The 56,343-nt window shown below is 74.3% G+C and carries 54 protein-coding genes and 1 riboswitch (1 of these 55 only partly in view); of the genes, 16 read left to right on the forward strand and 38 right to left on the reverse strand.

Annotated features, from left to right (window positions below; translation table 11 throughout):
- The 4 genes from ACI791_RS10265 to ACI791_RS10280 all read right to left on the reverse strand — a co-directional run.
- Window positions 1-504: hypothetical protein (locus ACI791_RS10265; RefSeq protein ID WP_456585950.1), on the reverse strand; the 504-nt coding region annotated here is incomplete at its 3' end.
- Between the two features lie 135 nt (window positions 505-639).
- Window positions 640-1,611, reverse strand: coding sequence for a ferritin-like domain-containing protein (locus ACI791_RS10270; RefSeq protein ID WP_456585951.1), 972 nt, complete (start codon window positions 1,609-1,611; stop codon window positions 640-642).
- A gap of 137 nt (window positions 1,612-1,748) precedes the next feature.
- Entirely contained in the window at window positions 1,749-1,967 is a 219-nt protein-coding gene (locus ACI791_RS10275; protein WP_456585952.1) for a hypothetical protein, read from the reverse strand.
- A 92-nt stretch (window positions 1,968-2,059) separates the two neighbouring features.
- A complete protein-coding gene (locus tag ACI791_RS10280; RefSeq protein WP_456585953.1) occupies window positions 2,060-2,776 on the reverse strand; it encodes an enoyl-CoA hydratase/isomerase family protein in 717 nt (238 codons plus the stop codon).
- A 478-nt stretch (window positions 2,777-3,254) separates the two neighbouring features.
- Here ACI791_RS10280 and ACI791_RS10285 point away from each other — a divergent pair, with 478 nt between their 5' ends.
- A complete protein-coding gene (locus ACI791_RS10285) occupies window positions 3,255-9,146 on the forward strand; it encodes a DUF4011 domain-containing protein (protein WP_456585954.1) in 5,892 nt (1,963 codons plus the stop codon).
- Between the two features lie 135 nt (window positions 9,147-9,281).
- Here ACI791_RS10285 and ACI791_RS10290 read toward each other — a convergent pair whose 3' ends face one another.
- The 4 genes from ACI791_RS10290 to ACI791_RS10305 form a co-directional block, all read right to left on the reverse strand.
- Window positions 9,282-10,346, reverse strand: coding sequence for a DUF3048 domain-containing protein (locus tag ACI791_RS10290; protein WP_456585955.1), 1,065 nt, complete (start codon window positions 10,344-10,346; stop codon window positions 9,282-9,284).
- A gap of 133 nt (window positions 10,347-10,479) precedes the next feature.
- Window positions 10,480-12,699 carry a SpoIIE family protein phosphatase gene (locus ACI791_RS10295; RefSeq protein WP_456585956.1) on the reverse strand — a complete coding sequence of 740 codons (2,220 nt, stop codon included), beginning with the start codon at window positions 12,697-12,699 and terminating at the stop codon, window positions 10,480-10,482.
- A 10-nt stretch (window positions 12,700-12,709) separates the two neighbouring features.
- On the reverse strand, window positions 12,710-13,072 hold the full coding sequence (locus tag ACI791_RS10300; protein WP_456585957.1) for an STAS domain-containing protein: 363 nt from the start codon (window positions 13,070-13,072) through the stop codon (window positions 12,710-12,712).
- Window positions 13,073-13,187: 115 nt separating this feature from the next.
- The gene (locus tag ACI791_RS10305) at window positions 13,188-13,727 is read right to left on the reverse strand and encodes a hypothetical protein (protein ID WP_456585958.1); all 540 of its coding nucleotides are present in this window, start codon (window positions 13,725-13,727) and stop codon (window positions 13,188-13,190) included.
- Window positions 13,728-13,857: 130 nt separating this feature from the next.
- Here ACI791_RS10305 and ilvA point away from each other — a divergent pair, with 130 nt between their 5' ends.
- On the forward strand, window positions 13,858-15,138 hold the full coding sequence (gene ilvA, locus ACI791_RS10310; RefSeq protein ID WP_456585959.1) for a threonine ammonia-lyase IlvA: 1,281 nt from the start codon (window positions 13,858-13,860) through the stop codon (window positions 15,136-15,138).
- 19 nt (window positions 15,139-15,157) lie between these two features.
- Here the strand turns inward: ilvA and ACI791_RS10315 are convergent, their stop codons facing one another.
- Genes ACI791_RS10315 through ACI791_RS10325 form a run of 3 tightly spaced genes read right to left on the reverse strand, consistent with a single transcriptional unit; the run spans window position 15,158 to window position 17,843 of the window.
- On the reverse strand, window positions 15,158-15,865 hold the full coding sequence (locus tag ACI791_RS10315) for a maleylpyruvate isomerase family mycothiol-dependent enzyme (RefSeq protein ID WP_456585960.1): 708 nt from the start codon (window positions 15,863-15,865) through the stop codon (window positions 15,158-15,160).
- 50 nt (window positions 15,866-15,915) lie between these two features.
- The gene (locus tag ACI791_RS10320; RefSeq protein WP_456585961.1) at window positions 15,916-16,566 is read right to left on the reverse strand and encodes a response regulator; all 651 of its coding nucleotides are present in this window, start codon (window positions 16,564-16,566) and stop codon (window positions 15,916-15,918) included.
- Window positions 16,563-17,843 (reverse strand): sensor domain-containing protein, encoded by a 1,281-nt coding sequence (locus ACI791_RS10325; protein WP_456585962.1) that lies wholly within the window; start codon window positions 17,841-17,843, stop codon window positions 16,563-16,565. The genes ACI791_RS10320 and ACI791_RS10325 overlap by 4 nt, the downstream gene beginning before the upstream one ends.
- A gap of 173 nt (window positions 17,844-18,016) precedes the next feature.
- Here ACI791_RS10325 and ACI791_RS10330 point away from each other — a divergent pair, with 173 nt between their 5' ends.
- Window positions 18,017-18,955 carry an ABC transporter ATP-binding protein gene (locus ACI791_RS10330; RefSeq protein ID WP_456585963.1) on the forward strand — a complete coding sequence of 313 codons (939 nt, stop codon included), beginning with the start codon at window positions 18,017-18,019 and terminating at the stop codon, window positions 18,953-18,955.
- Complete coding sequence (locus ACI791_RS10335) at window positions 18,952-19,731, forward strand: hypothetical protein (RefSeq protein ID WP_456585964.1); 780 nt, start codon at window positions 18,952-18,954, stop codon at window positions 19,729-19,731. Before ACI791_RS10330 ends, ACI791_RS10335 begins: the two co-directional genes overlap by 4 nt.
- 80 nt (window positions 19,732-19,811) lie before the next feature.
- Here the strand turns inward: ACI791_RS10335 and ACI791_RS10340 are convergent, their stop codons facing one another.
- The 5 genes from ACI791_RS10340 to ACI791_RS10360 all read right to left on the reverse strand — a co-directional run bounded on the left by ACI791_RS10340 (window position 19,812) and on the right by ACI791_RS10360 (window position 25,283).
- Window positions 19,812-20,768 (reverse strand): D-2-hydroxyacid dehydrogenase family protein, encoded by a 957-nt coding sequence (locus ACI791_RS10340; protein ID WP_456585965.1) that lies wholly within the window; start codon window positions 20,766-20,768, stop codon window positions 19,812-19,814.
- A gap of 53 nt (window positions 20,769-20,821) precedes the next feature.
- On the reverse strand, window positions 20,822-20,968 hold the full coding sequence (locus ACI791_RS10345; RefSeq protein WP_456585966.1) for a hypothetical protein: 147 nt from the start codon (window positions 20,966-20,968) through the stop codon (window positions 20,822-20,824).
- A 60-nt stretch (window positions 20,969-21,028) separates the two neighbouring features.
- The gene (locus ACI791_RS10350) at window positions 21,029-21,691 is read right to left on the reverse strand and encodes a hypothetical protein (protein ID WP_456585967.1); all 663 of its coding nucleotides are present in this window, start codon (window positions 21,689-21,691) and stop codon (window positions 21,029-21,031) included.
- 109 nt (window positions 21,692-21,800) lie between these two features.
- Window positions 21,801-21,962: a hypothetical protein gene (locus ACI791_RS10355; RefSeq protein ID WP_456585968.1), complete on the reverse strand. Its 162-nt coding sequence runs from the start codon at window positions 21,960-21,962 to the stop codon at window positions 21,801-21,803.
- Window positions 21,963-22,073: 111 nt separating this feature from the next.
- On the reverse strand, window positions 22,074-25,283 hold the full coding sequence (locus tag ACI791_RS10360; RefSeq protein ID WP_456585969.1) for a carboxyl transferase domain-containing protein: 3,210 nt from the start codon (window positions 25,281-25,283) through the stop codon (window positions 22,074-22,076).
- Window positions 25,284-25,618: 335 nt separating this feature from the next.
- Window positions 25,619-25,778: riboswitch (cyclic di-AMP (ydaO/yuaA leader) on the forward strand.
- 15 nt (window positions 25,779-25,793) lie between these two features.
- Between ACI791_RS10360 and ACI791_RS10365 the strand changes: the two genes are divergently transcribed.
- Together ACI791_RS10365 and ACI791_RS10370 are read left to right on the forward strand one after the other, a co-directional pair.
- Window positions 25,794-26,324: a C40 family peptidase gene (locus tag ACI791_RS10365; protein WP_456585970.1), complete on the forward strand. Its 531-nt coding sequence runs from the start codon at window positions 25,794-25,796 to the stop codon at window positions 26,322-26,324.
- Between the two features lie 123 nt (window positions 26,325-26,447).
- On the forward strand, window positions 26,448-27,539 hold the full coding sequence (locus ACI791_RS10370; RefSeq protein WP_456585971.1) for a DUF5925 domain-containing protein: 1,092 nt from the start codon (window positions 26,448-26,450) through the stop codon (window positions 27,537-27,539).
- A 9-nt stretch (window positions 27,540-27,548) separates the two neighbouring features.
- On the opposite strand, the gene ACI791_RS10375 is transcribed toward ACI791_RS10370, so the two are convergent.
- A complete protein-coding gene (locus ACI791_RS10375; RefSeq protein ID WP_456585972.1) occupies window positions 27,549-28,031 on the reverse strand; it encodes a hemerythrin domain-containing protein in 483 nt (160 codons plus the stop codon).
- Window positions 28,028-28,966 carry a Rieske 2Fe-2S domain-containing protein gene (locus ACI791_RS10380; protein WP_456585973.1) on the reverse strand — a complete coding sequence of 313 codons (939 nt, stop codon included), beginning with the start codon at window positions 28,964-28,966 and terminating at the stop codon, window positions 28,028-28,030. The genes ACI791_RS10375 and ACI791_RS10380 overlap by 4 nt, the downstream gene beginning before the upstream one ends.
- A gap of 113 nt (window positions 28,967-29,079) precedes the next feature.
- Between ACI791_RS10380 and ACI791_RS10385 the strand changes: the two genes are divergently transcribed.
- Window positions 29,080-29,982 carry an SMP-30/gluconolactonase/LRE family protein gene (locus ACI791_RS10385; protein ID WP_456585974.1) on the forward strand — a complete coding sequence of 301 codons (903 nt, stop codon included), beginning with the start codon at window positions 29,080-29,082 and terminating at the stop codon, window positions 29,980-29,982.
- 69 nt (window positions 29,983-30,051) lie between these two features.
- On the opposite strand, the gene ACI791_RS10390 is transcribed toward ACI791_RS10385, so the two are convergent.
- On the reverse strand, window positions 30,052-31,251 hold the full coding sequence (locus ACI791_RS10390; protein ID WP_456585975.1) for a diguanylate cyclase: 1,200 nt from the start codon (window positions 31,249-31,251) through the stop codon (window positions 30,052-30,054).
- Between the two features lie 90 nt (window positions 31,252-31,341).
- On the opposite strand from ACI791_RS10390, the gene ACI791_RS10395 reads away from it, so the two are divergent.
- Both ACI791_RS10395 and ACI791_RS10400 read left to right on the forward strand, forming a co-directional pair.
- On the forward strand, window positions 31,342-31,929 hold the full coding sequence (locus ACI791_RS10395) for an HAD domain-containing protein (RefSeq protein WP_456585976.1): 588 nt from the start codon (window positions 31,342-31,344) through the stop codon (window positions 31,927-31,929).
- 410 nt (window positions 31,930-32,339) lie between these two features.
- Window positions 32,340-33,116, forward strand: a complete 777-nt coding sequence (locus ACI791_RS10400) for a biosynthetic peptidoglycan transglycosylase (RefSeq protein WP_456585977.1) — start codon at window positions 32,340-32,342, stop codon at window positions 33,114-33,116.
- Between the two features lie 64 nt (window positions 33,117-33,180).
- On the opposite strand, the gene ACI791_RS10405 is transcribed toward ACI791_RS10400, so the two are convergent.
- Window positions 33,181-34,491, reverse strand: a complete 1,311-nt coding sequence (locus ACI791_RS10405) for a ScyD/ScyE family protein (protein ID WP_456585978.1) — start codon at window positions 34,489-34,491, stop codon at window positions 33,181-33,183.
- A 376-nt stretch (window positions 34,492-34,867) separates the two neighbouring features.
- On the opposite strand from ACI791_RS10405, the gene ACI791_RS10410 reads away from it, so the two are divergent.
- Both ACI791_RS10410 and ACI791_RS10415 read left to right on the forward strand, forming a co-directional pair.
- Window positions 34,868-36,226 (forward strand): GntP family permease, encoded by a 1,359-nt coding sequence (locus ACI791_RS10410; RefSeq protein ID WP_456585979.1) that lies wholly within the window; start codon window positions 34,868-34,870, stop codon window positions 36,224-36,226.
- Window positions 36,223-37,470: a CaiB/BaiF CoA transferase family protein gene (locus ACI791_RS10415; protein WP_456585980.1), complete on the forward strand. Its 1,248-nt coding sequence runs from the start codon at window positions 36,223-36,225 to the stop codon at window positions 37,468-37,470. Before ACI791_RS10410 ends, ACI791_RS10415 begins: the two co-directional genes overlap by 4 nt.
- Before the next feature lie 19 nt (window positions 37,471-37,489).
- Here the strand turns inward: ACI791_RS10415 and ACI791_RS10420 are convergent, their stop codons facing one another.
- From ACI791_RS10420 to ACI791_RS10460, 9 genes are all read right to left on the reverse strand, one after another.
- A complete protein-coding gene (locus tag ACI791_RS10420; RefSeq protein ID WP_456585981.1) occupies window positions 37,490-37,660 on the reverse strand; it encodes a hypothetical protein in 171 nt (56 codons plus the stop codon).
- A 116-nt stretch (window positions 37,661-37,776) separates the two neighbouring features.
- The gene (locus tag ACI791_RS10425) at window positions 37,777-38,238 is read right to left on the reverse strand and encodes an NUDIX domain-containing protein (RefSeq protein ID WP_456585982.1); all 462 of its coding nucleotides are present in this window, start codon (window positions 38,236-38,238) and stop codon (window positions 37,777-37,779) included.
- 19 nt (window positions 38,239-38,257) lie between these two features.
- Window positions 38,258-39,145, reverse strand: a complete 888-nt coding sequence (locus ACI791_RS10430) for an NUDIX hydrolase (protein WP_456585983.1) — start codon at window positions 39,143-39,145, stop codon at window positions 38,258-38,260.
- A 15-nt stretch (window positions 39,146-39,160) separates the two neighbouring features.
- Window positions 39,161-39,910 carry a hypothetical protein gene (locus tag ACI791_RS10435; protein WP_456585984.1) on the reverse strand — a complete coding sequence of 250 codons (750 nt, stop codon included), beginning with the start codon at window positions 39,908-39,910 and terminating at the stop codon, window positions 39,161-39,163.
- The gene (locus tag ACI791_RS10440; RefSeq protein WP_456585985.1) at window positions 39,907-40,587 is read right to left on the reverse strand and encodes a helix-turn-helix domain-containing protein; all 681 of its coding nucleotides are present in this window, start codon (window positions 40,585-40,587) and stop codon (window positions 39,907-39,909) included. Before ACI791_RS10440 ends, ACI791_RS10435 begins: the two co-directional genes overlap by 4 nt.
- Before the next feature lie 85 nt (window positions 40,588-40,672).
- Window positions 40,673-41,839, reverse strand: coding sequence for a DUF3048 domain-containing protein (locus ACI791_RS10445; protein ID WP_456585986.1), 1,167 nt, complete (start codon window positions 41,837-41,839; stop codon window positions 40,673-40,675).
- A 126-nt stretch (window positions 41,840-41,965) separates the two neighbouring features.
- Window positions 41,966-42,826, reverse strand: a complete 861-nt coding sequence (locus tag ACI791_RS10450) for an NUDIX hydrolase (RefSeq protein WP_456585987.1) — start codon at window positions 42,824-42,826, stop codon at window positions 41,966-41,968.
- Window positions 42,827-42,926: 100 nt separating this feature from the next.
- The gene (locus ACI791_RS10455; protein WP_456585988.1) at window positions 42,927-43,163 is read right to left on the reverse strand and encodes a FitA-like ribbon-helix-helix domain-containing protein; all 237 of its coding nucleotides are present in this window, start codon (window positions 43,161-43,163) and stop codon (window positions 42,927-42,929) included.
- A gap of 565 nt (window positions 43,164-43,728) precedes the next feature.
- Entirely contained in the window at window positions 43,729-44,667 is a 939-nt protein-coding gene (locus ACI791_RS10460) for an HNH endonuclease (RefSeq protein ID WP_456585989.1), read from the reverse strand.
- 401 nt (window positions 44,668-45,068) lie between these two features.
- Here ACI791_RS10460 and ACI791_RS10465 point away from each other — a divergent pair, with 401 nt between their 5' ends.
- Window positions 45,069-45,770, forward strand: a complete 702-nt coding sequence (locus ACI791_RS10465; RefSeq protein WP_116451168.1) for an EcsC family protein — start codon at window positions 45,069-45,071, stop codon at window positions 45,768-45,770.
- A gap of 295 nt (window positions 45,771-46,065) precedes the next feature.
- Here the strand turns inward: ACI791_RS10465 and ACI791_RS10470 are convergent, their stop codons facing one another.
- Complete coding sequence (locus tag ACI791_RS10470) at window positions 46,066-46,248, reverse strand: hypothetical protein (protein WP_456585990.1); 183 nt, start codon at window positions 46,246-46,248, stop codon at window positions 46,066-46,068.
- A gap of 128 nt (window positions 46,249-46,376) precedes the next feature.
- Between ACI791_RS10470 and ACI791_RS10475 the strand changes: the two genes are divergently transcribed.
- Together ACI791_RS10475 and ACI791_RS10480 are read left to right on the forward strand one after the other, a co-directional pair.
- Complete coding sequence (locus tag ACI791_RS10475) at window positions 46,377-46,772, forward strand: hypothetical protein (protein ID WP_456585991.1); 396 nt, start codon at window positions 46,377-46,379, stop codon at window positions 46,770-46,772.
- Window positions 46,773-46,852: 80 nt separating this feature from the next.
- A complete protein-coding gene (locus tag ACI791_RS10480; RefSeq protein WP_456585992.1) occupies window positions 46,853-47,077 on the forward strand; it encodes a hypothetical protein in 225 nt (74 codons plus the stop codon).
- Window positions 47,078-47,456: 379 nt separating this feature from the next.
- Here the strand turns inward: ACI791_RS10480 and ACI791_RS10485 are convergent, their stop codons facing one another.
- The 6 genes from ACI791_RS10485 to ACI791_RS10510 form a co-directional block, all read right to left on the reverse strand.
- Complete coding sequence (locus ACI791_RS10485; protein ID WP_456585993.1) at window positions 47,457-49,115, reverse strand: NERD domain-containing protein; 1,659 nt, start codon at window positions 49,113-49,115, stop codon at window positions 47,457-47,459.
- Window positions 49,112-49,246 (reverse strand): hypothetical protein, encoded by a 135-nt coding sequence (locus tag ACI791_RS10490; RefSeq protein WP_456585994.1) that lies wholly within the window; start codon window positions 49,244-49,246, stop codon window positions 49,112-49,114. Before ACI791_RS10490 ends, ACI791_RS10485 begins: the two co-directional genes overlap by 4 nt.
- Before the next feature lie 252 nt (window positions 49,247-49,498).
- On the reverse strand, window positions 49,499-49,870 hold the full coding sequence (locus ACI791_RS10495; RefSeq protein ID WP_456585995.1) for a type II toxin-antitoxin system death-on-curing family toxin: 372 nt from the start codon (window positions 49,868-49,870) through the stop codon (window positions 49,499-49,501).
- Window positions 49,867-50,073 (reverse strand): ribbon-helix-helix protein, CopG family, encoded by a 207-nt coding sequence (locus ACI791_RS10500; protein ID WP_456585996.1) that lies wholly within the window; start codon window positions 50,071-50,073, stop codon window positions 49,867-49,869. Before ACI791_RS10500 ends, ACI791_RS10495 begins: the two co-directional genes overlap by 4 nt.
- A gap of 90 nt (window positions 50,074-50,163) precedes the next feature.
- Window positions 50,164-51,126, reverse strand: coding sequence for an Lsr2 family DNA-binding protein (locus ACI791_RS10505; protein WP_456585997.1), 963 nt, complete (start codon window positions 51,124-51,126; stop codon window positions 50,164-50,166).
- 143 nt (window positions 51,127-51,269) lie between these two features.
- On the reverse strand, window positions 51,270-52,031 hold the full coding sequence (locus ACI791_RS10510) for an LLM class flavin-dependent oxidoreductase (protein WP_456585998.1): 762 nt from the start codon (window positions 52,029-52,031) through the stop codon (window positions 51,270-51,272).
- Between the two features lie 181 nt (window positions 52,032-52,212).
- Between ACI791_RS10510 and ACI791_RS10515 the strand changes: the two genes are divergently transcribed.
- Both ACI791_RS10515 and ACI791_RS10520 read left to right on the forward strand, forming a co-directional pair.
- Entirely contained in the window at window positions 52,213-52,995 is a 783-nt protein-coding gene (locus ACI791_RS10515; RefSeq protein ID WP_456585999.1) for a thioesterase family protein, read from the forward strand.
- Between the two features lie 65 nt (window positions 52,996-53,060).
- The gene (locus ACI791_RS10520; RefSeq protein WP_456586000.1) at window positions 53,061-54,488 is read left to right on the forward strand and encodes an ADP-ribosylglycohydrolase family protein; all 1,428 of its coding nucleotides are present in this window, start codon (window positions 53,061-53,063) and stop codon (window positions 54,486-54,488) included.
- 25 nt (window positions 54,489-54,513) lie between these two features.
- Here the strand turns inward: ACI791_RS10520 and ACI791_RS10525 are convergent, their stop codons facing one another.
- Together ACI791_RS10525 and ACI791_RS10530 are read right to left on the reverse strand one after the other, a co-directional pair.
- Window positions 54,514-55,149, reverse strand: coding sequence for a response regulator (locus tag ACI791_RS10525; RefSeq protein WP_456586001.1), 636 nt, complete (start codon window positions 55,147-55,149; stop codon window positions 54,514-54,516).
- On the reverse strand, window positions 55,146-56,343 hold the 3' portion of the coding sequence (locus ACI791_RS10530) for a sensor histidine kinase (RefSeq protein WP_456586002.1). It continues 812 nt past the right edge of the window; only the last 1,198 of its 2,010 coding nucleotides appear in the window; the start codon falls outside the window, past its right edge — the gene reads right to left on this strand; its stop codon occupies window positions 55,146-55,148. Before ACI791_RS10530 ends, ACI791_RS10525 begins: the two co-directional genes overlap by 4 nt.

The following is a 56,343-nucleotide window of genomic DNA, read 5'->3' on the forward strand; positions in this document are numbered from 1 at the left end:
CCCCCCCCCCCCCCCCCCCCCCCCCCCCCCCCCCCCCCCCCCCCCCCCCCCCCCCCCCCCCCACCCCCCCCCCCCCCCCCCCCCCCCCCCCCCCCCCCCCGGGCGGGTGCCGGCGAGCTCGCGGGCCGAGGCGGCGGCGTCGGCGTCGAGCTGGCGGGCGACGGACTCGGTGAACGCGTCCCAGGCCTGCTCCGGGCTGACGCCCAGGGCGGCGGCGATCTGCTCCCAGTCGGCGCCGCCGCGCAGCGCGGCACGGATGCCGACCAGCTGGCTGTCGTGCGCCTTCCGCGAGACGACCTCGCCGAGGGCCAGCAGCTCCAGCGACTCATAGACGTCGAGCTGGGTACCGGTGTCGCGGAGGGAGGCCGCCCACGACTCGGCGTCGTCGTCGCGGACGATGTTGAGCGCGGTGTCGCCGTTGTCGCGGCGACTGAGGAAGTCCAGCCGGGTCGCGGCCGTCGTCAGCGAGAACTCCGTCTCGAGGGCCTCGGGTGTGATGCTCATGGGTACAAGCTTCCCCTTGGCCGTCGGCGTGCCAAACCCGCGGTCAGCGCGGTCTCGCGCACGCGGAGGGCCCGCACCCCCCGTGGGGATGCGGACCCTCCGACTGCAGGGTGCTCCTGCGAGGCGGGTCCTGCGTCAGCTGTCGACGCCGACCGCTTCCTTGGCCAGGGCGGCCAGCTGGGTCTGCGCGGCGCTGGCCACGTTGGCCCGGGCCTTGTGCGTCTCCTCGTAGCGGATGATCACGTTGATGTCGTGCGGCGTCTTCAGCTGCTTGATCGCCTTGACGGCGTCCTGGACCGACAGCGAGTCGTACCCCTTGATCGGCAGCTCGTCGGCGGTCACGTCCCCGAGCTCCTCACGGGCCTCGCGGGCGACCTGGGCGGCGTCCTTGTCGCCCTCGCGCTCGGCGATCCGCTCGGCGCGGCGCAGCGAGGCGGCGCGGCCGACCGTGAGGGTCTCGCGGACGGCGCCGGTGAGGGCGGAGGCGCGGTCACCCACGGCGGAGAACCGCTCGGAGGTCTCCTCGCCGGCATGGCGCACCGTGTCGACGGCGTTGTTCACCGTGTTGGCCCAGAAGCGGACCGGCGCGTTGACCGCGCGGGCGACGCCACCGGCCACCTTCTGCACCGGGGTGGGCTGCAGGGCGGCGGGGCCACCGAGGGCCTCCTCGGCGAGCACCACGGTGAGCCACTCGACGGTGGCCTCGTGGGCGCCGATCAGCTTCTCGGCCAGCTGCTGGGTCTTCGTCTGGCCGGCGGCCTCCGCGAGCACCTTGAGGTAGGTGGCGCGGTCAAGCAGCTGGTGCTCGAGCTGCAGGTCGGTGAGGAGCGCCTCCTCCAGCGGGGCAGCCTGCTCGAAGGTCGCCTTGAGCACCGCCGAGAGCCGGCCGATGGCCGGGGTGACGACGTCCGGCACGCCACCGAGCGCGCGCAGCTGCTCGGTGATCTCGATGGTGCGGGCGGCGGCGTTGTCGGCGTTCTCGGTGAGCTCCCGGCGCACGGCGTCGGTGCGGGCCTGGGAGATGCGGGTCCGTGCGACCTGCTCCTCGGTCTGCGTGAGCAGGACGAGGGCGCGCAACTGGTTGATCAGCTTGGTGTTGTCGGTCATGAGGGTTGCAGCTCCAGAGATCGAGGATGACCTGACGCTCTGGTACATGCCCCGCATCCCGGGGTGCTAACAACTGCAAGCAGATTGCTAGCAGTGAGCCTGGTCACCCGATCGGGTGACCAGGCTCGGGGCGCGGCTCAGCCGACCTCGGCCGACATCCGCTCCGCCGCGTCCGCCCGCCGGGGGCGGACGTCGAAGCGCAGCACCGGCTGGGTCATGTCGTCGGTGACCTCGTACGGCGGGCGCGGGGCGAGCCGGACCGGGCGGGGCGGCAGCGGTGACGGCGGCATGGTCTTGCCGCAGCCGACGCAGTAACGGCCTCGCTGGTGCACGGCTCCGCAGTGCGCACAGTTCATGAGGACTCCTCGGGCTCGACCGACAGGGACGGTCGGACCCTGACAGCCGCGACCGGGGGTGCGCGTCCCCGTCGGACTGGAGTGACGAGCCGTTACGCGAACGTCATGAACCACGCGGTTCCGTATCCGTCAGCGCCCGGTCCAGCGCGGCGCCCGCTTCTCCAGGCGGGCGGCGATCCCCTCCTTGCGGTCCTCGCTGAGGTAGGGGTTGGGGCCGACGTCGAGCCGCAGGCCTGCCAGAGCAGCAACTCCGGGGCCTTGACGGCGGTCTCCTTCATCCGGCGGACGGGGGCGTTGGCGGCGCTCCGGTCGGCCAGGCCGAGCGCCGTCGGCAGCACGTCCTCCGGGTCCACCAGCCGGTTGAGCAGCCCCCAGCGCTGGGCCTCGGCCGCGTCGATCGGAACGCCGGTGAAGAGCCTCTCCAGGGCGATGCCCACCGGGATGCGCTTGGGCAGGACGACGGAGCCGAAGTTGGCCCCCATGCCGATCGCGGCCTCGGGCAGCGCGAAGTGGACCGCGGGCGAGGCGATCCGCAGATCGCAGCGAGCGCCAGCTCGAAGCCCCCCCCCCGCCACGGCCGACCCGTTGAGCGCGGCGATCACCGGCACCGGCGTCTCGGTGACCACCTCGCACACCGCCCGGGCGGGCCGGTTCATCGGCGGGCGGAACCGCTCGCCGCGCTCGTCCGCCGCGCGGATCTCCTCGAGGTCGAACCCGGCGCAGAACGCCGGGCCGTTGCCCGTGAGCACCACGGCGCGGACGCCGTCCTCGACCACGCGCAGGAACTGCTCGACCAGGTCGGCCTGCACCTCGGTGGACAGGGCGTTGCGCCGCTCGGGCGGTCGAGGGTGAGAAGCCGGACGTGCCCGCGGTCCTCGACGACCAGGCCGGACTCATGCCGCTGCGCATCGCTCATGCCCGCACCTTGACCCGGCCGCCGTCCACGGGGCAAGCCGGCCGCGGAACCCGCGCGCGGAGCCGGGGCGGCCCGGTGCGGAGGCAGCCGGTGGCTGCCCGCCCGCGGGGATCACGGCGGTACCGTCGCCGGCTCCGGAGACATCGGCCTCTGCTTCCTCCGCGAAGCAGAGACCGACTGTGCGCAGAGACCGACTGTGCGCAGAGACCGACCGCCCGGGGCGCGCCCATCGGCAGGACCCCAGCGTGCCGGCACCGGGATCGGCCGCCGGTTCTGCGCTCCCTGGCAACGATCGGCCGCACCCGTCACATCCGCCCCACCCGTCGGCGACCATGGGCGGACCAGTTCGTCCGACCCGGTAGACAGGTGGCATGGAGAGCACCGCCGACATCGAACTCGGTGATGTCGTCGCGCCGTCGGCGGTCGTCTCCATCGACCTCACCTCCACCCCCGTGCTCAGCTACGCGCTGGCGCACAACCGGCTGCCGGTGGTCTCCCGGCTGGCGCTGACCGCCGACCGGACCCTGCGCGGGCTGACCGTCCGCCTGTCGGTGCGCGACGCCGAGGGCCCGATCGCCCAGGCCGTCGAGCTGCTGGCCGACGTCGACGAGGGCCGCACCACGGTGCTCACCGGCATCGGCCTGGTCATGGACCCCGCCGCGATGCTGCACGTCGAGGAGCAGCGGCCCGGTGTGGTCGACGTCGAGGTCGAACTCGACGGCGTGCTGCTCGGCGAGACCACCGCCCCGGTGCAGGTGCTCGCGGCCAACCAGTGGCTGGCCGCTCCGCTGCCGCTGGCGCTGGAGATGCTCGCCGCGCACGTCATGCCCAACCACCCGGCGATCACCGGGCTGGTCGCCGAGGCCGCCGAACTGCTGGCGCAGCAGACCGGCAGCGGTGCGATGGTCGGCTACGCGGCCACCGCCGAGCGGGTGGACGAGGTCGTGCAGGCGCTCGCCGAGGCGCTCCGGCGCCGGGGGGTCCGGTACTCCGAGCCGCCGGCCAGCTGGTCCGACCTCGGCCAGCAGGTGCGCTCACCCGGCGACGTCCTCACCTGGCGCGTGGCCACCCCGCTGGACACCGTCGTCGTCCTGGCCGCCGCACTGGAGCAGGCCGGCATCCGCCCGCTGCTGTGGCTGGCCGACGGCCATGCATTCCTCGGGTACTGGCGGGAGGAGCGCAGCTCGGAGAGCGCCGCGACCACCGACGCCGCGCCGCTGGTCGACCTGGTCGACCTCGGCCTCGTCGGCCTGGTCGAGACGACGCTGCTCACCGCCTCCGGGCGCCCGGGCGAGGACCTCCACCGCGCCGCCTCCGCCGACTGGCTGGCCGGCGAGCTCGAGCGCATCCTCGGCGTCACCGACGTCCACCGCGCCCGGCGCGACGGCATCCTCCCGCTGCCCGCCCGCGCCCGGACGCCGGAAGGGCTGCTGCAGATCGTGGAGTACCGGCCGGCCGAGCACAGCGCCCCGGCGATCCCGGCCCTTCCGGCGCCGGCGCCGCAGTCGAACCGCCCCGAGGCGCCGCCGCGGGTGCAGCAGTGGAAGAACGCGCTGCTGGACCTGAGCCTGCGGAACCGGCTGATCAACTACAGCCACCGCGCCGGGCTGCCCCTGACCGTGCCGGACACCGCGCTGCCGATCCTGGACAACTTCGTCCACGACGGAACCCCGCTGACCCTGCTGCCCGGTGACCAGCTGGCCGCCGTCCAGGAGGAGCGCGGGCTCACCACTGCCCGGGAGCTGCCCGCCGAGCAGCTGACCGAGCTGCTGGTGGAACGGCGGGAGGTGCACGCCGACGTCACCTCCGACGGCTACCTCTCCCGGCTGCGCAACCTCGCCTACCGCGCCAAGACGGTGCAGGAGGAGACCGGCGCCAACAACCTCTACCTGGCCCTGGGCTCGCTGGTGTGGGAGCTCGACGGACGGCCGCTGCGCTCGCCGCTGCTGCTGGTACCCGTCGTCCTCAGCCCGGTCGGGCGCACCGGCTCCTACCGGCTGGCGCTGGACGAGTCGGGGTCGAGCACCCCGAACTACTGCCTGCTGGAGAAGCTGCGCCAGGTGCACGGCCTGGTCGTCCCGGCGCTGAGCGACACCGCGGAGAGCACGCCGGAGCTGGAGCGGGCCCTGGAGGCCATGCGGGTCGGCCTCGTCGGCCACGGCCTGCCCTACCGGGTCGAGGCGACCGCGGACCTGGCGCTCCTGCAGTTCGCCAAGTACCGGCTGTGGAAGGACCTCGACGAGCACTGGGGCGACTTCACGCGGAACCCGCTGGTGCGCCACCTCGTGCACGAGCCGACCGAGCCCTTCCGGGACCCGGCACGCGACTCCGGCGGGCACGTCGACCTCGACGAGCTGGCCGGCCGCCTGCCCGTGGCGGCCGACGCCTCGCAGCTGCGGGCGATCGCGGAGGCGGGTGCCGGGCGCACCTTCGTGCTCGAGGGCCCGCCCGGCACCGGCAAGTCCCAGACGATCACCAACCTGCTCACCCGGGCGGTCGCCGACGGCAAGCGGGTGCTGTTCGTCGCCGAGAAGCGCGCGGCGCTGGACGTGGTCGCCCGGCGGCTGGACGCGGTCGGCATGGGCATGTTCGCCCTCGACCTGCACGACAAGGGGTCGCGCGCCTCCATGGTGCGGGCGCAGATCCGGCTCGCGCTGGAGCACGCGATCGCCGTCGACGAGCAGGGCCTGGCCGCCGACTCCGAGACGCTGCGCTCGGCCCGCCGCCAGCTGGCCCGCTACACCGACCGCCTGCACACCGAGAACGCCGCCGGCCTGTCGCTGTACAGCGCGCGCACCGCCGAGCTGACGGCCGGCACCGACGTCGAGCCGCTCCCGGTGCCGCTGCCGTTCGTCGCCAACGCCCCCGCCGAGGTGCTGACCGCCGTGCGGCGGGCGCTGGCCCTGCTGCCCGACATCGCCGACCTCACCCGCCCGTCGCCGCGGCACCCGTGGGCGTTCGTCGACTCGCCGGAGGTCGACCTGCCCGCGGCCCGGCAGGCGGCGTCCGCCGTCGACGCGGCGGTGCGCGAGCTGGCCTGCCTCCCGGAGCTCGGCGGGGTGCTGCGGCACGCGCGGACCCCGGAGGACCTCGACTCGCTCGTGCACCTGCTGTCCGGCCCCCCGGTGGGCCTCGACGTGCTGGACGAGACGTTCAGCGGCCGGTGGACGACGGCGACCGGCGCGGTCCTCGGCGAGGTCGCGGCGTTCACCGCCTTCCGGCACCCGGGGCTCGACGTCGCCACCCCCGACGTCGTCGGCCTGCCGCTGGCCGGGATCTACGTCTCCGCGCAGACGGCGGCCGCCTCGGGCTGGTGGGGGCGGCGCCGCCGGCTGACCACCGTCCGGGACCAGCTGGCCCCCTGCCTGCGGCCGGGCGTGAAGGTCCGGCCCCGGGACGTCCCGCTGCTGGTGGAGAGCCTGTGGCGGGTGCAGACGGCGGTCTCCGCCATCGCCGGCCGGGTGAACTCCGTCCCCGGCCTCTCCGCGCCCGAGAGCTGGAACCCGTTCACCGACCCCGGCCTGCTCGAGCGCGAGGTCGAGTGGCTGCGCCGCGCGGGCGCCGCCGTCGACGGGTCCTCGGCCTTCCACGTCGCGCTGCGCAAGCTGATCGTGGCCGGGATGCCGGCGTCGGCCGGGACCGCTGCCGCCGTCGCCCGGCTGCGCGACGCGGTGACCTCGCTCCTGCAGGTATGCCGCAGCTCCTCCGACCAGCTGTCGGCCTGGGCCGGGGACGACGGCTTCGTGCTGCGCTGGTCGATGACCCGCCCGGAGCGCGGGGTCGAGAACTCGGTGCTGATGTCGCTGCGCCGCTGGGTGTCCTTCCTCGACACGCTGGAGCCGCTGCGCTACGCGGGGCTGTTCGACGCCCGCACGCTGCTCATCACCGGTGCCGTCGCTGCCGACGACGCGGTGCGCGCGCTCGACCGCGGGCTGGCGTCGGCGTCGGTCGCCGAGCGGCTGGACGCCACCGGGCTGGACGGTTTCGACGAGCAGGCGCACGAGTCGGCGATCGCCCGGTTCACCGCCGCCTCCCGCGCGGTGCGCGAGCACCTGGCGCAGGCGCTGCCGGCGGCGGTGCTGGGCTCGCGGCCGTTCGACGCGGCGATGGGCACCGGCCAGGTCGGCGCGCTGCAGCGGGAGCTGGCCAAGCAGCGCCGCGGGCTCGGCGTGCGGCAACTCCTGGCGCAGTACGGGGAGCTCATCACCGCGGTCATGCCGTGCGTGCTCGTGTCCCCCGACTCGGTGGCCCGGTTCTTCCCCGCGACGGCGGGCCAGTTCGACCTGGTGGTCTTCGACGAGGCGTCGCAGATCCGGGTGGCCGACGCCGTCGGTGCGCTGGGCCGGGCCGGCGCCGCCGTCGTCGTCGGTGACTCCAGGCAGATGCCGCCCACGTCGTTCCTGGAGCCGACCACGGCGGCCTCCGACGACTCGGTCGAGGTCGTCGAGACCGCCGTCGAGGACGAGGAGTCGATCCTCAGCGAATGCGTGCAGGCGGGGGTGCCGCGGCACTGGCTGTCGTGGCACTACCGCAGCCAGGACGAGTCCCTCATCGCCTTCTCCAACGCCCAGTACTACGAGAACCGCCTCTCGTCGTTCCCGGCGCCGACGCACGGCCGGGCATCCGCGGAGCCGGACGGCCGCGGGGTGTCGCTGGTGCGGGTGCCCGGCACCTTCCACCGCTCCGGCGCCGGCCGGCTGCTGCGCACCAACCCGGTAGAGGCCAAGGCGATCGTCGCCGAGATCCGCCGGCGGTTCGACGCGGTCTCCAGGTGGGACGGCATGGGCGTCGTGCCCTCGATCGGCGTGGTCACCTTCAACGCCCAGCAGCGGTCCTACATCGAGGCGCTGCTGCGGGACGCCGACGACGACCGGCTCTCCGCGGCGCTGGACCGCACCGACGGCGAGGGCCTGTTCGTCAAGAACCTGGAGAACGTGCAGGGCGACGAGCGCGACGTCATCTTCTTCTCCACGGGCTTCTCCCCCGCCGCCGACGGCACGCTGCCGCTCAACTTCGGCCCGCTCAACCGCCAGGGCGGCGAGCGGCGGCTCAACGTCGCGATCACCCGTGCGCGGCGCCAGGTCGTCGTCTTCTCCTCGTTCGACCCGGCGCAGCTGCGGGCCGAGGAGACCTCCTCGGTCGGCATCAAGCACCTGCGCGCCTACCTCGACATGGCCGAGCAGGGCACCGACGTGCTCCCCCGCTCGCCGCGGTCGGCCGCCGTGGTCGACCGGCACCGGGAGGAGATCGCGGCGGCGCTGCGCGAGCGCGGGCTGGTCGTGCGCACCGAGGTCGGCCTCTCCGAGTTCCGGGTCGACCTGTCGGTGAGTCGACCTGGCGACCCGGGGACACCGCTGGTCGCCGTGCTGCTCGACGGGCCGGCGTGGGCCCGCCGCGGCACGGTCGGCGACCGCGACGCGGTGCCGGTCGAGGTGCTCGGCGACATGCTGCGCTGGCCGGTCGTGGCGCGCGTCTGGCTGCCGACGTGGCTGGCCGGGCCGGCCGCCGTCGTCGACCGGCTGGTGGCCGCGGTGGACGCCGCTCCCGTGTCGTCGGCCCCGGTGCCGGAGCCGCTGCAGCTGCCGACGGCGGCCGTCGAGTCGTTCAAGGGCGTCGCGGCGCTGCGCTCGTCGGTGACGTCGATGGCCGTGCCCGCGACCCCTGCCCGCCCGGCGTCGAAGGTTCCCACCGCGAAGAAGCCGGCCGGCTCGGTGCCGCTGGAGGGCGAGACGCCGTTCGTGCCGTGGATCCCGAAGACCGCCGGCGAGAAATCGGTGCTCGACGGGCTGCCGGCGTCGAAGGCCGCGCGCGTGGTGCGCCGGGTGATGACCGCCGGGGTGAAGGCGGAGGGGCCGATCCACGTGGACCGGCTGGCCAAGCTGACCGTCGGCGCGTTCGGGCTCAACCGGGCGACCGAGGCGCGCAAGCAGGTGCTGCTGTCGCTGCTGCCACCCTCGGCCGTCGACGGCGACCACCTGTGGCCCGAGGGCGTCGACCGCGCCACCTGGACCGGGTTCCGCCGGCAGGTGTCGAGCACCGACCGGCCGATCGAGCACGTGGCGCCGGAGGAGATCGCCAACGCGATGGCCGCGCTGTGCCGGGCCGCCGCGGGGATGCAGCGCGACGAGCTGCTCACCGCCACCGCCACGGTGTTCGGCTACAAGCGCCGGGCCGCGTCGGTGATCCCGGTGCTGGAGAAGGCGCTGGCGTCCGCGCTCGCCGCCGGCCGGCTCACCGAGAAGTCGGGCGTGATCACCGGCTGAGCCCGCCGCCCGCTCGGCCTTCGCTCGTGCTCCGGCCGCGCGTGCGGAGTTGCTGTCGTGTCGCCCACCGCGGCGGGTCCGCGCGTGTCGGCGGCAACGACTCCGCACTCGGGGGAGCTGGCCACCCGCACCCGCTCAGCCGACGGTGACCGACCCCGTCCGGTTGGGCACCAGCTCCACCCAGGTGGTGCCGGGCGCGAGGGGAACCGGGCTGCCGTCGGGCGCGGTGAGGGCGACCGGCGCGTCGACCGCCGGCTTCGCCCAGGTGGCGCCCAGCGTCTTCCCACCGGTGGCGACCAGGGCCTCTCCCCCGCCGACCATCACCGTCTCGGGCACCGGGTTGCCCGCCGCGTCCAGCGCGCTGGTGTTCACGACGTCGACCCGCAGGACGACGACGTTGGTGGCCCGCACCGGCGTGCCGTCGGCCTCCACCGCGGGCGTGCCGGCCTCCGCGCGCACCCAGCGGCCGTCCGGCGGGCTCCACGTCCAGCGCGGATGGCTGACGCCCGACAGCGTCAGGTCGATGAACCCGGTGGCGGCGCCGGACACCACGGCGCCCGCCTGCTCCGGCGCTGGGGCCATGGCGAACTGGGCGGGCGGGGGCGCCGCGTGCGCCGGGTCGGCCTGCGCCAGGAGGGCTGCGGGATCGGCGTAGATGTCGTGCGGCGCACGCCGTGTGCTCAGCCGGTGGTACCCGCCGGTGCCCGACTCGTAGCTCAGCACCTGCAGTCCGGCCGCGGCCACCGCGTCGACGTAGGCGCGCTGCCCACCGGAGAAGGCGAAGAGCCCGTGCAGCGGCGCGGCGATCGCCGGGTCCATGGGCCGCACCGAGCGCACCGGCCCGATCTCGCCGGGCACCGTGGAGTGGTAGACGGCGACGTAGCGGGTGATGCCGCCCTCGACGATCTCCTCCCAGACCATGTCGGCGGCGCCGAGGCCGGTCTGGGGCCGGGCGGCGACGGAGTTCTCGATCTTCACCGCGAGCGCCGGCCGCCCGATGTCGGCGCCGGCGCTGTCCACGCCGGTCAGCGGCCACAGCACGGGCGGCGGAGGCGGCGGTGGCGGCGGGGTGGTCGTCGTGGGCGCGGCGGCCGGAGCGGGCGCGGGGTCGGCGCCGCAGGCAGCGAGCGCCGTGGCCACCAGCAGGGCGGCGCCGAGGCGGCAGGCGCGGCGGGGTGCCCGCTGGGCGGTGGAGGTCACGTGCTCGCTCTCGCGTCGGGGCCGGTACCGGCTCCCGGGCGGGGCCGCTTCCCCACGCTAGGGGAGCCGGAGAGCCCTGCCGCGCCGCCGCACCGGCGGGCTCCGCGTTCGTGCCGAGGCCGTTCCCCGGCGCTCAGGTGCGGGCGACCCCGACCAGGGTGACGTCGTCGGTGCGCGGCGGGTCGAGGATCCGCAGGACGGCGTCGAGCAGCGCCTGCGGCTCGACCGGCCCGCCGGCGACGGCGTTCCGCAGGTCCTCCAGCCCGGTGGCCAGGCCACCGGCGCCGCGCTCGACGACCCCGTCGCTGAACAGCAGCAGGCGGTCGTCGCCGGCGAGGGTCAGCCGCGTCTCGCGGTAGCCGGCGACATCGAGCAGGCCCAGCGCCGGCCCGCGCCCCTCGTGCAGGAAGCGGACGCCGTCGGCCGTGGCGTGCAGCACCGGCGGATGACCGGCGCTGGCGACGGCGACCTCGCCGGTCGCCGGATCCAGCTCGACGACGACGGCGGTCGCGAGCTCACCGGGCAGCAGCGCCCCGATGACCTGGTTGAGGCCGTCGAGCGCGGCCGCCGGACCGCTCGCGCGCAGCAGGTGGGCGCGGAGCGCGTGCCGGAGCTGCGCGGTGATCGCGGCGGCAGCGAGGCCGTGGCCGGCGACGTCGCCGAGCACGAGCGACACCCGGCCACCGGGCAGCGGCACCAGGTCGTACCAGTCGCCGCCGACGACGTCGTGCTCGCTGGGCAGGTAGCGGGCGGCGAGGTCCACCCCCGGCACCTCCGGCAGCTCCTCGAGCAGCAGGGTGCGCTGGAGCGCGACGACGAGGCGGTTGTCCTCGGTGGCGCGGCTGATGACCGTCTCGGTGAGCAGGGCGGCCAGGCCGCGGGCGGCGGCGACCTCGTGCTGGCGCCAGGGCTGCGAGGTCTCCCTGACCGTCTCGCTCCAGGCGGCGAAGGACCGGCGGGGGCTCAACCGCGGCCCGGCCTCGGTCTGTGCCGTCTTCGACGTGTACGGGTTGCCGCCCCAGGTGATCTCGCGCAGCGTCTCCGGCCGGAACCAGGCGACGAAGTCCTCGCTGCCGCCGGCCACCTCGGCGACGAGCACCCCGCTGGCGGTGGGCGCGAGGTCGGCGCCTTCCGGCACGACCCGGCTGACCGCGTCGGTGACGGGGACGCCGGCGTCCAGCAGCGCACGGACGAGCGGAACGACGCGGTCGGCCGGCGGGGTGGTGCCCAGCAGGTGCAGCCGGCCGCCCAGCCGGACGGCGGCGCCGGCGGCGGGCAGCAGGTCCAGAGCGGTGGTCGCGCCCTCGGTGAGCGCAGCGGGCAGTGCCCGCGGGCTGCGGCCGACGGCGGCGGCGAGGTCGGCCTGCCGCTGGGCGACCGCCACGACCCCGCTCTGCTCGCCGGCGGACACCAGCGTGGGCAGCAGCAGCGAGGCGGTGCGGCCGAGGAACTCCGCGGCGGTGCGGTCGGGATGGGAGGGCCGGTGCGAGCCGGCGTAGTGGTGGCAGGCGACGAGTCCCCAGAGCCGCCCCCGGTCGATCAGCGAGATCGACATCGAGGCGACCACGCCCATGTTCGCCAGGTACTCCAGGTGCACCGGGGAGACGCTGCGCAGCATCGCGCCGGAGAGGTCCAGCGGGCGGCCGGTCGCCGGCGTCACCGGCGGCTCCAGGGGCACGCGCTGGTACCCGGCGTCGGGGATCAGCCGCATCCAGTTGGTGGTGTAGAGGGCCCGGGCCTGGGCCGGGATGTCGCTGGCCGGGTACCAGAGGCCGAGGAAGGGCTCCAGGTCCGAGCGCCGGTCCTCGGCGACGACCTCGCCGTTCCAGTCGGCGTCGAAGCGGTAGACCATCACCCGGTCGAAGCCGGTGAGCTCGCGGACGTCGCGGGCCAGCACGCCGGTCAGCTGGTCGAGGGTGGCGGCGGTCGACATCCGCTGGAGCACCGCCGGCAGGCGGCGGTGCCACGCGGCCCCGGCCTCCCCGGCGCCGGGTACCGGCTCCCACTCGGTGATCAGCAGCCCGTCGGCCCGGTGCAGCGCGACGTCGACGTCGACGTCCGCCACCCGCATGCGCAGCGGGTTCACCTCGGCGAGGTCGCCGCCCAGACCCGCCCGGAGCCGTTCGGCGCCGCCCGGGTCGAGCAGGTCGTCCAGGGACGCGCCGGCCACCGGCCGGCCGAAGAGTGCCGCGGCGTTCGCCGACGCGACGACGACGGCGAGGTCGGGCTCGGAGACCGCCAGCAGCACGCCGTGCGGCTGGACCGCGCCCGGAACCGCGATCGGCTCGTCGGCGCACCGGCCGAGCGCCGCGTCGTCGACGGCGCTCGGCGGACCGGCCGGTCGGCTGGTCATCGCCGCGAGGTCACGTGGCGTCGCGGTCGGCGGTGACGCCGGGGATCTCGCCCGCGGAGTTCACGATGGAGACCACGGACTCGAGCTGCATCAGGTCGATCGGCAGCCGCACGGGCCGGTTGGTGCGCGGTGCGACGACGTGCAGCGTGGCGCCTGCCGCGACGGCCCGGCGGGCGACGGCGACGAGCGTGCGGGCGCCCGACGAGTCGAGGAACACGGTGGGCGTGAGGTCGACGACGACGGCCTCGGGCGAGGAGGCCAGCAGCGCCTCGGCGGCGTCGGTGAGCTGGGGCGCCGTGACGATGTCCAGCTCCCCTCGCACGGTGAGGGTCGGACGCCCGGCGACCGTCGAGAGCTCCACGTCGAAGAACACCGTCCACCTCCCTCGCTGCGTCGTCCCGGCGTCCGAGGGTAGGCCACCGGGAACCGCGAGAAGCGGCTGGTCACCCAGCCGCACCTGCAGCTGGGTGACCCGCGCTGGAAGCGCCTCAGCCCCGCACCGGGATCGGGTGCGGCGCCACCAGCTCGGCCAGCGCCTGCCCCCAGCGGCGGGCCCGGTCCTCCTCCCCCTCGGCCAGCGGACCGGCGACGTCGGTGACCAGGAAGTGCTCGGCCGGCGCGGCCAGCGTCGCCCCCAGCCGGCGCAGCAGCGTCTCCTCGGTACGGGCGGCGGGGTCCAGCGCCGTTCCCAGCGCCGGGGAGTCCAGCCGGGTGTCGAAGGCGGCGGCGTCGATGCCGCGGGGCAGCGTCACCGAGTCCAGCCACTCGGGCAGCCCGAACCCCGGGTCCGGGACGACGGCGAGGTGCCGCCGGACGACGTCCCCGCGGGTGGCCGGCCGGGCCATGCCGAGGGTGTGCGTGGGCCCGCCCACCACGAGCAGCCGCACGTCCGCCGACACCTGCGTGGGCGCCTCGCGCGCGCAGGCGACGTCGACGGGCATCCGGGTGCACAGCCCGTGCGCCACCGCCATCGCGATCCGCTTCGCGTCGCCGAGCACCGACTCGTAGACGACCAGGGCTCGGGCCATGGACCGCTCACCGCCTCGCGCTGTTCCGGGCCGAGCACGCTAGGGCTCGGCGAGCCGCCGTGGGGCAGATCACGGCGCGATCGACCACCTCCTCGTCCCCGCACCGGCGGTGTCGTCGACGATGGGGAGCGTGAGCACCACGCGGCGCGATGACGCCCTGACCGACGACGACTTCACCGCGCAGGTGCGCGACGCCGTCCGCCGGCTCGACGGCGTCGCCGAGCGGACGCCGCTGCAGCGCAACGCCCGGCTCTCCGGGCTGACCAGCGCCGACGTGTGGCTCAAGCGGGAAGACCTTCAGGTCGGCCGCTCCTACAAGATCCGCGGCGCGTACACGACGATCAGCCGGCTGGACGAAGACGCGCGCGCCGCCGGGGTGGTCTGCGCCAGCGCCGGAAACCACGGCCAGGGGGTCGCCTACGCGTGCCGCGCCCTGCAGGTGCACGGCCGGGTGTTCGTGCCGGGCACCACTCCGCGGCAGAAGCGCGAGCGGATCGCGACCCTGGGCGGTGACATGGTCGAGCTCGTCGTCGTCGGTGACTCCTACGACGAGGCGGCCGCCGCAGCCGCGGAGTCGGCCCGCGTGACCGGCGCGACGCTCGTGCCGGCCTTCGACGCGCCGTCGACGGTGGCCGGGCAGGCGACGGTCGCCGTGGAGATCCTCGAGCAGCTCGGCTGCGCGCCCGACGTCGTCGTCGTGCCGGTGGGCGGCGGCGGTCTGCTGGCCGGCGCTGGGACCTGGCTGCGGATCCACTCCCCCGCCACCCGGCTCGTCGGCGTCGAGCCGGGTGGTGCGGCGAGCATGGCGGCCGCGCTGGCGGCCGGGGAGCCGGTGGAGCTGCCCGAGATGGACACGTTCGTCGACGGCGCGGCCGTGCGCCGGGCGGGCGCGGTCACCTATCCCCTGGTGCGCGACTCCGGCGCCGAGCTGGTCGCCGTGCCGGAGGGGCAGATCTGCACCGAGATGCTGGACCTGTACCAGGCCGACGGCGTCATCGCCGAGCCCGCGGGGGCGCTCGCGACGGCCGCGCTCAGCGGCGGGCTGGTGACCGTGCAGCCCGGGGAGACGGTGGTCTGCCTGCTCTCGGGTGGCAACAACGACGTCAGCCGGTACGCCGAGGTGGTCGAGCGCTCGCTGGTGCACCGCGGGCTCAAGCACTACTTCCTCGTTGAGTTCCCCCAGGAGCCCGGTGCACTGCGCCGGTTCCTCGACGAGGTGCTCGGCCCCGACGACGACATCGTGCTGTTCGAGTACGTCAAACGGGACAACCGCGAGACCGGCGCCGCGCTGACCGGGATCGAGCTCGGCCGCGCCGAGGGGCTGGCGGAGCTGCTGGGTCGGATCGAGGCCAGCCCGCTGCGCATCCAGCACGTGGCCCCCGGCACGACGGCCTACCGCTTCCTGGTCTGAGCGCTCTCCCCGGGCTCCGCTAGAGCCAGGCGGGCGGCGGCGGCACCTCGCCGGAGAGCCCCGAGGCGTCGGAGCGGGTCAGCCACGCAGCGACCGCGGCCACCGGGCCCTCGGCCCGCGTGCCGCCGTTCCCCCACGTCCGGTCGACGTCGGTGGCGGCGACGGTGACGTCCGGCCCCTGGTCGCGCGCGGCGAAGAGCGCGAGCACCTCGTCGACGAGCGCGCTGCAGAACTCGGCACCGGGGTCGGCGAAGGTGAGACCGGCGTCGAGGTCGATGCCGTGCACCCAGACCTCCTTGGCGCGCATCCACGGCACGACGGACGCCGGCACGGTCACCCCCTGGCCGTTGCGGACCTCCGCCGCCCAGGCCTCAGCGGGCGTCGTCTCGATCGCCTGGGCGAGCCGGCCGCAGGCGGCCGCGTGGTCGGCGCGCAGCTCCGCCGCCGGCCGGGCCGCGCCGGCCTCGATGTCGGCGTCGCGGACGGCGCGGGAGGGGTACATCGGCGTCTCGACGCCGGTGCGCGCCCAGGTCAGCAGGTTCACCAGCGCGTCGGCGTTGCGGGCCAGGTGGGCGACGACGTGGGCGCGGGACCAGCCGGGGAGCGCCGAGTCGCCGGCCAGCTCGTCGTCGGCCAGCCGGTCGACGACACCGGCGACGGCGAGCTCGCCGTCGGCCCACCACTGCCGGGAGGCCTCGAAGAAGGGGGACGTCCGCTCGTCGGTCACGAGCGCCGAACCTAGCGATGCGCCGAGGTGTGCACGACAGGGCGGGGGACTCAGGCGGTCATGAAGCCGCTCTCGTAGGCGGCGATGACGGCCTGGGTGCGGTCCCGGGCGCCCAGCTTGAGCAGCACGCTGCTGACGTGCGTCTTCACCGTCTCGCGGCTGAGGAACAGCTCGGTGGCGATCTCGGCGTTCGACAGCCCGCCGGCCACCAGCCGCAGCACGTCCGCCTCGCGGCCGGTCAGCTCGGGCAGCGCGGCGCTGCCCCGGGCGCGGGACGGCGCGTGCGCGGCGATCAGCCGGCGGGTGAGGTCGGGCAGCACCAGCGAGCTGCCCCGGGCGACCACCCGGATCGCGTCGACGAGCTCGTCGGGGTCGGCCCGCTTGAGCGCGAAGCCGCTGGCCCCCGCCTGGAGCGAGCGGTACAGGTAGTCGTCGTCCTCGAAGGTGGTCAGCACCAGGACCCGCGGCCGCTGCGGATCGCGGGCGACGAGCTCCCCGGTCGCGGCGATGCCGTCCAGATCGGGCATCCGCACGTCCATGAGGACGACGTCGGGATCGGTGCGCGCGGCCACCTCGAGCGCCTGCCGCCCGGTGCCGGCCTCCCCCACCACGGTCAGGTCGGGCTCGCTCTCCAGGATCACCCGCAGCCCGGACCGGACCAGCACGTCGTCGTCGACGAGGACCAGCCGCAGCGGGGTCACGCGGCCCCCGCCAGCGGCAGGGTCACGCACAGGTCGAAGCCCCCGGACGGCGAGGGCCCGGCGGACAGGGTGCCGCCCGCGGCCGCCGTCCGCTCCCGCAGGCCGGCCAGCCCGCGGCCGCCGCCGGGGCCGGGTCGGCTGTCCAGCTGCGAGGCCCGCTCGTTGCACACCCGGACGTCGAGGGTGTCGCCGCTGCGCACCACCTGGGCGACGGTGAGCGGGGTGCCGGCGTGCCGCAGCACGTTCGTCGTCCCCTCCTGGACCACCCGGTAGGCGAGCTCCTGCACCGCCGGCGGCACGTCGTCGACGTCGCCGTCCACGACCAGCGCCACCGGCAGACCGCCGTCGCGCAGGCCGGCCAGCAGCCCGTCGAGGTCGGCGAGCGAGGGGGCGGCGAAGGGGTGGGGGTCGGCACCGCCGTCCTCGGCGCGCAGCACGGTGAGGACCCGGTCGAGCTCGGCCAGCGCGGTGCGGGTGTTGGTCTCGATGTGGCCGAGGGCCTGCCGGGCGAACTCCGGCTGCAGCGGCCGGTCGCCGGTGGGGGTCAGCGTGCGCTGCGCGGCGCGGGCCTGGAGCAGGCTCGCGGTGAGCGCGTGCCCGATGGTGTCGTGCAGGTCGCGGGCCAGCCGGTTGCGGTCGGCCAGCCGGCGGCTGCTCTGCTGCAGCGCGGCGATCCGCTGCTCGGGCGCAGTGCCGAGCAGCCGCGGCGCCACCGCGGCGGCCAGCCGGACCAGCAGGTCGAGCACCGCCAGGGTCAGCACGACGACGGCCGCCATGAGCGCCAGCAGCGGCAGCGCGGTGAGCGGGTTCCAGCCGGTGCCCCAGCCGAGGGCGACGAACGCGGCGCTGCCGAAGAAGACGGCCGCCAGCGTGGCCACGCCCAGCAGCACCCGCGTGCCCAGCCAGCCGAGCGCGCGCCAGGTGTCGGCGGCGAACACGAGGCGCCGCAGCGCCCGGACGACGCCGCGCTGATCGCGCACCCGCTCCCCGTCCGGGACGTCGACGCCCAGCAGCGTGCGGGCCAGCCGGCGCTCCAGGCCGGCGAGGCCGCGGGTGGCCGCCAGCACGAGCAGGATGAGCAGCACGCCGACGCCGTAGATCACCGCGACGACCGAGCCGACCAGCCCCGCGTACAGCGCCAGGTACAGCAACCCGAGGGGCAGGCCCGCCAGCGCGTAGAGGGCCCGGCCCGGCCAGCCCGGGCGGGCGGCGGCGAGCAGCTCCCGGGCCCGGGCGGCGATCGGCGCGGCGCCGCGGCCGGGGATCGTCGATGGCATGGAGCGATCCTGGCCGATGGACCGGCCGGGCGATTCCCCCGTCAGCGCGCTTCCGCACTCCCCCGCGCGGGGGACCCGGATCGGCGCCGCCGGGTGATCCGCGACGCCCCGACCACCCGACAGGCTCGGCGCATGACTCCATCCCCGCCCCGGCGCCTCCCCGGGAGCCCCGCATGATCGAGGTGCGCGGGCTGACCAAGCAGTACGGCGCGGTGCGCGCCGTCGACGACCTCACCTTCGACGTCCGGCCGGGCACGGTGACCGGCTTCCTCGGCCCGAACGGCGCAGGCAAGTCCACCACGATGCGGATGGTGCTCGGCCTGGACCGGCCCACCTCCGGCCGGGCGCTGGTCGGTGGGCGGCCGTTCGCCGGGCTGGCCGAACCGCTGCGCGCGGCCGGCGCGCTGCTCGACGCCCAGGCGGTCAACCCCGGCCGCAGCGGCCGCGACCACCTGCGGGTGGCCGCCCGCACGCACGGCATCCCGGTGCGGCGGGTCGACGAGGTGATCGACCAGGTGGGGCTGGGCCCCGCCGCCCGCCGGCGGGTGCGCGGCTACTCCCTCGGCATGCGCCAGCGGCTGGGCATCGCCGGTGCCCTGCTGGGCGACCCCGCCGTCCTGCTGTTCGACGAGCCGATGAACGGCCTGGACCTCGACGGCGTGCGGTGGATCCGCCGCCTCGTGCGCGAGCTGGCCGACGAGGGCCGCACGGTGCTGCTGTCCAGCCACCTGATGAGCGAGATGGAGCAGACCGCCGACCACCTGGTGATCATCGGCCGCGGCCGGCTGATCGCCGACGCGTCGATGGCGGAGGTCATGCGCGGTGAGGGTGCCAACCGCCGGGTGCGGGTGCGGACGCCGTCGGGCGACGACCTGGCCGGCGCGCTGCTGCGCCGGAAGCTGCGGGTGCACCCCACCGGCGACGGCGACCTGCTGGTCGAGGGTGCGTCGGCGGAGACCGTCGGCGACGTGGCGCTCGAGGTGGGGGTGGCGGTGCACCGGCTGGCCGAGGAGCACAGTTCGCTGGAGCAGGTGTACCTGGACCTCACCGGGGACAGCGTCCAGTACCGCGTGCTGGGCGCGCCCGAGCCGGCCGGGCAGGTGCGGCGGTGAGCGCCGTCCGGACGGCGGAGCCGGGCGCGGCAACCGTGTTCGCGCGGGCGGCGTCCGCCGAGTGGCTGCGGCTGCGCACCGTGCGGACGACGTGGTGGTGCCTCGGCGCCGCGGCCCTGGCCGTCGTGGGCATCGGCACCTCGACCGCCGTCGAGGAGGCCGCGATGGCGACCGCCTCCGGAACCACCGCGACGGCGGCCGTCGCCGGTCAGTACGGCGTCGTGGTCGGGCAGTTCGCGCTGCTCGTGCTGGTGCTGCTCGCCGTCACCCAGGAGTACGCCAGCGGGGCGATCGGGCCGACGCTGCAGTGGACCCCGCGCCGCGGCGTCCTGCTGGCCGCGCGGGTCACCGTCCCGGCCGTCGTGGCGACGGTGGCCGGAGTGCTGCTCGCCCTGGTCGCCGACGTCGCTGCCCGGCTCATCGCGCCGGACCTGACGCTGCCGGCCGGCGAGCTCGCCGGCAGCCTCGGCGGGATCGCCGCTGTGCTGCTGGCCGGGAGCGTGCTCACCGCTGGCGCCGGGTTCCTGCTGCGCAGCACCGCCGCCGCGCTGGCCGCGGTGTTCCTGCTCCAGCTGGTGCTGCCCGCCCTGCTGCCCGCGTTCGGTGCCGAGTGGCTGACGGTCCTCGCCGAGTGGCTGCCGGGCTCCGCCGCCATCTGGACGCTGCTCGGTGAGCTGGACATGGCGGCCGGCCAGGCGACGATGCTGCTGGTCGGGTGGGCCGCGGTGGCCCTGGCCGCCGGCGGCTGGTCGCTGCTGCGCCGCGACGCCGGGTGACCGGGGCCCCCGCGACCCGTCTCCCCGGCGGCGGTCAGCCGGTGGGCCGGTCGTCGGCCGACCGTCGGACCCGGCAGGGATCAGGACGGGGTGATCACCCGGATCGGGGCGCCGGAGAGGAAGGCGGCGACGTCCTCGACGGCTTCGCCGTAGAAGACCTCGTAGGTGCCGCGGGTGACGTAGCCCAGGTGCGGGGTCAGGACGGCGCGGCGCAGCTCCCGCAGCGGGGAGTCGCGTGGCAGGGGCTCGCGGTCGTAGACGTCGAGGCCCGCGCCGGCGATGGCGCCGCGGCGCAGCACGTCGATCAGCGCCGCCTCGTCGACGATCGGCCCGCGGCTGGTGTTGACCAGGACGGCCGTGTGCTTCATCAGCGCGAGGTCGTCGGCGCCGATGAGCCCGCGGGTGCGCTTGGACAGCAGCAGGTGGACGGTGGCGACGTCGGCGGTGGCGAACAGCTCGTCGCGGTCGACCCGGCGGGCGCCGACCTCGGCGGCCCGCTCGTCGGTGAGGTTCTGGCTCCAGGCGACGACGTCCATGCCGAAGGCCGCGCCGATGCGGGCCACCTGGGAGCCGATCCGGCCGAGGCCGATGACGCCGAGGGTGCCACCGGCGAGGTCGCCCCCGATCGTGGTCTGCCAGCCGCCGGCGCGCATCGCGGCGTCCTCCTGCGGCACGTGCCGCACGGTGGCCAGGATCAGCGCCCAGGTCAGCTCGACGGTGGCCGTGCCCGAGGCACCGGTGCCGCAGACGGTGATGCCGAGCTCGGCGGCCGCCTCGACGTCGATGGACTTGTTGCGCATGCCGGTGGTGACGAGCAGCCGCAGGTTCGGCAGCCGCTCGAGCAGCTCCCGGCTGAACCGGGTGCGCTCACGCATGGCGACGACGACGTCGAACGGCGCCAGCCGGGCGGCGATTGCGTCGGGGTCGGCGACGCTGTCGTGGAACTCGACGACCTCCGCCGGCTCCGGTAGCTGCGACCAGTCGGTGAACTCGGCCGCGACCGACTGGTAGTCGTCGAGGACGGCGATGCGACGCATGCGTCCGGTCTACTACAGACCGGTCCCCGGCCGCTCGGGCCGGGGACGCGACGTCACGGGCGCTTGGTCCCGCTGCTGTTGCCCTTGTTGGTGAACTTGGAGACGGCGTCCTTGATCTTCCGCTGGTTCTGCGGCTTCCGGGCCTCGTCCATGACCTTCTTGGCCATGCCACCCTTGGCGATCTTGCTCATGATTCCCATGAGTGGTGGGTGCCCGTTCCGGGCCCGTCCACGCATGGGACGCCCCGGTGTCCGCGAGCTTCATGCTGCGCGCTGCCCGCCGTCGTCCTCCGCGCCGTCGTCGTCCGCGCCGTCGTCCTCCGCGTCGGGGCCGGCACCGGGGTCGCGGGCGAGCAGGTAGGTGGCCACGCCGAGCACGATCCCGGCGACCGCGGACAGCGCCACGATCAGCGGCGTGCTGATCTCGCCGAGCACGGCGGTGATGAGGTCGCGCGAGCGGGACGTCGGATCGGCGAGGACCACCCCGACGAAGACGGCGACCAGGACCCCCGCGCCGGCGGCGGCCACGTGGGCGAGCCGGCCGGTGAAGCCCATGCGGTTGCTGACGCTGCGGGCGGCTTTGACGATGCGCCCGGCGCGCAGGATGCGCAGCGCGCCGACGGTGCGCACCAGCCGCAGGATCTGCACGGGGCCCAGCGCGAAGACGACGGCGACGACCACCGCGACGGTCAGGGCGACCAGCCCCAGGTGTCCACGCAGCCAGGCGCGCTTGTTCTCGGCGACGACCAGCAGGATGACCGTCTCGGCGACCAGCACCAGCCCGCTGACGACGTCGATGACGTGGCCGGCGGTGCCCAGCGTGCCCTCGGCGACGGTCAGGAACATCGCCGGGATGGAGGCCAGCGCCGCGATCAGGACCGGGAGCGCCAGCCGCTCCTGCCAGTGTTCCTCGCGCGTCCTCACCGGCGCCCCCGCGGGCTCGGCTCCCGACGGCACGGGAGCGGCCCCCGCCCGGGAGGCGGATGCCTCCTGCGCGGGGGCCGCTCCCCGGCTCCGCACGGTGCCGGAGGGCTCAGCGGACGGCGCCGCGGCCCTTGCCTGCGCCGCCGCCACCGCTCTTGTTCTGGAAGTCCGAGATGAACTTCTTGATCTTCGCTTGGTTCTGCGGCTTCTTGGCCTCCTGGAACACCTTCGCCGCCACACCGGACGCGATGAGCTTGCGCATCATTCCCATGTTTGCCTCCTCGTCGTCGGCCGACTCGAGCCGGCGCCTGATCAGGTTCCTCCGTGCCCCGCCGGGCGCCGCGCCAACCACGGCGCTGCCCTTCTCACCTCGTCGCGCGACTCACCAGGTGTCCACGTGCGGCCGGACGCGGCCGGGCGGGCGCGGCGTGGCCGCCGCCTCGCGGGTCAGGGTGGTGATCCACCGGCGGGTGTCGGCGGGGTCGATGACGTCGTCGATCTCCCAGTGGGCGGCGACGTTGAGGCCCCGGCCGTTCTCGTAGGCGGCGGCGACGGCGGCGTCGTAGGCGGCGGCCCGCGCGGCGTCGTCCTCGATGGCGGCCAGCTCCCGGCGCATGCCCAGACGCACCGCGCCCTCCAGGCCCATCGGACCGAACTCGCTGGTCGGCCAGCCTACGGCGAACCGCGGCACCTTGAGGCTCCCCCCGGCCATGGCCTGCGCGCCGAGGCCGTAGGCCTTGCGGACCACCACCGTGCCGATGGGCACCGAGAGGTTCGCGCCGATGACGAACAGCCGGGAGAAGTGCCGGACGGTGGCCGTCTTCTCCGACTCCGGGCCGACCATGAACCCCGGGGTGTCGCAGAGGAACACGACCGGCAGGCCGTGGGCGTCGCACAGCTGCAGGAACCGGGCGGCCTTGTCGGCGGCGTCGGAGTCGATGGCCCCGCCGAGGTGGGTGGGGACGTTGGCGACGACGCCGAGCGGCGCGCCCTCCACCCGCGCGAGCGCGGTGATCATGCCGGCGCCCCAGCCGTCGCGGAGCTCGAGCACCGAGGACTCGTCGGCCAGCGCGTGCAGCACGGCGCGCATGTCGTAGACCCGCTTGCGGTTCTCCGGCACCAGGTGGCGGAGGGCACGCTGGTCGGGCGCGGTCCAGTCGGCGACCGGCCCCTGGAAGTAGGAGAGGTACTGCCGCGCCGCGGCGACGGCGGCGGCGTCGTCGGCGACCCGGACGTCGACCACCCCGTTGGCGTGCTGGACGTCGATCGGGCCGATCTCCTCCGGCGTGACGACGCCGAGCCCACCGCCCTCGATCATCGCCGGGCCGCCCATGCCGATGTTCGCGTCCTCGGTGGCGATGACGACGTCGCAGGTGCCGAGCAGCGCCGCGTTGCCGGCGAAGCAGCGGCCGCTGGCGATGCCCACGGTCGGCACCAGCCCCGAGAGCTTGCCGAACAGGGTGAAGGCCATCGTGTCGAGCGCGGAGACGTGCGTGGAGTCGACGTCGCCGGGCCGCCCTCCCCCGCCCTCGGCGAAGAGCACGACGGGCAGCCGGCGCTTCTCGGCGAGCTCGAACAGCCGGTCCTTCTTGAGGTGCCCGCGCATGCCCTGGGTGCCGGCGAGCACGGTGTAGTCGTACGAGACGACGACCGCCGCACTTCTCTCCCGGCCGACCAGGTCGCCGTTGACGTCGGCCAGCCCGCCGACGACGCCGTCGGCGGGGGTGCGCTCCTGCAGCTCCGCCCGGCTGCGGCGGCGCTCCTGGGCGGCGAAGACCAGCGGTCCGTACTCGAGAAGGCTGCCCGGGTCGACGAGGTCGGCGAGGTTCTCCCGCGCGGTGCGCCGGCCCTGGGCGTGCCGCTTGGCCACGGCCTCCGCCCGGTGCGCGTCGAGGCCGGCCTCGTGGCGGCGGCGGACCTCGGCGAGGTCGGGGCGGTCCGCATCGAGGTCCATCTCCTCGCGCTGCGCGTCCCCGCCGGACGCGGCGTGCTCGACGTCGGCGAGCAGCTGACCCTGGCGGACGGTCTCGCCGATCCGCACCGCGATCCGCCGGACGGTGCCACCGGCCGGCGGCGCGACGACGTGTTCCATCTTCATCGCCTCGAGGACGACGACCGCTCCTCCGGGCTCGACGGTCGTGCCCGGCCCGGCCTCGATCGCGACGACGGTGCCGGGCACGGGCGCCCGGAGCCCGTCGCCGGTCTCCCCGGCTTCCGCCGCGACGGCCGGCGCGAGGTCGGCGAGGTGGTCGTCGACGAAGGTGGTGGTCGCCTCGGTGATCTCCGGATGCGCCAGCAGGGCCCGGAGGACGCCGGTGTTCGTGGCGACGCCGCGGACGTCGACCTCGGCCAGCGCCCGGTGCAGGTGCGCCAGCGCCTCGGGGAGACCGCCTTGCCGCTCGTGCACCACCACCTTGGCGAGCAGGGAGTCGTAGCGGGGGCTGACCTCGCTGCCCGGACGGGCCGCGGTGTCGACGCGCACGCCGGGGCCACCGGGCAGGGCGAGGGACGCGATCGTGCCCGCGGCGGGGACGACGGCGCCGTCGGCGGTGAGCGTCTCGGTGTTGACCCGGGCCTGGACGGCGCACCCGAGTGGGCGGGGCGGGCCGTCGGCCAGCCCGAGGTCGGCGAGCGTGGCGCCGGCGGCGACGCGCAGCTGCAGCCGCACGAGGTCCAGGCCGAGGGTCTCCTCGGTGACCGGGTGCTCGACCTGCAGCCGCGGGTTGCACTCGAGGAAGACGAACCGCTCGGGGTCGCCGGCCGGCACGAGGAACTCGACGGTGGCCAGCCCCCGGAGGCCGACCTGCCGGGCGAGCGCCGCCGCGGCGTCGTGCAGCCGCCTCCGGACCGCACCCGGCAGGTTCGGCGCGGGCGCGATCTCGACGACCTTCTGCCGGCGGCGCTGCAGGGAGCAGTCGCGGTCGCCCAGGACGACGACGTCGGCGACGGCGTCCCCGAGCACCTGCACCTCGACGTGCCGGGCGTCCTCGACCAGGTCCTCGGCCAGGAGCGCGTCGGTGCCGAAGGCGACCCGGGCCTCGCCGGAGACCGAGGCGACGGCGGCGACGACGTCGTCGCCCCGGCGGAGGACGCGGGTGGCCCGTCCGCCGCCGCCGAACCGCGCCTTCAGCATCACCGCGCCGGTGGCCGCCACCAGCTCGGCCACCTGCTCCGCCGTGACGGCGTCGGCGGTGCCGCGCGGAACGGGAACGCCGGCGGCCGTGGCGGCCGCCCGGGCGCGCACCTTGTCGCCGAGGACCTCCAGCACCGCGGCGCCCGGGCCGACGACGGTCAGCGGTCCGCCGCCGTCCTCGCAGGCCCGCGGCAGCGCCGGGTCCTCGGACAGGAAGCCGTAGCCGGGGTGGATGAGGTCGCAGCCGGTGGCGCGCGCGGCCCGGACGACCGCCACGGCGTCGAGGTGCGCGGCCGGGCCGCTGCCGGGGAGGAGGTGCGCCTCGTCGGCCGCGGTGAGGTGCGCGGCGTCGGGTTCGTCGGCGGGCGCGACGGCGACCGACGTCATCCCCTCGGCCGCCGCCGCACGGGCGATCCGGACGGCGATCTCACCACGGTTGGCGATCAGCAGGCGGGCCACCCGGCGATGCTCGCACGGACCTCCGACGCGCTGTGGCGCCGGTCACCGCCCCGCCCGGGACGCAGCGCACGCGATCGTGGACGGCCAGTCGGGGCATGCCGACCATCGAAAAGTAAGTGCGCGATCGCTCTCCGTGCTGTCGGATGCACACGAGTCGCGACCGCCGTCGGGATCGACGGAGGTCCGCTCGCGAGTCGCGCTCCCGGCGGGGTCGGATGGCCCGCCACGGGAGGGCCCGGAGAGTCGCGTCCGGCCGCTTTGTGACCTTTCCGTGACCGACCTAGCGTCGTCGCGGTCCGCCCGGGGCCCCGTCGTCACCACACCCGGTGACACCCGCGCGGACACCGCCGAACCGGACGTCGGATCGCACCGCCGCCCGGACCGGGGACCCACCGCAGCACTGGGGTGAAGCGCGCCCGGCCACGACCGGGAGCGCCGGGCGAGTTCCCCGCCCGAACCCGTCAGCTAACCCGGTAGGCGGTTGTCGGAGAACAGGAGAACCCGTCGTCCATGACGACCACCCGCACGTCCTCGACCACCCGCCGCTCCCTCCGCGGGGCGGCGCTCGCTCTCGTCACCGGCGCGGGGATCGCCCTCACCCCGCTGACCGCCTCGGCCTCAGCTCCCGCTCCCGCTCCGGTCGCGGCGACTCCGGTGGCCCTCGCCTCCGCCCCGGTGGCGGCGCCGGACCATGCCGCCCGGGTCGCGGTCGACACCGCGCTCGCCCAGGTGGGCAAGCCCTACGTCTGGGGCGGCACCGGCCCCGGCGGCTACGACTGCTCCGGCCTGACCTGGTCGGCCTACCAGGCCGCCGGCGTCGAGATCCCGCGGACCTCGCGGGCGCAGTCGACGGCCGGGGTCTTCGTCGACCGGGCCAACCTCCGGCCGGGTGACCTGATCTTCTTCTACGACCCGGTCGGCCACGTCGGCATGTACGTCGGGGACGGGCTGATGGTCCACTCCTCGACCTTCGGCCAGCCGGTCGCCGTCGTCCCGGTGGACTCCGTGTGGGGCTACAACACCGCCCGCCGCGTCGTCTGATCGGAACGCTCCCCGCTCCGATGCCCCCGGCCGCCTCCGCGGCCGGGGGCATCGCCGTCCAGGCGTCCTGACACCCCTCCGGGTTACCGTCCGTGCCCGACGACCGCCTGCGCAGGGAGAGCCGTGACCGACCACCTCCAGTCCCCTCCTCCGCACGGGTTCCTGCGGCCGGGCCTGTGGCTGGACCGGTTCGACATCGCCAGCGGAATGCTGGTGCAGGTCCAGTGGGACGGCGGCATGCCGTACCAGCGGACCGGCGAGGTGACCGGCGCCGTGGCGGACCCGCTGCCGCTGCTCCCCGACGGCGCGGTGCTGCGCCTGGACCGCAAGGACGGCAGCTCCCGCACGGTCGTCGCCGCCCTGCCGGGGCTGCTGGCGCGGCTGGAGGTGGCCAACCGGATGACGACGGTCGACGTCGTCGGTGCCGACCTGGCCGCCGTCGAGGCGCTGGTGGCGCAGGTCGTCGCCGGCGCCGAGCAGGTCACGGCCGCACCGGAGGGCGAGGTGCAGATGGCTTTCTGGTCGGGCGGCTCGAACGGCGGGCTGGAGTCCTCACGCCGGGTGACCGCACCCAGCTGGGCCGAGGCCGCGGTCAACTACCCGGAGCGGACGCGGCGCTCGCTGGCATCGCTCATGACGGCCACCGACATGTCGGGACGGGCCGGGCGCCTGGTGCTGTGGCACGGCGTCCCCGGAACGGGGAAGACGACGGCCGTGCGGGCCCTCGGCCGGGAGTGGTCGGACTGGTGCCGGGTGCACTACGTGATGGACCCCGAGCGGCTCTTCGCCGAGCCGCAGTACCTGCTGCAGGTGGCGGGGGTCGACGAGGACGAGGACGACGACGGCCGGTGGCGGCTGGTGGTGGCGGAGGACTGCGACGAGTACCTGCGCTCGGACGCCAAGGTGCGGGCCGGTGCCTCGCTGGGCCGGCTGCTGAACCTCTGCGACGGCATCCTCGGCCACGGGCTCCGGGTGCTGGTCCTGCTGACCACCAACGAGGACGTCGGCCGCCTGCACCCGGCGATCACTCGCCCCGGCCGGTGCCTGAGCCAGGTGGAGTTCGAGCTGCTGTCGCCGGGCGAGGCGCAGGCGTGGCTGGGCGACGGCGCTCCCGCTCCCGAGCGCCCGATGACGCTGGCGGAGCTGTACGCCCGGCGCGAGGAGCGCGTGCACCCGGCCGAGGCGCGGGCGGCGGAACCCGGCGGCTATCTCTGAGGGCAGCCGTCACACGGAGCGGAGGGTCGCCCGCTTGAGCCGCACGATCAGCCGCATCCCGCCCGACCGGGCCAGCTCCTGCTGCCGTGCGCGCAACTGCTCGCCGAGCTCCTCGAGGCGCTCCTCCCCCAGGGCGTGCGACTGGGGGAACATCCGCTGCTCCTCCTCCATCGTGTGATGGCGCACTGTCTTCTCCAGCATGCGCACCTCGGTGGCGAACTCCGGATCGGTGACGTCCATGCGCATGACGGTCGCGACCTGGTCGTCGATCTGCCGGTGCTCGGCGTGCGCGAGCGCCAGCAGCGGAGAGACGTCGGGCACGGCGGGGTAGAACAGCTCGTCCTCGATCTGGGCGTGGATCTCGATCTCGCGGAGGAACCGGTCGCGGAGCTCCTCCCGCCGGTCGGCCTGCGCCCCGGTGGTCTCCGCCAGCTCGCGGAGCAGCCCGCGCAGCACGTCGTGGTGTGCGATCAGCACCTCGTCGGCCTTCATCGGGACGCCTCCTCCTCCGTGGTGATCGCCGTCGGGCTGCGCCACCGGGCCCGCCGCCGCACCTCCACCGCGCCGTCGCTGATGCGGGTGTCGTAGCAGGGCAGCGGGGCCGTGGCCGGCCCCTGCGCCGGCTCCCCGGTGTCGAGGTCGAAGCGCGACCCGTGCCACGGGCAGACCAGCTCGTCGCGGTGCAGCCAGCCCTCCCCCAGCGGACCGCCCATGTGCGGGCAGCGCCCGCTGACCGCCCGGACCGCGCCGTCGGTGCGGACGAGCACCACCGGAACGCCGTCGACGTCGGCGCCGAACGGCTCGCCGTCGGGGAGGTCGGCCAGGCGGGCGACCGGGGTGAAGGTGCGGGGCGACCGGCCGGCCGCGGAGTGGTCGACGCCGAGCCGGTGGCGGTAGGACAGGACGCCGCCCAGGTAGCCGCTGGTGAGGACGACGGCGTAGCCGGCGGCGGCGGTCACCCGCGCCCGCACCGTGCGGCCGCGGCCCCGGTCGGCGAACGACCACGCGTAGAGGGCGAGCGCGGTGCTGTTGAGGGCGGCGTGCACGAGGCCGACCCGGCGGGCCTCGTCGTGGGCGTGCTGCCAGTCGGTCATCCCGCTCGCGGCGGCGCCCACCGCGCCCGCGATCCCGAGGCCGACGACGGTGCGCGCCGCCTGCCCGGCGCCCGGACCGCCGCGGCCGGTGGCGTCGAGGCCGTCGAGCAGGGCGGCGGCGCTCCAGGACCCGATCGGCACGGTGACGAGGAAGGGGTGCAGGGGGTGCCCGAGCCAGACGCCGTGCAGGAGGTCCTGCAGCGGGCGGGCGTACCGGCCCGCCAGCAGGAAGGTCAGCGAGATCCCGTGCTCGACCTGGTAGCCCGGCGCATCGAGCAGCTGCCACCGCTCGACCGTGCCGACCGCCCGCTCGAGCAGGGTCCGGACGCTCACCGGTGCACGTCTTCCGCCGCCATGCCCGAGGCCCTGCCCACCCCGGCACGGCGGAAAACCGGAGGTGGCGACGTCCTCGTGCCCGAGGCCGGGTGGTCGTAACGTCCGACGGCATGGCTGATCGAGGGTTCCGGACGGTGCTGGAGGGCGGCTCCTACTTCGAGGGGCCGCGGTGGCGCGACGGGCAGTGGTGGGTGTCGGACTTCTACCGGCACACCGTGAGCCGGGTGGCGGCCGAGGGTGGCGCGGAGACCGTCGTCCTCGAGGTGGAGAACCAGCCGTCGGGGCTGGGCTGGCTGCCCGACGGCTCGCTGCTGGTGGTGTCGATGAAGGACCACCGGCTGCTGCGGGTCACCGACGGCGAGGTGTCGACGCACGCCGACCTCTCCGACGTCTGCACCGGCCTGCTCAACGACATGGTGGTCGACGCCTCGGGTCGCGCGTTCGTGGGCGACTTCGGCTTCGACCTGATGGGCGGCGGGGCGCCGGCGCCCGCCTCGCTCAAGCGGGTCGACCCCGACGGCACGGTGAGCGTGGTGGCCGAGGGGCTGCGCTTTCCGAACGGCTCGGTGATCACCCCGGACGGCGCGACGCTGATCGTCGGCGAGACGTGGGGCAACCGCCTCTCCGCCTTCGCCATCGGCTCCGACGGCTCGCTGGGCGAGCGGCGGGTGTGGGCGTCGCTGGGCGCCGAGCCGGTGGGCGACTCGGTCGAGGAGCTGCTGGGGCAGGTCGTCGTCGCGCCGGACGGCTGCACGCTGGACGCCGACGGGCACGTCTGGGTCGCCGACGGCTTCGGCTCGCGGGTGCTCCGCCTCGCGCCCGGCGGGACGATCGTCGATGAGATCACCGCACCCGGCGGGATGGGCGTCTACGCCTGCGCGCTGGGCGGCGAGGACGGCCGCACGCTGCTGATGTGCTGCGCCCCGGACTTCCACGAGCACACACGGGCGCCGGTGCGCGAGGCGGTGCTGGTGTCGACGCAGGTCGCCGTCCCGCACGCGGGCCTGCCGTGAGCGGCGCGAGGGCCGTCCGGGGAGGCTGACGGTGGGACGGCGGCGCACGGCGGTCACCTACCCGCGCCACTACACGGAGGGCGACGACCGCCGGTTCGGCGACGGCGGGGTGGGCGCGACCCTGCGCGTACTGCACGTCCCTGGGCGTGGCACGGGAGGCACCCAAGGCGTTCCCTGCGTCGAGGTCCTGGCCGCGGACGGCGACGTGGTCGGCCAGGCGCGCGCCGGGGACGCGACCACGTCCTCGGAACGATGCCCGGGGCCGTCGCGGAGCTCCGCGCGGCCGCGACCGAGGACCTTGGCGTCGTAGAGGGCGCGGTCGGCGCTGCGCATCAGCTGGGAGGCGCTCTCCCCGAACCCGTGCTGCGCGACCCCGCAGGACAGCGAGATGTCGGGGTGCAGCGTGCAGATGCGTCGCACGAGGGCGAGCGCATCGGGGCCACGCATCCCCGGCAAGAGGAGGGAGAACTCGTCGCCGCCGTGCCGGGCGAGCACCGCGCCGGACGGCAGCTGGGCGCGCCAGACGTCGGCGACCCGGCGCAGCACGCGGTCGCCGACCTCGTGGCCGTGGGCGTCGTTGACCGACTTGAAGTGGTCGACGTCGATGAGCACGGCGGAGAGCGGCTCCCGCGCGCGGACGGACTCACCCATCAGCTCGAGCATCGCCGCGTCGAAGCCCCGCCGGTTGCGCAGGCCGGTCAGCGGATCGCGGCTCGCGCCCGACGCCAGGACGACCAGGCGCCGGATGACGACGCCGAGCCCGACGAGCACGAGGTCGAGCGCCAGTGCGGTGGTCAGGGCCACCCCTCCGGCGAGCAGGAGGGAGACGGTGATGCCGGTGACGGCGACCACCAGGTGCCCCAGCGCCTGACGTGCGGTGAAGAACAGGTGGGCGTCGACGATGACGAACGCGGTGAGGGCCGCGGCGGCCAGCGCGGTCACGGCGTCGGGGCTGACCAGCACCGTGGCGCAGATGAGCGCGGTGGCCGCGTCGACGAGGAGGTGGAAGACGTTCCTGGGCCACCGCGAACCCCACCGGCCGGCGACGACGGCCGCGGTCAGCGCGACGACCGCGAGGAGGAGCGGAGCCCACCTATCGGCACGGGAGTCATGACCAGCGGTCATGACCAGCCCGGCCGCCCCGCCGAAGGCGTAGAAGGTGGCGAGCGTCTGCGCCATCACGCGCACCGTCGCCACCTCGGGCGCTCCGGACCGGCTCACCTCCTGGACCTCGGCCCGCCGCCTCCCCTTCTTGACCTGTTCCGGCACCGCGCGGTCCGGGTCCACCCTGCCGGGTGAGGTCGTCCGCCGGCGCGGGGGTCTGATCGGAGGGGCGGTCGGAGCGGGTAGGGCTGCACCATGACCCCTCCCCCACCCCTCCTGCTGCTGGACGTCGACGGCGTGCTCAACGCCCTCCGCCGCGACCTGCCGGAGGGCTGGCGGCGCGGCACCTTCGCCGGCTACGTGCTGTCCTGGGACCCGACCGTCGTCGCCCGGCTCCGCGCGTGGCACGAGTCCGGGCGGGTGGAGCTCCAGTGGCTGACGACGTGGACCGAGCGGGCCGACCGGCTGCTCGCCGAGCCGATGGGCCTGCCGCGGGGACTGCGGACCCACAGCCGGGACGCGCTCCCCACCGGCTTCGGCGGCCGGCTCGGGGGGCTGTCCGGATGGTGGAAGCTGGCCGCCGCCCGGGCGGTCGCCGAGGCCGAACCCGGCCGGCGCATCGTGTGGATCGACGACGACCTCGCCGACCAGGCCGAGGACACCGGCGAGTGGCTGGCCGCGAGGGCGAACGTGCTGGTCGTCGCGCCGGACCTGATGGCCGGACTGACCCATGCCGAGCTCGACCGGGTCGAGGCCTGGCTCGGCGAGCCAGACCTTCCCGGCCGCGAGGACACCGGTGAGCACAGCCCGCCGCCGTACGATGAGCCGCCGACGCCGACCTGAGGGAGCACCGCCTCGTGGCCTCCGTCCCGCCGGACTCCCGCACGACCCGCTGGCTCCGCCGCCGGCCGACCGAGCCGCTGCCCCAGCAGGAGCCCGTGCGGCGTCCCCGGTTCGACCGTCCGCCGCCGGCGGGCAACGACTGGTACGGCGCCCCGCCGCCCGCCGGAGGTCCGCCGTACGGCCCGCCGGCGTACGGCCCTCCCCCGTACGGACCTCCGCCGTACGGACCTCCGCCTCAGTGGCCCGGCGAGGAGTCCCGGCGTCCGTACCCGACGGCCCCGCCCGGGGGCCCGTTCCCGCCGGCGCCCCCCGAGCGCCCGCTTCCGCCGGAGCGTGGCCGCCGGGGCCGTCGTGGGCTCCGTGCCCGCGCGCCGCGGCGCCGCCGCCGGCTGCTGGGCCGCGTCGTCCGCGTGCTGGCGGTGCTCGGCATCGTCCAGGCCCTGGTGGTGCTGTCGCTGCGCTGGGTGGACCCGCCGACGACGGCCTTCATGCTGGCCAACCCCGACGGTGCCGTGCAGCAGTCGGTGCCGGTCGAGCACGTCTCGCGGAACGTCCTGGCCGCCGTCATCGCGCACGAGGACGCCGCGCTCCCCTACCGCGACGGAGCGTTCGAGTGGGATGCGCTGTGGAGCCGGGCGGCGGCTCATCTCTCCGGCGACGAGGACCCGTCGGGGTCGACGATCCCGCAGCAGGTGGCCAAGAACCTGTTCCTCAACCAGGAGCTGAGCGCCTGGCGCAAGGCGGTCGAGGCCGCCCTGTCCGTGGAGCTCGCCGCCTTCGTCGACGACCGCCGGATGCTGGAGCTCTACGTCAACTACGCGCAGTTCGGGCCCACGATCTACGGCGTCTGCGCGGCCGGCTGGTACTACTTCGACTCGCCGCCGGCGGAGCTGTCGGCCGAGCAGGCCGTGATGCTGGTCGGCCTGCTGCCGTCCCCCGGGCACGTCCGCCGCGCGCCCGGCGGGGGCATGGACTTCCAGGTGGAGGACGGGCTGGGCTGGCTGTCCCGCTCGCACGTGCTCAACGCCCAGGCGCGGGTGCCCGCCCACCTCGACCGGCTGGGCTTCACCCCGGTCGAGGACGCCGGCGTCACGGGGCTGGCGTCGGAGCAGGAGCCCTCCGGCGACGACTGCTCGACGCCTCCGCAGGAGGTCACCGACCTGATCGCTGCGGAGGGAACGGCCTGACTGCACCACACGACACCGCCCCGGGCCTGCTCGGGCCCGGGGCGGTGTCGTGCGGGTCAGCCGGTCAGGAGGCCGGCTCGGTGAACGCCCGGTCGCCGATCCGCTGCACCTGACCGGCAGGCAGCTCTTCCGGCGGCAGGACGAAGCCGGCGATGCTCCACGCGGAGGCGTAGAGCGTGCCGCCCTCGATCTCCAGTCCGGTCGGCATGGTCACCTGGGCGGTGTCGCGCTCACCGCCCGGCCGGATCCGGGTCACCTCCCCGACCGTGGCCGGGTCGAACTCCGCGGACGACCCAGCACCGTCCTCCGCACCCCCATCCGCAGGCTGCTCCGCACCCACCTCCGCGGACGACCCAGCACCGTCCTCCGCAGGTTGCTGCGCACCTTCCTGCTCGGGCGGCGGCCCGGCGGGCGCGCCCTCGAGCACGTTCGACGCGTAGACCGTGCCCCGGCGGTCGACCGCCACGCCGGTGACCGAGTCGAGGTCGGTGATCGTGTCGACGAGCTTGCCGTGCCGGTTCAGCACGTAGACCCGCCCTGCCCCGGGAACCTCGCTACCCAGCGCCCCCACGTAGATCAGCCCGCGCGGTCCCTCCGTGATCTCCGTGGGGACCGGGTCGCACCCGACCGTCTTCCCGTTGTTCGGGAGACCGTCGCACTCCCCGTCGGTGATCACCCCGGGCACGAAGAAGGGGCTGATGTCCCCGCTCCGCAGGTCGATGGACAGGACGGCGTTCGCGCCGGCGTCGCTGACGAGGATCCGGTCCTTCTGGGCGAGCACCGAGAAGGGGTTGGAGATGGCGTCCTCGACCGGCACGCCGTCCTCCTCGTAGACCTGCCCGTCGGGGTTGGTGTCCAGTTCGTACTGCAGGAGGTCCCAGGAGCGGACGATCTCGCCGTTCCGCTTGATCTCGAGCAGCACCTGGCTGGGCGCCGACGTGCCGTCCTCCGTCGGCGTGCCCTCCTCCAGGGTTGCACCTTCGTCCGGCGCTGCACCTTCGTCCGGCGCTGCACCTTCGTCCGGCGCTGCACCTTCGTCCGGCGGCGCCTCACCGACGGCGACGTAGAACCGCCCGTGCTGGTAGTCCACACCTTGGACGTTGCCCAGTCCGGTGAGCAGCGTCTCGACCCGGCCGCGCCGCAGGTCCACCGACGACACCTCCCCGCTGTCGGCCTCCGCCACCAGGAGCCGGTCGCCCTTGAACTCGCTCAGCTGACGCGGCCCCTCGAGCTCGCCGGCCACGGTCGTGATCGGCTGCCGATCGCCACCGTCCCGGCCCCCGTGCCCCTGCCCGCCGTGCGCGCTCGCCGTCGCCGGTGTCACCGCCACCAGCGCCATGGCGGCCGCACCGACCGCCACCCTGCTGCACTTCATCCGTCTCTCCCTTGCGTCGAGGTCCCCCGAGAACGCACGGGAAGCTGCCAGCGAGTTCCCGGGGAGAGGAGGGGTTGCGGCGTCCGGATCCCCGGTCTCCTGCGCGGCGTCGCTCGTCGTAGTCGCTCCACCGGCACAGGGCACCGCTCGTGAGTGGGGCACACGTCTCGCGCGCGGCGAGGAGCCGCGGAGCGGAGTCGCCGGCGCGTGGCCGCTCCGGCCGCACCTCGACCCATGACCTGGGCACGGCGCGGGACGGCATCGCCACGGACGTGCGCCAGGTCGGCCCCCTGGCGGGCGACGGCTGACCGTGGTCACATCATCACCGTCGTATCACGGCCATCACCCCGGGGATGGCCCCGGGACGGAGATCGCCATGATCATCCTGCACGCGAGCATCGCCATCCTGGGTGTTCTGCTGCTGATCATCGCGCTCAAGGTCGAGCCCGTCATCGCCCTGGTGCTGGGCTCGCTCTACCTCGGGATCGCGGGGGGCATCGGGCTGGCCGAGACGGTCGAGGTCATCGCCGTCGGGTTCGGCGAGATCATGGCCGAGGTCGGGCTGCTGATCGGCTTCGGCGTGCTGCTCGGGGCGCTGCTGTACGCGCTCGGCGCCCTGCAGAAGTTCGTCGCCCTCCTGCTCCGGCTGCTCGGGGCCAAGCGGCTGCCCTACGCGATGAGCGCCGCGCTGACCACGCTGTTCCCCTCCATCTACGTCGACGTCCAGCTGGTGCTGGCCTCGCCACTGGCCCGCTCGGCGGCCCCGCACATCGGCCGGGGCGGCCTCCCCCTGCTCGCCGGGTCGCTCAGCGCGGGCATCCTCGTCGGCTACGTCTTCGTCGTCCCGGGGCTCGGGACCCTGTCGATCGCCGGCCTGCTCGACATCCCGCTCGGCACCATGCTGATCTTCGGCCTGATCGTCGGGCCGGTGACCGCGGTGGTCACCACGTTCCTGTTCAGCCTGGTCCTGCGGCGGGGCTTCTGGACGCCCGCGAACGACGAGCACGAGACCCAGGCGCTGCGCGACGCGGAGCAGGCGGCCGAGGAGCAGGACGAGGAGCACGCGGCCGCGATGCCGCCGCTGGGCATCTCGCTGCTGCCGGTCATCGTGCCGCTGCTGCTCATCGCCAGCGGTGCGATCGCCTCGGCGGTCGAGGTGGACAACTCCGTCATCGCATTCGTCAGCAACCCGGTGTTCGCGCTGTTCCTGGGCATGGTGGGCGCCTACGTGCTGGCCCGCCGGACCCTCGGCCGCGACCGCACCGACGACGCCGTGACCACCGGGCTGAGCACCACCGGCCAGATCCTGTTGATCACCGGCATCGGTGGATCGCTGGGCGCGGTCATCGGCGAGACGACGCTCGACCAGGTGCTCGGCGACCTGTTCTCCGCCTCGACCGGCACCTCGGTGATCCTCACCCTGCTGCTGGCCTGGCTGATCGCCGCGCTGCTGCACTTCGCGATCGGCTCCATCTCGGTGGCGGCGATCGCGGCCGCCGGCATCCTCGCGCCGGTGCTCGGCTCGCTGGACGTCGCGCCCGTCGTCGTCGGCCTCGCCATCGGCGCCGGCGCGCTGTTCGCGCTGCAGGTGAACAGCAACTTCTTCTGGATGTTCCAGAGCCTGCTGGGCATCTCGACCCAGGGCGCGCTGAAGGCGCTGACGTTCGTGACGGCGCTGGCCTCGGTCGTGGCGATGCCGATCATCATCGCGCTCGGCTTCCTGGTGCCCGCATGAGCGCGCCGTCCCCGCTGCTCGACGGGGTCCGCGTGCTGGACCTCTCCACGATGATCGCCGCCCCCACCGCGGCGACCATCCTGGGCGACTACGGCGCCGACGTCGTCAAGGTGGAGATGCCGGGCACCGGGGACTTCGTCCGCCGCTTCGGCCGGCAGAAGGACGGCCAGGGCCTGTACTGGAAGGCACTGTCGCGGGGGAAGCGGTCGGTGGCGCTGGACCTGCGCCGGCGCGAGGGCCGCGAGCTGGTGCTGCGGTGGATCCGGTCGTTCGACGTCCTGGTGGAGAACTTCCGCCCGGGCACGCTGGAGCGCTGGGGGCTGGACCCGGCGGACCTCCGCGCGGCGAACCCGCGGCTGGTCGTGCTGCGGGTGACGGCGTACGGGCAGGACGGTCCGTACCGCGACCGGCCCGGCTTCGGCACGCTCGCCGAGGCGCTGGCCGGGCTGGCCTCGGTGTCCGGGTACGAGGACCGGCCGCCGCTGCTGCCGGCCTATCCGCTGGCCGACATCATGGCCGGCAACCTCGGGGCGACCGCCGTCCTCGCCGCCCTCATGCGCCGGCAGGCGACCGGCACCGGCGACACCATCGACCTGGCGATCTACGAGGCGGCGCTGAAGCTGGTCGAGATCAACGTGCTGGAGTACCAGCAGACCGGCTCCGAGCACGGCCGCACCGGCAACCGGTACGGGCCGGCCGCGCCGCGCGGCAGCTACCAGTGCCGGGACGGGCTGTGGATCGCCCTGTCGGGCAGCACCCAGCCGATGGCGCAGCACGTGCTGCGGACCATCGGCGGCGACGCGCTGGCCGCGGACCCGCGGTTCGCCACCAACGCCGACCGCGTGCAGCACGTGCAGGAGCTCGACGACCTGATCGCCGCGTGGTGCCGGACCCGCGACCGCGACGATGCGATCGCCGACCTCACCGCGGGCGGCTGCGCGGTCGGGCCGCTGGAGAGCGTCGCGACGATGCTCGACAACCCGCAGGTGCGGCACCGGGGATCGATCGTCACCGTCGACGACCCGGACCTCGGACCGCTGGCGATGACCGGTGTCTACCCGTCGTTCCGGGACGGCGGCACGCGGATCGGCCGCCCCGGTCCGGCGGAGGTCGGCGCGGACACCGACGCGGTGCTCGCCGCCGACCTGGGGCTGGGCCCAGCGGAGCTCGCGGCGTTGCGCACCGCCGGGGTGACCGCCGGACCTGCCGCCGCGCCTCCGCCGGACCCGCAGGACGCGCTGTAAATCTCGGGTGCGCCGGGGCTCAACGGGCTCCGGCGTCCCCGGTCCGGGGCGGGGTGGGCATCGGACGCGGCTGCTGGAACCCGGCGTCGAACCGCTGGGTCACCGCCAGCTCGCCGGTGTCGGGAGCGGCGTGCCGGCCGATCCGGGGCATCTTGAACTCGGCCGTCTCGTCGAGGAGGTGCTTGCTCACAGGACCGATCCTGCGTGGGAACCCGCCCGGATCGCGGATCTCGACCGGCCTGTCGCCGGGTTCGCACCGAAAGCCCAGGTCGGCTGTGACCAACGGGACGGCTGTGACGACGCCGCTCAGCCGGCGAGGTGCGCGACCAGCCGCTCGAGGAAGGGCAGCTGCGCCTTCACCAGCTTCGCGCGGGCGGTGTCGAGGTCGTACCAGGCGGCGCGGTCGATCTCGGGGAACTCCTGCACCCGCCCCGACCGCGGCGGCCACTCGAGGGCGAAGGTGTTGCTGGTGATGGTGCCGGCGTCCAGATCGCCCTCGGCCGCCCAGACGGCGAGCAGCTTGCGGCCCCTCACCTCACCCAGCGGGTGCAGGTGCGTCGCCGGCACGGGGTGGCCGAGCTCCTCGGCGAACTCCCGGCGCGCGGCGGCTTCGGCCTCCTCGTCCGCGTCGTGCTCCCCCTTGGGGATAGACCAGGCGCCGTCGTCCTTCCTCGCCCAGAACGGCCCGCCCAGATGCCCGAGCAGCACCTCGACCCGCCCGCCCGTGCGGCGGTACAGCAGGACGCCGGAGCTGCGGACGGGCGGCACCCGGCCAGCGTCGCAGGCGCTATCGCGATTCGGACGGGCGGGCGCCCGGGTCGACGCCGGGTGCGGCGAGTGGCTCGACCAGCTCGGACAGGGGAACCGGTCCGTCGTCCCCGTCGTACAGGTACTCCAGCCGGCCGTCGGTGAGCACCGGACGGCCGAGGATCGGCCGGATGCGGCGCGGCGCGGCCATCGCGGAGGCCACGTCGGGATGGGCGGTGAGGTCGCGCAGGGTGGAGGCGGTGGCGTTCATCATGGTCAGTGAGCCGTCGCGGAACCCGCGGTACGCCTCGGCGACCGGCAGCCAGGCCACCCGGTCGGCCTCGCCGCCGACGTCCCGGGTGCGCTGACCGGCCGGGAGCGCGGCCAGGAAGAACCGGGTGTCGAACCGGCGGCTCTGCCACTCGGGCGTGATCCAGTGCGCCCAGGGGCGCAGCAGGTCGGCCCGCAGCAGCAGGGAGCGTGCAGCCAGGAAGTCGCTCAAGGCCAGCTCGCCGTCGATGAGCGCCAGCCGGTCGCGCTCCCACTCCTCCCCCGTCGTGTCGGCGACCAGCGTCCCGTTCCGGTGCGCGGCGAGCAGGACCCCGGACTCCTCGAACGTCTCGCGGACGGCGGCCGCGACGAGCGCGGCGGCCAGCTCGGCATCGCAGGAGAACGCCTCGGCCCATTCGGCGGGCGGCGGGCCGGCCCAGTGCTGGGCGGCCTCGCGGTCGCGGAGGTCGACCGAGCCGCCCGGGAAGACGTGCATGCCGGCGGCGAAGGCCATCGTGGGACGGCGCCGGAGCAGGTAGACCTCCGGACCGGCCGCACCGTCGCGGAGCAGGACGACGCTGGCGGCGTCCCGGGGCTCGACGACGTCGGTCTCCCCGCGCAGGTACCGCTCGACGAGCTCCGTCCGATCGGCAGGCATGGCCGTCATGCTCGATCAACCCAGCAGCAGCCGCCAGGTGGCGTAGCCGTCGTCGGCGGCGTCGCCGAGCCGGCGCCACTCGGGAGCGTCCGGATTCCCGAGCACCTCGTCGAGCCGCTGCAGCCGCTTGCGGTCACTGCCGGCGAACCGGTCGCGCTCGGCGAGCGGATCGGGGATCAGCCCGGTCAGGAACGCGGCGTCGCCGCTGTGCCGCTCGCGGTCGCGGGTGTCGGTCGCCCAGGCGGCGGCCTTGAGCACCAGGGCGCCGAGCGGATCCGGCACCGGGACGAGCGCCGTCCGCCTCCCCTTGATCACGTGCACCGGCATCGCCCGGCGCAGGGCCTGGGTACCGCCCTCGATGCGGATGGTGTCCCCACCGACCGTGCGCAGCCGCCGGCGCGGAGGGGTGTGATCCGGAGCGAGGATGTCGGCGCGGGCCTGGTCCCGGGCCCGGACGAAGCGGTAGACCTTGCCGGCGGCGTCCGGCTGCGGTTCGAGGTCCAGCCCCCGCACCGCGCGCACGCACCGGGCCAGCCCGGCCGCGTCGGTGAGCAGGTCGGCGAGGACGTCGACGTCCTGGCTGGCCCGCGTCGCCACCCGGCCGGCGAGCAGGCCGTGCAGCATCACCATCTGCCCGCCGACGAGCACCCAGCCGGTGGGCGGCAGGTGCTCGGCGAGGTCGAGGACGAGGTCCCAGAGGGTGTCCAGCGGGCCGACCAGCGCCGGCAGCTCGACCCGCGGCTCCGGTAACCCTGCGGCGGTCACCGGGGAAGGTCGCCCAGCGCGGCGGTGAGCAGGTCGAGGCCGGCCCGCCGGGTGCGCACGTCGGGTGACTCGGCGAGGTCGACGGCGACGACCGCGCTCGGCATGTGAGTGCGGCCGGCCAGCTGCAGCTGCTCGTACCGGGGCACGCGCACGACCAGGTTGGCCTCGCCGCGCTCGGACAGCCCGAACTCCCGGCGCAGGTCGGCGAACGTGCCGGCGGTGCAGTACATCTCGGCCGCCGCCTCGGGGGCGACGATGTCGGCGCCGACGGCAGCGGCGGCGGTCAGGCCGGAGGGGACGACGCCGTCGGTGGTGAGGAGCCGGTCCCGGTAGGCCGGCAGGACGCGCAGCTCGTGGCGCTCGGCGCGGTCGCGGGAGGCGGCGACCAGCCGTTCGGCGTCATAGCTCCGGAGGCGGGCCAGCAGCCGGGAGCGCTCGGCGGGCGGGAGCCAGTCGACATCCTCACCGGAGAGCTGCCAGAGCGCGGCCCATGCGGTCCGCGGGGCGAGGGCGCGACCGGCGGTGATGGGCAGGCGGGCGCGGCCCTCCACCGCGTCCTCGTCGAGCACGAGGGTGCGGCCGACCCGGTGTGCCGCGAGCTTCCCGGCGCTGATGAGCCGGCGGACCTGCTTGGGTTCGACGCCGAGACGCTCGGCGGCCTGGTCGACGGTGAGCATGCCGATCCCCTCGTTGGCACAAACAGGTATGTGACGCCCCCTATTGTGCCAATAGGTCGGGTCGGCGTTCTCGGCGGCGCGCCGCTCAACTGGTGACGACCTCGCCGGAGTTGGGGACCAGCTCGACCCAGGTGGTGCCGGGCGCCAGGGTCAAGGGGTCGCCGTCCGCGTCGATCAGCTCAACCCTGTCACCGACGGCCGGCTTGGACCAGGTCACCTCGATCGTGTGCCCGCCGGAGGCGACGAGGGCGGGCCCGCTGCCGGTCAGGATCGTCTCCGGAACGGGGTTGCCTGCCGGATCGCGGGCTTCCGTCTGGACGACGTCGACGCGGAGCACAACGACGTTGGTGGCGCCGATCCGCGCGCCGTCCGCCTCGACCGCCGGGGTACTCCCCTCAGCACGCAGCCAGCGACCATCCGCGGCGCTCCAGGTCCACTGGGGACTGCTGATCCCGGACAGCGTGAGGTCCAGCGTGGTCGTCGGCTGCCCGGCGGCGACGGCGGTGGACTGCCCTCCCGTGGCAGCGTGGTCGAACTGGGCGCCGGGCGAGGCGCGGTGCGTGGCGTCGGCCTGGTCGAGGAGGGTTTGCGGCACCGCGTGGACGTTGTGCGGCGCGGAGCGGGTCCTCGTCCGGAAGAAGCCGTCGGCGCCGGAGTCCTGACGGAGCACCTGCAGGCCGGCGTCCCGAGCGGCGCTGACGTAGGCCGGCACGCCGCCGGAGAACGCGAGCAGCCCGCCGAGCGGTGCGGCGATCGCGGGGTCCATCGGCCGGATCGACCGCACGGGGCCGATCTCGGGCGGCAGCGTGGAGTGGTAGACGGCGACGAACCGGGTGATGCCGCCCTCGACGACCTGCTCCCAGACCATGTCCGCGGCGCTGAGCCCGGTCTGCGGGCGGGCGGCGGCGGAATTCTCGATCTTCACGGCGAGCGCCGGGCGGTCGGGGACCGTGCCCGCCGGCGCGCCGGTCAGCGGCCAGGTGGGCCCGGACGGCGACGTGCCGGCGAGCACCGAGTCGAGGACCGACAGGGCCGACACGTGCGGCTTGACCGACGGCCACACGACGACACCGGCGACCACCAGCACCGCGAGCAGGAGGAGTCGGCCCGCGCGCCCGGAGCGCGGACGCTTCTTCGCCGTCCTCCGCCTGGCCGGCCGCCGTCGCTGACCGGAGCTCTTCGTGGAGCGCTTGGTGGACCCGCGGGCGGTCGTCGACCGGGAGCGGGTCCGTGGTGCGGTCGGCCTGGGCACGGGGAGCTTCCTGACTTGGTGAGGTCTTGCCTCTTCTCTATCGGCACGGTCGGCCGGACCCAGGACCGAGCCGCTCAGCGGGCGGGGCTGCTCGTGGATCGGCGTCACCGACTCGGAGGCCGCCGCTCAGGTCGACGTCGTATTCCCTAGCGGCTCGACCAGCTCAGATAGCGGAGCCGGGCCGTCAGCCCCGTCGTACAGGTAGTCGAGGCGGCCGCCGGAGAGCACCGGACGACTCATGATCGGCCGGATGCGGCGGGACTCGGCCATCGCGGAGGCCAGGTCGGGATGGGCGGTGAGATCGCGCAGGGTCGACGCGGTGGCGTTCATCATGGTCAGCGACTTATCGCGGAAGCCCCGGAACGCCTCGGCGACCGGCAGCCAGGTCACCCGGTCGGCCTCGCCGCCGACGTCGCGGGTGCGCTGGCCGGCCGGGATCGCGGCGAGGAAGAACCGAGTGTCGAACCGGCGGATCTGCCACTCGGGCGTGATCCAGTGCGCCCAGGGGCGCAGCAGGTCGGCCCGCAGCAGCAGGGAGCGTGCAGCCAGGAAGTCGCTCAGGGCCAGCGTGCCCTCGATGAGCGCCAGTCGGTCGCGCTCCCAGTCCTCACCCGTCGTGTCGGCGACGGGTGTCCCGTTCCGGTGCGCGGCGAGCAGGACCCCGGACTCCTCGAACGTCTCGCGGACCGCCGCCGCGACGAGCGCGGTCGCCAGCCCGGGGTCGCAGGAGAACGCCTCCGCCCACTCGGCGGGCGGCGGGCCGGCCCAGTGCCCGGCGGCCTCGCGGTCGCGCGGGTCGACCGAGCCGCCCGGGAAGACGTGCATCCCCGGAGCGAAGGCCATCGTCGGACGGCGCCGGAGCAGGTACACCTCCGGGCCGGTCGCACCGTCGCGGAGCAGGACCACGCTGGCGGCGTCCCGGGCCTCGACGACGTCGGTCTCACCGCGCAGATACCGCTCGACGAGTTCCCTGCGGTCGGCGGCCATGCCTGTGATGCTCGCACCGAGGCACATCGGCGCGCTCAGGAGCCGTGCGGGCCCCCGTCGACCACAGCGGCGACCACGACGGAGGCAATCACCACGACGGTCACCTGCGGTCGGCGTCGCGCAGCTCGAGGATCGCGTCACCGGACCACCGGCTTCCGGTGACGACCGCACGCTGCTGCACGCGGTCCCACAACGGTTCGGGGCCGGGGCGCCGTGCGAGCGCCACCAGTTGGCTGCGCAGGTACTCATGCAGGGGTTGACCGGCTCGGGCCGCGCGCATCGCCAACTCATCCGCGACGTCATCGGGGACGTCGCGGATCGTCATGGACACCGGCATGCAGGCAAGGTATCCGCGGTCGCAGCAGCTGAGGTTGCGGAGGGCCAGTACCCCGGCCGCCAACGATCCCCCTGCTGATGCGGCCAGGCGGCGGCGTTGGGGTGTCACTGAGCGGCCCACTTAGGGACAGTCGATACGGATTCGCCTCTGGGTGCCGCTGCCCGACGTCGTGGCGATGCAGACCCGCCAGCTCAACCTCGAGGGCGCGGGTGAGATCCCGCTGCACCGGCTGGTCAAGGAGGCGCTGTGGATACGGCCCTCGCGGGTCGTCGTCGGCGAGGCGCGGATTCCGGCGAGAGTGTCCCCGCGCGACCTGCGGCTCTCCGCCGACGGACACTGCCCGCGTCGTCCGGCCACGGACACTGCTGGGGCGAACGGTTCCGCGGAAGGACACTTCGCTCCGCCGACGGACACTTCCGGCGACGTACGAGCCCGGAGATGGCGCTCTCGAGCATGAGACTTGCGGCGACTGGCGGCCGCCACGTGGGCACAGCGCTGCGGCCCGGACCGAGGTGGGTCCAGGCCGCGGAGGCTTTGGTGGTCGGGCCGCGCTCGGGACCCGGTGTCAGACGAGCTTGGCGGCCTTCGACCGATTGCAGCGCCAGCACAACGTCTGGAGGTTCTCCGGCGTGGACAGGCCACCCTTCGACACCGGGATCATGTGGTCCACTTCCAGCAGCAGGTGGGGCTCGTCTGCCAGGGACACGGCGCAGCGCTGGCAGGTGTAGTTGTCGCGCGCCTTGATGTCATTGCGCAGCCTGGTCGTCATCAGGGCGCGCTGGCCGGCTGCGCTCCTCCTCCAGCGGATCTTCTGCCCGAGCGTCTCGACAAGTGCGTCGATGACCGGAGCGTTGAACGTGACGGTCGCCCTCTGCGAGCTGTTGCCACCGGCGCTGACGTACTCGAACACGTAGACGGGGTAGGGCACGGAGATCGGCGCGAGGTGCGCGCCGACCTGCGCCATCAACTCCCGCCAGTAGTGCTTACGGATGAAGCTGGGCGGGTCGATCGACGCGGCGATGGCGGCCTCGCGCTCGTGGAGGTTGCCGACGGCTGCCTCGAGGCGGGAGATGCTCTCGCCGAGGCGCTCGACCTCCTCAAGGCTGGGCTCGTCGGCCCGGATGCCGAAGTACTTCATCACGTACTTCAGCGGGTCCGCGCTGGCGTTTCGGACGACCTGCAGGGAGCAGTTGTGCACATTCCGGGCCTGGTAGCTGGCCAGGTTCCGGTCGCGCCGGTAGTTCCACTGGCTGGTGTTCTGAAAGGACGCCAGGTGCGCCTGGGTCCCAGTGGTCGACGCACCGATTTGGAACGTGCCGCCGGACCGGATGTCGGCGGTGTACGCGCTGACTTCGTTGTGCTCGGCGACCACCGCGGCGACAGCGGCCTTGTGGGCCCCGAACTCCTCGCTGGCGAAGTAGCGCTCCTTGCGGATGTAGCGGATGAGGCGGATCAGCGCCCACGCGGCGAGGACCACAGCGACGAGCGTCAAGAAGTCGTTCACGGCTCGGCACACTCCGTGATCGGCCAGCGAAATGCCACCGACCGCGCCGCGCATGCGCCGCGTGAGGCCCGTGGGGTGCGGATGGCCGCGGGATGCGCCCCGCCGGTCGGGTCCAGCCCCGCGGCTGCGCTGCCGCCGGGGATGCACCGCAATCTCGCGCTTGGACGCCTCCGCGGTCTCGCCTCCTCACGCGGCAAGGGGACGCTCGCCGCCGTCGAACCACCCTTCCCGCTAGCCAACGTGCCGTGCACCAGCTGCGCCGGACATGCGCCGCGGCTGCTGGCGGGGCGTCTGTGACGGCAGTGAGAAGGGCCGCTTCCTGCGGCGGTGTCGGCGGCACGGTCCCGGTTCTCTCGTCGTCGATGACGAAGAGTGGAGGGACCGAACGGGGAGGAAGACCGATGCAGCTGATCCGCAAGACCGAGGTGGTCGAGGACTACGACACCGATGAGCTGGTAGGCGAGGTGATGCCTACCCAGACGAGTCGGAAGGGCGCCGAGCTCGCCGAGAAGCTGGTCTCGAACATCCTCTCCGTCGGCGTGGACGGCGCCGGTCGGTTCAAGGGCGCCCGCGAGATCGCCGAGGAGCACCGGGCCCACCACGTCGACGTCGAGGTGGCCATCGCGAAGGTCATCGCCACGCATGCGCGCGTAGTCACGGCGACGGGATTCGCCACCGGGCTCGGCGGGATCGCCACACTGCCGGTCGCGATCCCGACCGACATCGCGATGTTCTACGCCTACGCCGGCCGCTGCGCCGCCGCCGTCGCGTATCTCCGCGGGTACGACATCGAGTCCGACGAGGTCCGGAGCGTCGTACTGCTGTCACTTCTGGGCGCAGGCGGTGTCGCGGCCGCGTCGAAGGTCGGCGTCGAGCTCGGCACCAAAACCGCGATGGCTGCACTCAAGAAGCTGCCCGGCAAGGTGCTCATCGAGATCAACAAGAAGGTCGGCTTCCGGCTCGTCACCAAGGCCGGCACCAAGGGAGTCGTCAACCTCGGCAAGCTCGTGCCGTTCGTGGGTGGGGGCGTCGGCGCCACGGTCAACGCGGTGGGGATGCGCACCGTGGCGACCTACGCGAAGAGCAACTTTCCGACTATCTGACGAGGAGCACTGCCATGCTGTTTCGCCGCCGGCGGCCTGAGCCCCACGTCACCGCAGTCCGTTTCCTGCCGTTGCACCGAGCGTCGCATGGGAAGTGTGTTGCATACGGCCGAACTCCGGAGGAAGCGGTCGCGCGATGGAAACGGCGCCACAAGGCTCAGAGCTTCAGCGTCTGGGACGTCCCCGACGCGATTGCGCAGGCCGTCTTCTTCTAGCTTGGCGAGCCGTGCGCCGAGCTGGACGGGACAGTGTCCTAGGCGCCGGCAGTGACGGTGACAGTCCTCGGACATCGCGGTCAGCTGCCTGCGGTGACGTAGCGGTCGAAGATGGTCAGGAGCGGGTAGTCGGCCGGGCCGTTGCACAGGATCGAGGCGGTGCGCTGCCGCAGCAGCGGCTTGCGCATGTGCGCCGGAACCGTGACCGGGCCGGCGGTCAGCAGTAGCTGCGCTCCACCGGCGGTCAGCATGTCGGCGTGCACGTCGTTGAGGCGATGCTTGGCCGGGTGCAGTTCGACGAGCGCGTCCTGCTGATCGCGTTCAACTCCGGCCTACCCAGTGGTAATGGCGCACTGGGCGCGCGTGCGTGGCGAGATTGTCGGAGTTACCTGTGACGATCCTCGGCATGGATAGGGAAGTAGTTGTAGCCATCGTGTCGTCGGCGATCGCCCTCGTGGCGTTGGTAGTCGCCATCATCACAGCGATTTTCGCCCGGTCTCAAACACGCAGCGCGAAGGCGTCTGCTGACGCCGCCAAGGTGCAGGCAGAGCGAGCAGGCGAGCAAGTCGACGTGGCAAGGCAATCAGCCGACTCAGCGCGCGAGCAGGTCGAGGCCGCGCGTCGACAGAACGAGCTGCAGGAGATGGTGCGCCAGGACCAGGCGCAGCCTTACGTCGTCGCCGATGTCGTCCCCAGCCCGGGGTCTGGGCACCTGCTGCAAGTTGCAGTCACGAACCACGGCTCGACCATTGCCCATAACGTCCGGGTCAAGTTGACCCGCCGCTGATGTCTCGGTGGCAAGGTCGTCCAGTCGAGCCCTTCGCCGCACTTGACGAGGGCATCTCGTTCCTAGCGCCTGGACGAAGCATGAAGTACCACCTGGGCACGTCTCCCGACTACTTCGTCGGTGGCCAACTGCCCGAGGACAACAAAGTCACCGTGGACTGCGAAGGACCGTTCGGAGCGCTACCGCCGTTGACTTACACCCTGTCGCTGGCCGCACTCAGGAACAGCGAGGCGGCGGCCCCGGGGACGCTCGGTCGCATCGAGGACTCGATCAACAAGCTGACCAAGGTGATGAGTCAGCAGTGAGCTTCGGGTCCACCTTCGTCGACGTCGTCAGGGGGGCGTGCCCAGCTGAACCAACTCATCGAGGAAGTGCGCCTGGACCACGAACTTGCGGATGTTCACCCCCATGTGACGGCGGGTGATGTCTGTCTTCTAAGCCGCCTTCAGGGCGAACGTTGCCGGGCACGGCACTAGAGCAAGCAGCCTCTGCGGGGAAGACGACGAGCGATCCGTCTCTGCTTCACTCGATCTCGACCGCGATGTCAGCCTGGCGGAGGCCGACATGGAGACCGTCACCCGGAGCCGATACGCGGTCGTGAGCAGGTAGTGCGCCTTTCCCGGCGTGACGACGACGCTTGAGAAGCCGCCGAGTCCCCACGTACCCCGACGGCTTGTGCGAGGTTCATCGCCCGCGCCCGTCTCCCTCCTTGCTCGACAGGCGCTGCGCCACGGCCGGGCCGCCGACGCGTCGGATCAGGTCCAGGTCCCCGCAGACGACCGGCAGGTCGCGGGCGCGGGACAGCGCGACGTAGAGCATCTCCCTGGCGCGGGACTCGTCCCGGAAACCGTTGACGGCCAGCACGACGGCCGGCCGCTCCAGCCCCTTGAAACCGAGCACGTGGCCGTAGAAGACGTCGTCGTCCTGCCAGAAGGTCGCCCAGTAGGCGTCCTGCCCCTCCTCCTGGCGTTCCCTCTGCACGTTGTGCCGCCGATGGGTGGTCAGCAGCGCCACCGACTCGGGCGGCCAGCCGTCCTCGAGCAGCGCGTCGGCGACGTCGTCGGCCGCGCCGACGGCGCTTTCCGTGCCGCACTGGACGAACCGCACCGGCGCACCGGAGGAGCCACGGATCTTCATCTGCTCGGGCGCGAGGCTCGAGAAGGTGCCGGCGATCTGCTTGGTGTTGCGCAGGTTCTCGTTGAGCGGGATCGGCATCAGGTCGACGGTCGGCCGGCCCTGCCTGGCGAAGATGCGCTGCCCCTCGTCGGAGAAGACGTAGAGCGAGCCCGTGTCGGGGTCGCGCAGCGCCGCCAGGACGGCGTCCCACCAGCTCTGGGCGAAGTCCTGACCCTCGTCGACGACGATCGCGTCGAAGCGCTCACGCTCCGGGAGCTCCGCCGCGAGCGTCACCATCGCCGCGGGCAGGAACTCCTCCCAGTAGCCGCTGTCGTCGTCCGAGCCCGGCTCGACGCCCCAGCCGATGCCGAGGTTGTGGAAGGTGCCGACGTAGGCCGGTCGCTGCCGCTTGGGCAGCGTCTCGACGCGGCGCTTGAGGAACTCGGCGAGGCCGCGCGAGTAGCACATGACCGCGACCCGCTGACCGTCCGCGGCGAGGCGGCGGGCCTTCTCGACGGCCAGCCACGTCTTCCCGGAGCCTGCGCCGCCCCGGATCTCCACCCGGGAGAACGACGCCAGCAGGTCGAGGACCTTGGCCTGGTCCCGGGTGAGCAGGTCGCATGCGGCTTCGCGCTCGGCGAGCTGCGCGAGCAGGTGCTGCTGCGGGATGAGCGTGCCGGCCAGGCAGTCGACGAGGGCCTCGACGTCCTCGGCGGTCGGCGGGTCGGGCTCGTCGCGGACCTTCTCCAGCGCGGCCCTGATCCGGGCGGCGGCGTGCGGGACGTCGGTCGCGTCGATCGCCATCCAGCGGGCGAGGCCGGGGGCCATGAAGTCCGGTGCCAGCGTGGTGGCCGGCAGCGCGACGAGGTGCGCGGACCTGGGCCGGCCGGCGGACCAGCGCGGGTGATCGGCGAGGTAACCGCACAGCAGGTGCTTGCAGGCGACGGCCTGGTCGACCGGGTGGATGACGTGGTCGGTGCCGTCCCCGCCCTGCCGCCACTCCCCCCGCTGCAGCGTGACATGGCCGCCCTTGACCTCGACGACGGCGACGCCCACGCCCGGCCAGGCGACGACGACGTCGGCCTCGCGGTCCTGCTGCCCGTCGCTCAGCCGGACGTTGCAGAAGAGCGCGGCGTCGTCGGGAAGCTGCTCCAGCAGGGATTCCACCAGAAACCGCTCGGCCGCCGACGCGAACTGCGGGTCGTCGGGGAACAGGAGAGCGGTCACGCGCGCACCCCCGCGACCGGAAGCGACTCCCAGAACACCGGCTCGCTGATCACCCGGGCGCCGAGCGACGCGACCCGGTCCGTCACGGGATGCAGGCCGGTGGTCTCCACGTCGACGACGGCAACGGTCACGACGGCTCCTCTGGGCTCGCGGCCGAACGTCGACCGAGCGTGCGGACGAGGCGGACCATGGCACGTCGGGGCGACGAAACCCGGGGTTTCGGGCCGAGCCAGTCCGTTCCCGCCTCACGCGTCCCACGGCCACCTCGCGAGCAACCTGGTGCGATGGCAGATCGGCGAACCGCACTCCGCTTGCTGCCTCACCGGAGCTCTCCTGACCCCATCACCAGCCGCGGGAGCTGCGCGCCTGCCCCAGAGGATGCCTCAGCGACGAACGACCCTGAGGCGGGAAGCGATCGCCTCGACGTCGACGCCGCCGGCCGCCACGTCCATCACGAGCGTGAACGCTGCGTCATCGTCCAGGTCTGGGGCGTGGCCGTTCAGGTCGAGGAAGACGACCGTGGCCAGCCAGCCGAGCCGCTTGTTGCCGTCGACCAGCGCGTGGTTTCGGACGACCGAGTGCAGGAGGGCCGCAGCCTTGAGCGGAAGCGTTCCGTAGGCGTCCTGCCCGAGCGCCTGCGCACGAGGGCGGCCGGCGGCGGAGTCCAGGAGCCCGATGTCCCTGACCGGGCCCGCTTCCAGGGCTCGGGTGAGAGACAGCAGATCCTCGAGATCGAGGTACTCGACCTCGTTCACGCCGTACCGAGGCGATGCAGGACATCGCCCCACTGCTCCAGAAGCCGCGCGGAGCTCTCCTGCACCCGGGAGACGTGACCGCTACGCGCGTGCCGCTCCAGGACGGCACGCCGAACGATCTCCTGCCGTGAGGTGCCCTCCGCCTCAGCGAGGGCGGCGAGAGCCTTCTCCAGCTCGTCGTCGATGCGCAAGGTCATGGCCATGGGCGCGATGATACCGGAGTGATACCACCCTTGGTAGAGGGCTCGCGGATCCGTTCGCCCTGGTCGCCCCTCGGCCACGAGTTCCCTTGATCAGCCCGCCGACCGGTGGAAGCGACGGAGGAGGTCGGCCGGTATCCGGCCACGGTCACTGACGTCGATTCCCTGCGTCCGCGCCCAAGCACGGATCTCCGCAGGCGAGGCGGGCCGGGCCGGCACCGGCCGGCCTGGGGCGAACGAACCCTCGACCGCCTCGGTGGCACGCACCGCGCCGAGTTCGGCGAGGCACGCGCCGAGCCAGCGGTAGGTCCACTCCTGCGCCAGGGGCCGGGTCTCGCAGAAGACCACCGGCACCGAGGGAAAGCGGGCCTGGGCCTCGGCCAGCGCCTCGGCGACCCGGGCGCCGGGCGTGTGCGGCAGCTTGAACAGCCGGCTGTAGCGGTCCTCGACCACGACGGCGGCGCGCGGCAGCGCCGTCAGCTCGGCGAGGGCGTAGGTGAGCTTTCCCGACAGCAGGCTGCCGGCGAGGTCCTCAAGGGTCTTCCTCTCGACGGCGGCGACCACGTCCCCGTCGAGCTCGACGGCGTAGTCCCCGGCGGCCAGCCGCTGCCGCCGGGTGGTGGCCTGCTGCGCACCGAGCGCGTACGGGTACTTCTCGCCGCTGTCGACCAGGATGTCGAGCACCTGACCGTGGGCCCGGGCGGTGGGCAGGTGGGCACCGGGGCGGGCCTGCTTCGTCGTCCGCGGCGACTGCCAGAAGATCATCTCGCGCCCGCGCCCCTGGGTGATGACCAGTTGCGAGCGGTTCTCCCGCGCGCGGGCCAGCACCAGGTCGATCGCGGGACCACGGCGGGAGCACGACCGGACCGCGTGCCGTTCCACGATCTCCGCGTCGTCCGGCCACGCCTCGGCCCGGTGGCAGTAGACCTTGGCCGTCCGCGGCCACGGCTCCTTGGCCTTGACGACGACGCCGGCCGGGCCGAGCGGGATGCGCACCAGGTAGGGCAGCGTGGACTCCGGGTCAGGGTTGCGCGCCACGAGCAGGTCGTCGACCACGGCTCCAGCCTGGCACGGCGAGGTCGGTTCCTGGGCATCTCTACCGGTGAGCAGCGCGGTGCAGTGCGACATCGGCGGACGGCGGGGATCGGCCACGTGTGCCCGATGCCGTCCCAGCAGGCCTCCCGCGCCCCTGACGCTGATCACCCGTTGGCGGGGCCCCAGCCGAGCGCGGGCCCGAGGCGGGTGGCGATGTCGGTGAGGATCTGCACGTAGTCCTCGTGCTCGAAGCTGAACGGCAGCGCGAAGACCACTTCGCGCACCTCGCGGAAGCCGGCGTGCGCGTAGAGCGCCTCGGCGATCTGCTCGGAGGTGCCCAGCAGATCCGGCGCGAACAGCAGCCGACCGGGCCCCTGCGGGACGCCGACGCGCGACGAGCGGGCCTCGACGTAGGCGGCATACCTGGCCCGCTGCTCGTCGGTGGCCGAGTCGGTGGGGATGACGACGAGGCCCTGCGAGGCGCGGGCAGCCTCCCCCGCCGGCGAGGCGGCGCGGAAGGCGCGGATCTGCCCGGCCTGGATCTCGGCGAAGTCGACGGAGTCTTCCGCTTTAACCACGCTGCTAGTCAGGAAATCCATGCCGTGCGCGCCCGCCCACTGCGCCGACCGGGTGCTGGCGCCGCCGTACCAGAGGCGGTGCTGCAGCCCGGGCGAGTGCGGCTCCACCCGGTCGGACCACTCCTCGATGCCCTCGCGGCCGCGGACGGTGCCGGCCTGCTCGCCGCGGACGAACCGGAGCAGCCGCTCGACGCGCTCGTAGCTGAAGTCCTCGGCGTCGGCGGTGTCGGGGTACAGCGACTCCTTGACGTCGTCCCAGCGCATCGGCGGGCCGACGCTGACGCCGGGGTTGAGCCGGCCGCCGGAGAGGATGTCGACGGTGGCGAGGTCCTCGGCCAGCCTGCACACCGACCGATCCGCCCATGCCACTCCCTGGTCCGCACCGTACCCGTGACGGCAGGGGCGGACCATGACAGGCACCACCGACAGCGAGCGGCCATCCGCAGAGCCGGCCGGTGCAGCGACACCCGATCGGGCGATGGCACGTCCGCCCGATCCCCGGGTGACCGCCTCGGCCAGACTGCCGGGCATGGAGTTCGAGGCCTTCTACCTGCCGCTGGGCGACAACCGTTTCGCGCCCACCCGGGCCACCGAGAGCCCGTGGGACCACAGCGCCCAGCACGGCGGACCGCCGTCCGCACTGCTGGCCCACCTCGCGGCCGACGCCGCCCGAGCGACCGGGGCCGGTTCCCGCCCGGCCCGGATCAGCGTCGACTTCTTCGGCGCCATCCCCCGCCGCGAGCTCGCCGTCGAGGTGTCCTCCGTCCGCCCGGGGCGGCGGATCGACCTGACCGAGGCCGTGATGACGGTGGAGGGCCGCACGGTCGCCGTCGCCCGCGTGTGGTCGCTCGCCGTCGGACCGACCCCACCGGTGGTCACCGAGCTCAACCCGCCACCCGCCGTCCCCGACTCCTCGCCGCAGGTGCTGTTCGGCCTGCCCGACTGGGGCTTCGGGCAGGCCATCGACTGGCGCTACACCGCCGGATCGCCGCAGGAGCCCGGGCCGGCCGACGTCTGGACCCGAGTGCGCGTCCCACTCGTCGCCGGCCTGCCGCTCACCGGTCTCGACCGCGCACTCATCGCCGCCGACGCCGCCAACGGCATCTCCGTGGAGCTGCCCATCGACAGCTGGTGGTCCATCCCACCGGGCATGACCACCCACCTGACCCGCGAGCCGGACGGCGAGTGGGTACACCTGGCCTGCCGCACGCAGATCGCCGCCGACGGCATCGGGCTGTGCCACGGCGAGCTCTCGGACGAGCGCGGCTCGATCGGCGAGGTCGCCCAGCCGCTGCTCGTCCAGGCCCGCTGACGACGCCACGAGCCTCATCCTGCGTCGCACGCACGCGCGGCACCGCCGTCGGCGAGGATGCCTGAGTGACCCAGCGCATGCACCGCTCCCACCGAGTGGCCGGCGCGCTCGTCGGCTCCGCCGTCGGCGACGCCCTCGGCGCCCCGTTCGAGTTCGGCCCGCCCGGGCAGTTCTCCACCCGCTTCCCGGTGCCGGCGCGTGGCTCGAAGACGGAGATGTGCGGAGGCGGCTCACTCGACTGGGAGCCGGGTGAGTTCACCGACGACACGCAGATGGCGCTGCTGGTGGCGACGTCGCTGGTGGAGCGCGGCGGCCTCGACGAGGCCGATGTCTTCGACCGGTTCCGCGCGTGGGCCGAGGCGGGGCCGCCGGACATCGGCAACCAGACCCGGGCCGTCCTCGGCTCCGGCCGGCCGTGGGATGTTGCCGCGGTCGAGCACTTCGCGCGGTCGGGTCACGCGGCCGGCAACGGCTCGCTGATGCGGACGACGCCGGCGGCCATCCGGTTCTCCCGGGAGGGGCGCGAGGAAACCATGGACGCCGCCCGGCGGATATCGGCGCTGACCCACGGCGACCCGTCGGCCGGAGAGGGCTGCGCGATCTACCACGAGCTGATGCGGGTGGCGCTGGACGGAGGCGACCCGCTGACGGCGATCCCGACGGCGCTGGAGGCAGTGCTGACCGAGCATCGGGAGGGGTGGGCGGCAGTTCTGGCACCGGACTGGACGCCCGACCGGGCCACCGAGTCGAACGGTGCGGTGTGGCCGACGCTGGGCCAAGCGGTGTGGGCGCTGCGGAACGGGCGTGACTTCGCCGAGGTGCTGCGGCTGGTCATCGACCTCGGCGGGGACACCGACACGGTGGCCTGCGTGGCCGGCGGGCTGGCCGGGGCCGTGTACGGGATGGGCGGCATCCCGAGCCGGTGGGCGTCGGCGGTGCACGGCCAGGTGCCCGGCCACGGCGACAAGGTGTGGCGCCTGTCCGACCTGCAGCAACTGGCGGCGGCGCTGGACGGCGGGGTGCAGCAGAACTACGACCCGGGCGTGATCCCGCGCATCGGCCCAGCAGAGGTCCTGCCCGGCATCTGGGCCGGCAACCTCGACGGCGCCCGGTACAGCGACGACGACTTCGCCGTCATCTCGCTGTGCCGGCTGGGCGAGCCGTTCCCCCACCCGGTGCACCGGATGGCCTACATCGCCGACAACGAGCACAACGCCGACCTCGACGTCATGCTCGCCGACGTCCTGGACGACATGGCCGCGCTGCAGGACGAAGGACACCGGCTGCTGGTGCACTGCCACGGCGGCGCCTCCCGCACCGGGCTGGTGCTGCGCGGCTGGCTGGTCCGCGAGAAGGGGATGTCGGTCGCCGAGGCGACGGCGCACGTGGCCGAACGCTGGCCGCACCTCGGGCTGTGGAACGACAGCTTCGCCGCCGCACTCGAGCACCTGGAAGCGCGGCGCGGGGCGACCGAGGGCGATCAGGCCCTGTAAGCCGCCTGGACGGCCGCTCCTCGGCCTACACGCCCAGACCGGCGTCGCGGGCGCGGGCCACGGCGGCGGCGCGGTCGCCAACGCCGAGCTTGGCGAAGATGCTCGACACGTGGTTGCGCACGGTCTTCTCCGACAGGAACAGCCGCCGGGCGATGTCGGCGTTGGCGCGACCCTGAGCCGCGAGGACGAGCACTTCCCGCTCCCGCTCCGAAAGCTCCGGGAGCGGGGGCAGCGCCGCGCCGGTGCTCGCGGTGAAGAATGCCCGCACCCGCTCCGCGACGCCCGCCCCGTAGACGACCTGGCCGTCGGCGACCGATCGCACTGCCCGCTCGATCTCCGCCTGGCCGGCTCCCTTGAGCAGGTACCCCCAGGCGCCGGCGCGGATGGCGGCGAGCACCGTCTCGTCCGCCTCGATCATGGTCAGCACGAGCACCCGGGTGCCAGGAGCGACTTCCTGCAGCCGCTTCGTCACCTCGACGCCGGTCAGCCCGGGCATCTGCAGGTCGAGCAGCGCGACGTCGGGGCGGGTCTCGACGACGGCGTCCACCGCGGCGAGCCCGTCGGCGGCCTCGGCGACGACGTCCACGCCGCTGTCCTGCAGCAGCACCTTGAGCCCGGCTCGGAAGGCGGGATGGTCGTCGGCGATGACGACGCGGGTCATGCGACTCCCTCCAGCGGCAGGACGGCGCTCACCCGGGTGCCACCGCCGGGGGCGGGCGTGACCTGGCAGGTGCCGCCGAGCTCGGTGGCGCGGTCGCGCATCGACCGCAGGCCGAGGCCGGGCGGTGCGTCGTCCCGGCAGCCGCGGCCGTCGTCGACGACCTCGACGGCGAGGGCGTCCGCTTCCCCGCGCAGCCGGACGTCGATGTGCTCGGCACCGGCGTGGCGGACGGCGTTGGTCAGGGCCTCCTGCGCGATCCGGTAGGCGGCCACCTCCACGGCGGCGGGCAGGTCGTCGAGCGGGCCGCTGCCCTCGATGCTGATCTTCGGCGGGCCGTCGTCCAACAGCGCCGGGCCGGTGGCCCGCAGGGCACCGAGCAGGCCGAGGTCGTCGAGCGCGGGTGGGCGCAGGTCGTGCACGATGCGGCGCACGTCGCCGACCGCCTCCTGGAGCTGGTCGCGGGCGGTGGTCACGAGCGGGGCTGCCCGCTCCGGCTCCCGGCCGAGAGCGCGCGAGGCGACGTCCAGGGCCATGACGGCCGAGGCCAGCTGGGGGCCGAGCCCGTCGTGCAGGTCGCGGCGGATCCGCCGGCGTTCCTCCTCGCGGGCGGTGACCAGCCGGTCGCGGGAGCGCTCGAGGTCGGTGACCAGCCGCAGCGCGAACCCGACGGCGGCGAGCTGCGCGGCGAGGTCCTCCAGCAGTGCTGAGTCGACCGGGTCGAGCCCGTCGGTACCGGGGCGGTGGGCGACGGACAGGGTGCCGACGACGTCGCCGTGCCAGAGCAGTGAGAACTGGTGCACGGCTCGGGCCGGGTCGCCGACGGACTCGACGACCGGCGGCGCGTCGGGCCGGTCGACCGTGACGGCGACCGCAGGCAGCTTGAGGTCTTCGGCGATCGCCGCGACGGCCTGGGTGAGTGCCGAGCGTGGCGAGCCGGCGCGGCGGAGGCGTTCGGTGATGCGGCCGAGCACCCGGTAGGGGTCGCCGCGGAGGCCGTGCAGGAGCCGGTCGACGGCGCGCTGGATGCGCACGTAGAGCGGGTGGAAGACGGCGGCGACCGCGACCGCGCCGACGAACCCGACGACCGAGTCGCCGGTGCCGCTGATGCCGCCCAGCCAGCCGACCACGGCGACGTAGACCAGCGCCGAGGCGGCGAGCAGCGCCGTCCCGACCAATGTGCGGTTGACGACGACG

Source organism: Blastococcus sp. SYSU DS0973 (genome assembly GCF_054051055.1).

What these genes read in the sequence shown, in the direction of transcription:
- ACI791_RS10270 (WP_456585951.1), bottom strand. Translation starts at nt 1,611, where the DNA reads ATGACCGACAACACCAAGCTGATCAACCAGTTGCGCGCCCTCGTCCTG.
- ACI791_RS10275 (WP_456585952.1), bottom strand. Translation starts at nt 1,967, where the DNA reads ATGAACTGTGCGCACTGCGGAGCCGTGCACCAGCGAGGCCGTTACTGC.
- ACI791_RS10285 (WP_456585954.1), top strand. Translation starts at nt 3,255, where the DNA reads ATGGAGAGCACCGCCGACATCGAACTCGGTGATGTCGTCGCGCCGTCG.
- ACI791_RS10295 (WP_456585956.1), bottom strand. Translation starts at nt 12,699, where the DNA reads ATGACCAGCCGACCGGCCGGTCCGCCGAGCGCCGTCGACGACGCGGCG.
- ACI791_RS10305 (WP_456585958.1), bottom strand. Translation starts at nt 13,727, where the DNA reads ATGGCCCGAGCCCTGGTCGTCTACGAGTCGGTGCTCGGCGACGCGAAG.
- ACI791_RS10325 (WP_456585962.1), bottom strand. Translation starts at nt 17,843, where the DNA reads ATGCCATCGACGATCCCCGGCCGCGGCGCCGCGCCGATCGCCGCCCGG.
- ACI791_RS10330 (WP_456585963.1), top strand. Translation starts at nt 18,017, where the DNA reads ATGATCGAGGTGCGCGGGCTGACCAAGCAGTACGGCGCGGTGCGCGCC.
- ACI791_RS10340 (WP_456585965.1), bottom strand. Translation starts at nt 20,768, where the DNA reads ATGCGTCGCATCGCCGTCCTCGACGACTACCAGTCGGTCGCGGCCGAG.
- ACI791_RS10345 (WP_456585966.1), bottom strand. Translation starts at nt 20,968, where the DNA reads ATGGGAATCATGAGCAAGATCGCCAAGGGTGGCATGGCCAAGAAGGTC.
- ACI791_RS10355 (WP_456585968.1), bottom strand. Translation starts at nt 21,962, where the DNA reads ATGGGAATGATGCGCAAGCTCATCGCGTCCGGTGTGGCGGCGAAGGTG.
- ACI791_RS10365 (WP_456585970.1), top strand. Translation starts at nt 25,794, where the DNA reads ATGACGACCACCCGCACGTCCTCGACCACCCGCCGCTCCCTCCGCGGG.
- ACI791_RS10375 (WP_456585972.1), bottom strand. Translation starts at nt 28,031, where the DNA reads ATGAAGGCCGACGAGGTGCTGATCGCACACCACGACGTGCTGCGCGGG.
- ACI791_RS10385 (WP_456585974.1), top strand. Translation starts at nt 29,080, where the DNA reads ATGGCTGATCGAGGGTTCCGGACGGTGCTGGAGGGCGGCTCCTACTTC.
- ACI791_RS10395 (WP_456585976.1), top strand. Translation starts at nt 31,342, where the DNA reads ATGACCCCTCCCCCACCCCTCCTGCTGCTGGACGTCGACGGCGTGCTC.
- ACI791_RS10405 (WP_456585978.1), bottom strand. Translation starts at nt 34,491, where the DNA reads ATGAAGTGCAGCAGGGTGGCGGTCGGTGCGGCCGCCATGGCGCTGGTG.
- ACI791_RS10410 (WP_456585979.1), top strand. Translation starts at nt 34,868, where the DNA reads ATGATCATCCTGCACGCGAGCATCGCCATCCTGGGTGTTCTGCTGCTG.
- ACI791_RS10415 (WP_456585980.1), top strand. Translation starts at nt 36,223, where the DNA reads ATGAGCGCGCCGTCCCCGCTGCTCGACGGGGTCCGCGTGCTGGACCTC.
- ACI791_RS10430 (WP_456585983.1), bottom strand. Translation starts at nt 39,145, where the DNA reads ATGCCTGCCGATCGGACGGAGCTCGTCGAGCGGTACCTGCGCGGGGAG.
- ACI791_RS10440 (WP_456585985.1), bottom strand. Translation starts at nt 40,587, where the DNA reads ATGCTCACCGTCGACCAGGCCGCCGAGCGTCTCGGCGTCGAACCCAAG.
- ACI791_RS10450 (WP_456585987.1), bottom strand. Translation starts at nt 42,826, where the DNA reads ATGGCCGCCGACCGCAGGGAACTCGTCGAGCGGTATCTGCGCGGTGAG.
- ACI791_RS10455 (WP_456585988.1), bottom strand. Translation starts at nt 43,163, where the DNA reads ATGCCGGTGTCCATGACGATCCGCGACGTCCCCGATGACGTCGCGGAT.
- ACI791_RS10465 (WP_116451168.1), top strand. Translation starts at nt 45,069, where the DNA reads ATGCAGCTGATCCGCAAGACCGAGGTGGTCGAGGACTACGACACCGAT.
- ACI791_RS10480 (WP_456585992.1), top strand. Translation starts at nt 46,853, where the DNA reads ATGAAGTACCACCTGGGCACGTCTCCCGACTACTTCGTCGGTGGCCAA.
- ACI791_RS10500 (WP_456585996.1), bottom strand. Translation starts at nt 50,073, where the DNA reads ATGGCCATGACCTTGCGCATCGACGACGAGCTGGAGAAGGCTCTCGCC.
- ACI791_RS10515 (WP_456585999.1), top strand. Translation starts at nt 52,213, where the DNA reads ATGGAGTTCGAGGCCTTCTACCTGCCGCTGGGCGACAACCGTTTCGCG.
- ACI791_RS10525 (WP_456586001.1), bottom strand. Translation starts at nt 55,149, where the DNA reads ATGACCCGCGTCGTCATCGCCGACGACCATCCCGCCTTCCGAGCCGGG.